Source organism: Paenibacillus oryziterrae, assembly GCF_042610485.1.
GTDB lineage: Bacteria > Bacillota > Bacilli > Paenibacillales > Paenibacillaceae > Paenibacillus_AQ.
Window position 1 is genome coordinate 57,672 of the sequence record NZ_JBGJZO010000014.1, and the last position, 57,671, is coordinate 115,342.

Sequence of the window (57,671 nt, forward strand, 5' to 3'; positions counted from 1 at the left end):
GAAAAGGTCTGGAGAATATCCTTCGCCTCCTGATACGTTTCCGACTGGGAGAATAAAAAGTGAATCACCTGGGGGTTCTTGCCCAATTCCAGCAGCCGCTCGGTATCATCAAACAGATTGTCTATGTTCCGGCCCAGCATTTCCGCCTGCAGCAGACTTGAGGCTTTGCTGTGGCTGGATATGGAGACATAGGACTTCTGATAGGAGACAAGTCCGACAACGATAAGCGGGATCGTGGTCAGGACGATGAATAAGGCTAATAATTTGGCCCGCAGACTGGAGGAGATCCAGCGTATGATCTTCATCGGTCATATCCCCCAATCCGTAATGTGCAAGTCATTCCACTATTTAGTTTATAACAAATCCTCCCACCCGGGGAGTAAAAAAGAAAGCGCAACCAACATTCACACCTTTTGAACAAAAAAATGCACCAAGAATGGGTAGCCCTCAAATTGGATAAAAAAGTGAACCAAATACGAAAGGCAGCCCGTATCCCGGTTTTTTGTAAGCGCTTTATACTGAACGCAACACCAGGGATGGTGAATGACAAGGGGGGTATTGAAGACATGAAACGATTCGGGAAAATGGGAGCTGTGCTCGCACTTACATTATCCGTGGTTATGCTCGGAGCTTGCGGAAATAACAACAACAACGGAGGAAATTCATCAGCGGATACGGGGAATTCAGGCCAGGCAACGGAAGCTCCGGCTGCGAATACCGGGGGAACAACCGATGCCAAAGATATCACACTAGGTTTCTCGCAGGTTGGGGCAGAGAGCGGCTGGCGCAGTGCGAATACCAAGTCCATTCAGGAATCGGCTGAAAAAGCAGGTTATACGCTTAAATTCTCCGATGCTCAGCAGAAGCAGGAGAACCAGATCAAGGCGATCCGCTCTTTTATCCAACAAAAAGTAGATGTCATTGCGTTCTCTCCTGTTGTTGAATCAGGCTGGGATACTGTGCTTAAGGAAGCGAAGGATGCTGGCATTCCAGTGGTGCTGACGGACCGCGCTGTGGATTCCAAAGATACCTCGCTGTATGTAACCTTCCTGGGTTCAGACTTTATTGAAGAAGGACGTAAGGCAGGCCAGTGGCTGACCGAGCAGTATAAGGACGCGGCAGAGGATATCAACATTGTTGAATTGCAAGGAACTACAGGTTCCGCACCGGCTAATGACCGCATGGCAGGCTTCAAGGAAGTGATTGCAAGCAACCCGCATCTGAAGATCATTGCTTCCCAGACAGGGGATTTCACCCGGGCCAAAGGCAAGGAAGTTATGCAGGCTTTCCTGAAAGCCAATAAGGATATTGACGTGCTGTACGCTCATAACGATGATATGGCACTTGGCGCCATTCAAGCGATTGAAGCGGCGGGGCTGAAGCCAGGGGAAGACATCAAGATTATTTCCGTAGATGCTGTAAAAGACGGGATGCAGGCGGCAAGTGAAGGCAAAATCAACTTCATCGTCGAGTGTAACCCGCTGCTTGGACCGCAGCTGATGGAGGTAGTGCAAAGTGTGGTAGACGGCAAACCGGTGGAAGCCCGGATCGTTACCGAAGAGTCGACATTTACATCTGAGCAGGCCAAGGAAGCACTCCCTAGCCGTCAATATTAATCGGGATGATGGATAACGCCACTCTGCCGGCCGGTCTTTAGTGCTGGCAGAGTGGCTTCTATGGAGAGGAGTGGAGGGCTTGATGAGCACGCAGACACCCATGCTGCAGATGACGAAGATTCACAAACAGTTTCCAGGTGTCAAAGCATTGATAGATGTGAGCTTCCGCCTGTTCCCCGGTGAAGTCCACGCCCTGATGGGCGAGAACGGCGCCGGCAAATCAACGCTGATCAAGGTGCTGACTGGCGTATATTCGATTGACGAAGGCACCGTGGAAATGGAGGGAGCTCCTGTCTCCATACACAGTCCGCTGGAGTCGCAGGCAGCTGGTATCAGCACAGTATATCAGGAAGTGAATTTATGTCCCAACCTGACGGTTGCCGAGAATATCTTCATTGGAAGAGAACCACGGCGATTCGGAAGGATCTTATGGAAGGAAATGAACCGCCGTGCAGCGGAGCTTCTACAGGAACGGATGAATCTGCATATCGATGTGACCCAGCCGTTGCAGATGTATTCTGTGGCAGTCCAGCAGCTGGTAGCCATCGCCAGAGCACTGAACATCTCGGCCAAGGTGCTGATCCTGGATGAGCCGACCTCTAGTCTGGACCGCAATGAGGTTCAGCAGCTGTTCAGAATCATGAGGAAGTTGAAGAACGAAGGACTGTCGATTCTGTTTGTCACACATTTTCTGGATCAGATGTATGAAATATCAGACCGGGTAACCATTCTGCGCAACGGTGAATGTGTCGGTGAATATATGGCTAAGGAACTGCCGCGTCTGGATCTTGTATTGAAAATGATCGGCAAAGAGCTGAATCTACTGGAGGAACTGCCGACGCTTTCATTGGAGGATAACGAATCCTTGGGTGATGAACTGGTTAAGGCCGAAGGCTTAAGCCGGAAAGGGGCAGTCGAGCCGTTCGATTTGACCATCCGCAGAGGAGAAGTGGTGGGTCTGGCAGGACTACTGGGTTCCGGACGGACGGAGACGGCACGGCTGTTCTTCGGAGCCGACAAACCGGATTCCGGGAGACTAACGTTTCCGGGTACCAGCGGAACCATCCATTCGCCAAGGGAAGCCATCAGCCGGCGGATTGCATTCTGCTCGGAGAACCGCAAGACGGAAGGGATTATCGGCGACCTGACCGTCAGGGAGAATATCATCCTTGCACTTCAGGCTAAGCAGGGATGGGTCAAGACGATTTCGCGCAAGCGTCAGGAAGAACTCGCAGAAGAATATATCCGGATGCTGAATATCAATCCTCCTAGCCCCGATCATCTGATCAAGAACCTGAGCGGCGGTAACCAACAGAAGGTGCTGCTGGCCAGATGGCTGATCACCTCGCCGCAGCTGTTCATCCTGGATGAACCAACCCGGGGGATCGATATCGGAGCGAAGGCGGAAATTCAGAAGCTTGTATTATCCTTGTCCCGGCAGGGCATGTCCTTCCTCTTCATATCCTCCGAGCTGGAGGAAGTGCTGCGTGTCAGCGACAGGATTGCCATTTTGCGGGACCACCACATGGTGAAAGAAATTTCGGATAAGGACATGAACCAGCATGAAATCATGCAGGCGATTGCGGGAGGCTGAATCCTATGAATAAAGTATATAAGCATCATCTGTTCTGGCCGCTATGCGTTCTGGCTGGGTTAATGCTGTTCAATTTGATCTATTCTCCGGATTTCTTCTCGGTAACGATGCATGACGGGCATTTGTACGGAAGTCTGATCGATATTCTTAACTTCGGTGCTCCGCTTATCCTGGTGGCGATTGGAATGACACTAGTGGTAGCTACAAAAGGTATTGATCTGTCGGTTGGCTCCATCGTTGCGATCTCCGGAGCGGTGGCCTGTTTAAGCATCAGTAAAGGGACGGATCAAAATGCTTTGGGACTTGTCCTGGTATCTATACTTTTAGCTGTAGGATTGTCTTTGGTGCTGGGAGCTTGGAACGGATTGCTTGTATCAGGTGCCGGAATCCAACCCATTATTGCCACGCTTATTCTTATGGTCGCAGGGCGTGGGATTGCCCAATTGGTCACCGGAGGTCAGATTATTACGGTAACCAGCACCAAATATTCATATATCGGATCGGGTTCTCTTGCGACGCTGCCGTTCTCCATTTTCATTGTAGCGGCGGTGCTCATTATTGCATTGCTGCTGACGAGAAAAACAGCGCTCGGATTGTTCATTGAATCGGTCGGCTGCAACCCGACAGCCAGCCAGATGACGGGCATCCGGTCCAGTGGGGTCATTCTGTGCGTGTATGTCTTCTGCGGCTTATGCGCCGGGATTGCCGGTCTTCTGCTCAGCTCCAATGTATCCAGCGCCGACGGCAATAATTCGGGGCTCTGGTACGAGCTTGACGCTATCTTGGCCGTTGTCATCGGGGGGACATCTCTGAACGGGGGCCGCTTTTACCTGTCAGGTACGGTGATCGGAGCGCTGATTATTCAGACGCTGACCACCACCATCTACATGATCGGAGTGCCGCCGGAAATTACGTTGGTCGTCAAGGCTTTTGTCGTCCTTGCGGTCTGCCTGATCCAGTCCGATACCTTCCGCTCCACCATCGCAACCCGCTGGAAGACACGGCATTATCCCGGAGAGAAGGAGATTACCCGCCATGTCTCTTAACCGAAAATTTATCCCGATCGTCGTGACCGTCGGGCTGTTTCTCGCCATGTTCGCAGCCGGTTCTTTCCGGTATACCGGATTCTTCTCCCTGCAGGTGCTGATGAATCTGCTTGTGGATAATGCATTTCTGCTGATCACGGCGGTGGGCATGTCCTTTGTGATTCTGTCCGGAGGCATTGATTTGTCCGTGGGGTCGCTCATTGCGCTGTCTACGATGGTCTCCGCCAGTCTCGTTCAGCAGCAGGGCTGGCCGCCGGCTGTCGTCATTCCTCTCGTACTTCTTATGGGTGCAGCCTTCGGCAGCGGGATGGGGGCCATCATTCATTATTTCAAAATACAGCCGTTCATCGTAACGCTGGCAGGAATGTTCCTGGCCCGGGGCCTCTGCTATGTAATCAGTATTAATACAATTACGATCGATAACGCCTTTTACACGGCAGTCGCCCAGACGAAAATTCCGCTGCCTGGAGGAAGTTTTATCTCCATTAGCGCTATTATTGCCTTGATTGTGGTTGCCATTGCTATATTTATAGCCCACTATACCCGATTCGGGCGAAATGTGTACGCTCTTGGGGGCAGTGAGCAGTCTGCTCTCCTTATGGGTCTTCCGGTTGCCCGCACCAAGATAATCGTATATACGTTAAGCGGATTCTGTTCTGCCCTCGCTGGAGTCGTGTTTACGTTCTACATGCTTTCAGGGTATGGGCTTCACGCAGTTGGCTTTGAGCTTGATACGATCGCAGCTGTCGTGATCGGCGGTACGCTGCTCACCGGAGGCGTAGGCTATGTCGTTGGAACCTTTTTTGGCGTATTGATTCAAGGTGTCATCCAAACGATTATCAGCTTCGAAGGGACCCTCAGCTCCTGGTGGACGAAGATCGTCATTGGCCTCCTGCTGTTTGTATTTATTCTGCTTCAGCGAGTCCTAAGTGCAAGACAATCGACAATTAAGCCATAGTTTGTTACTTTAAACATTGGAAGACAATTTCGGTTGTTTTCCAATGTTTAAACGAAATACAAGAAAGTATAAGCTTCAAATTATGCTTTGTCCTTGTTTTTTTACGAGAAACGGGTACCGTCCCTGTAAGGACGGAGCAGCCGTTTCTTCTTATATTTATGTAGACGCTTCCATGCAGAGGAGGGATTAAGGTGAAGCTGGCAAAATGGTGTCTGGTTTGTATACTTCTGGTCCTGTCCGGCTGTACGGGTGGCGCTACAGGCAATACCACGGTTTCGTTCGCGCCTGCTGAACCGGCAGCCGTAACCGTCCTCCCTACGGGTGAGCCTGTCGATGTTTCTGCAGCCAAACCCATTGTACTCGGGTTCTCCCAGCTCGGCTCAGAGAGCACATGGCGGGAAGCGAACACTGCCTCCATTGTGGAGGCAGCCGAAGAGGCCGGAATCACGCTGGTGATGAAGAATGCGGAGCAGTCACAGAAGAAACAGTTCGACGCCATCCGCTCCTTCATCCGCAGCAACGTGGATATTATTGCAATCGCGCCAGTAGTGCAGACTGGCTGGGAGCCTATTCTTCAGGAAATTAAGCAGGCGGGAATACCGGTAATTATTCTGGATCGTTCCGTAAATGTCGAAGACAGCTCGCTGTATGTAACCTTCATCGGCTCCGATTTCTATGAGGAGGGGGTGAAGGCGGCTAAGTACATGCTGGATAAAATGCGTCATCATACCGGAGAGATTCGCATAGCTGAGCTCCAGGGTACGGTGGGGTCTACGCCGTCCATTGACCGGGGGCGGGGTTTTAGAGATGCGATCAAGGATAATACGAATTTCAGGATCACCCAAAGCCACCCCGCAGATTTCACCAAAGCTAAGGGCCGGGCCGTTATGAGGGAATTCTTGAAGCTACCGAAGGACCAGTGGCCTCATGTCCTATATGCGCATAATGACGATATGGCTATCGGAGCAGTGGAAGCTATTGAGGAAGCAGGCTTAAAACCGGGAACAGATATTATTATTATCTCTGTCGATGGCACCCGCCGCGCCTTCGAGCAGATGATTGAGGGGACCATCAATGCGGTGGTGGAATGTAATCCTCTTCTTGGGCCCCTACTGATGCAGGCGACAAAAGAGATTATTGCGGGACGAACGCTTCCGAAGAGGATGGTTCCACCGGAGGATATTTTTCCCCAAGAGCTTGCTGCTGCGGAAGCGGGAAACCGTAAGTATTGAATGATGGTTACAATTTCGGCAGGAAACGGCCTGTGGCTGATTTATAAGCAGAATAAAACTCCTGATGGAGCTCTTGCAGATATTGTTCCTCGAGCCGTACCTGAATGTTGATCAGGAGCCAGGTCAGAGTGAACAGAGACCACATGAGATAGGTCGGCACAATCAGTGCTATTCCAAACGAGGAAGTCAGCATGCCGAGGAATATCGGATTACGGCTCCATTGAAAAGGGCCTTTGCTGACCAAGCCCGTAGCATGCTCCTTATCAATTCCGATTCGCCATGCATTGCCCATGGTTTTTTGCGCCCAGAGAATAAGGAGGAGTGAGCCCAAGGTGAGGAAGACGCCAAGGCACTGTGAAACCGTGTTATCGAACAGAGAAATCTTTGGCAGCGGCAAAAAATGTTGGAGCAGCACATGTGCAAATAGGAGTGCGATAACGATCTTGAACCAATATCCGACATAATCATGTACGGAATCGGAATTGCGCTGGAAGGTGACCGGATGAATGCCGGTCTTTTTGTATTGCAGCCAGCTTCTGAGAATGATCGCAAAGAAAATGAAGCAGAAGCTGTAAATCGGAAGATACCAATCCATAAATGATTTCATGCCGTAACACCTCCGAATGTGTGGTTCAGTCGCATGTCGTATGCTCAAAATCAGCCGTTTCGATTTGGATCGTAATATGTGAAATATTAAAGCGTTCTTTGATCTCCCGGATTGCTGTTTGCAGGATTTCCTGGCTGTCCTTGTACTCATTAACGACCAAATGACAGGTCAATGAATCCTTCCCCGAAGTTACCGTCCAGATGTGCAGGTCATGCACGTCTTTTACTCCCTCTATATGCAGGAGCACATCTTTCACTTGGCTGATATCCACAGAGAGCGGTGTGCCTTCCATAAGAATATGAACTGCCCAGCGTATGACACCCCAAGCGCTTTTTAGAATAAGCAGAGCCACAATAACACTAATGATCGGGTCAGCCACATACCAGGAGAACAGCAGCATGAGCAGTCCGGCAATAATCGCACCCACGGAACCCAGCGCATCACTCAGAACGTGGAGGTAGGCGCTTCGCATGTTAATGTTGTCTTTGACATCACCTTTGCGCATCAGGAACCAGGCGCTGAGCAGATTGGCGATCAGTCCGATAAAAGCGATCAGCATCATCGAGCCGCTCTGCACAACAGGAGGTTCGAAGAAACGCTGCCAAGCTTCCCAAATAATAAACCCCGCAATGACAAACAAGGTGACGCCATTCAGCAGTGCAGCTAAAATCTCAAACCGGAGAAAACCGTACGTCTTGCCAGGTGAAGCGGGTTTCGCTGCAAACCACATAGCCACCAGGCTCAGTGCAAGAGCTGCGGAATCGCTAAGCATATGCCCGGAATCGGATAATAAGGCCAGACTTCCGGTGAGCAGCCCCCCAAAGAACTCCAGCAGCATAATGCCGGTCGTAATAATAAAAGCGATCAGAAGTCCCACTTTATTGTTAGGGCCGTGATGATGGCCGGGACCATGTGCATGGTCATGAGTATGATCATGGTTGGAAGAAGGGTGCGCCTGGCTGTGATGATGCTCTTGCTCCTGATTATGTTCGTGGTTGTGTGGATGGGTATGATCGTGGTCATGTTCGTGATTTGTATGCGGATGCTTTTTCATAAAAAATCTCCTTTACATTAACATATGAGCAACTGTTCATATATAATATACGATGCCGCACGATAAAATACAAGGCGAATTTTGGAATTATCGATCACCTTCAATCATTGTCATTTCCTCCTTCATCTACATAGTTTCCACACATTTATTGGGTAAAATAAGCTTAAATAAAAATTAGATATTACAAATTGGAGGTAATCGGATGAGAAAGTTTCTATTGATGGGAAGTCTCACGCTGGTTCTGGGTACCGTACTGGCCGGATGCCAAGCCGGAGATAAGAATGCTGAAGTGAGCACAAATGTGAGCACCAATAGCAGTGTATCCATGCCGTGGATCGGCACTAAAAATACAACACGGATTAATACATCCGATCCTGTAGAGGCTGCTGTACTTGTATCACGAACGCTGTGGACCGCTGAGACGAAAAGTAACCGGCCGTCGAGCGTGGTGCTGACGGATGTAAGCAACTGGCAGATTGCTGCGGCGAGTACGGATTTGATCCATCATCCCAGCAATGGGCCGGTGCTCTTTTTTGACAAGGATGCGGTTTCGCAATCAACTCTGCATGAGCTGAAACGGCTGAATCCGCTCGGTGCCGAGGGTAATAATGGAGTGCAGATCGTTATTGTCGGACCCGTGAGTGCAGGAGTGGAAGAGCAATTGCAATCGCTGGATATGAAAATAGATAAAATAGCAGGGGACGAACCGGCCGCCGTCGCTCAAGCGATTGATGCCTACTATGCGAAGGCGGCTGGAGAGCTGCCACAGGCCGTTATTGTCGGGTCGATGGACAGCCCGGAATATACGCTGCCTGCAGTGAACTGGATTGCCCATATGCCGGAACCGCTGCTGTATGTAAAAAAGAACGAGATCCCGGCTCCGACCATCGAAGTATTAAATGAACGTGGCGGAAAAGCAACCATTTACGTCCTTGGCCCGAAAGCGGCCGTATCCGCCAAAGTCGAAGAAGAACTGAAAGCCTACGGTACGGTAACCCGGATCTCGGGTGATGATCCGTATGAGAATTCGATCGCTTTTGCCAAATTTAAAGATGCCGGCAATGAGTTCGGCTGGGGGATCACGACGCCAGGTCATAACTTCTCGTTCCTGACGGAAGATTCCACGATGCTGGCCATTGCCGCGGCACCTTTCAGCCATCTGGGTAAACACGCTCCGCTGATCTTCACAAAGAAGGACGGTATGCCAAGTGCCGTAATGGAATATCTGATGACACTCCAGCCGAAATTCGATAAATCGCCCGCAGAAGGTCCTTATAACCACGCCTGGTTGACTGGCGACAGTAAATCTATCTCGTCCGCAACACAAAGTGAAATTGACGATATGCTGGAGATATCCCCTGCTTCCGGCGGGAACCCACACTCCGGGCATTAAAACTTTGATTCCGCAGCACTTCAACATATTTTCTACACAAACAGCTCGTACAATGAAGGTATTAAATCCATTTCCTCAGGAGGCACCTTATGAATTGGTCTTGGCTGCTTACACTGGCGTGTCCGTTAATGATGATCTTTATGATGTTTGGCATGAAGGGTTCCCATTCGCACGGCGCGCATCGTTCCAATAATCAGCCTTCGATGAAGGATGTTCAGGACGAGCTGCACGCCCTAAAAATGCAAAATGAGCTGATGAGACAAGAGATTCAGAGCTTGAAGAATTAAGAGTTAAGTTCTGGCTTAAATTTTTGAACTCTTGAACTCTAGAATTCTTGAAGTCTTGAAGTCTTGAAGTCTTAAAGTCGTTTTGAAATGCCGTGAGCAAAAGTTTGCGGCATTTTTGAATTCTACCGATTATGATAATAAAGATAATATAAGATGGATTCTTAAAGGAAATAAGTGGCTGGTGGGAGTAACGAAGGGGAATTTTTGGAGCTGTAGGAGCGAAGCGTTCGCCTTTGTCTCCGGATTTCAACCGCGGAAAGCGGTTCAATCAAGAAATCTGGAGACAACAGCGGCCGAAAGTCCAAACATTCACCGCAGTTACGGGATGAACCAGCCCCAAGTTTTTAAGCAATCTTATAAAATATACAATATTAAAGTAGGTGACATATGTCGAAGCTTCAGGTGCTGATCGTCGATGATGAATGGAACATGAGAAACCTGCTGCGCATCTACCTGATGAAAGAAGGATTTGACATCAGGGAAGCCGCCACGGGCCATGAAGCCATGGACATGATTAACAAATATACCTTTGATATTATCCTGCTGGATGTCATGATGCCGGATATGGATGGCTGGCAGGTCTGCAAGGCGGTCCGGGAGACGGCGACCGTGCCGATCCTCATGCTGACGGCGCGCTCTGAAACGAAGGACAAGATTCGGGGACTGGGCATCGGTGCCGATGATTACTTGACGAAGCCGTTTGAACCGGAAGAACTGCTTGCGAGAATCTACTCGTTAATCCGGAGATCTTCCATTGTGCAGGTCTCGCAGCCCCAGCAATGGGTGATGGAATTTCCGCAAGTACTTATTTACCCGGATGCCCGGGAGGTGCGGATTCAGGAGACGATAGTCGATTTTACCCCGAAGGAGTTCGATCTGCTGGTGATACTGGCCCAGAATAAGCAGCGGGCTTTTACGCGGGAGGAGCTCGTGGAGCGGTTGTGGGGGCTTGATTATGAAGGGGAAACCCGGGTCGTGGATACCCATATTAAGAATCTCCGTGAGAAGATGCAAAAGGCAGGCATGAGCTACAATCCGATTCAAACCGTATGGGGCGTGGGTTATAAATTCTCGGCAAACGGGGATTCCGCATGAAAAATAACCGGATCGGCTTCAAGCTTGGTGTTGTCATCATCACCTCATTCCTGGTCGTCCTGCTGTTCCTGGGATTTGCCATCGACCGGATGTTCACGAACTTTTATACGGCTGAAATGCACCGGGAGACCGAAGAGATTGCGGAGCACTTCTCGATGATGGCGAACGCCGCTGATTCTGCTTCCGAGCATACGATGATGACATTTGCAGAATTCTCGAATGTCAGTATCTTTAATCTCCGGGAGGACGGAACCGTTCTCATGCATTCCGGAGTTCACGAGTCGGGTGACCGGGGATTTATCCGTGCTGGTGATCTCAACCGCATCTTTTCCGGGAAAAAAATCAGCCTATTGTATGAGGACCCGGCAGGGCACAGCTACTGGATTTCTGGACAGCCCATCGTTGACGGAACTACGATAACCTCGGCACTCTACGTTATGTCCTCCACGGAACAAATGGAACAATCGCTGGCTTCTGTGCGCAATCTGCTGATCCTCTCCGGGATAGGCGCTTTTTTGCTGGCCTTGGGCATCACTTGGGTGATTGCGCAGCTTCTCTCACGTCCCCTGCTGCAAATGCAGAAGGCAACGCGTAAGATTGCCGCCGGGGAACTGGAGACAAGACTGGATATCAGTAGCAGAGATGAGATCGGCAGCTTGGCCGGAGCCATCAATGACCTTGCGGTTGACCTTCAGCGCTACCGGGATACCCGGCAGGAACTGTTCTCCAATATATCGCATGAGCTACGCACACCTATCACTTATCTGGAGGGCTACTCCAAGGTGGTGAAGGAGCATATGTATGAGACCGAGGAAGAGAAGGACCGTTACCTCGATATCATTTATCAGGAGGCGGTACGGCTTCAGCACCTGGTCGATGATGTATTCGATCTGGCTAAAATGGAGGAAGGCAGAATTTCACTCCATCTGGAGTGGATCAGTCTGACAGAGCTGGCGGAACAGGCGGTTGATAAAGTCGGGCTGAAGGCCCGGGAGAAAGGCTTGAACCTCTCCCTTACGCAGTCAGGAACACCCGTGCCAATTCATGCCGATGGTAAAAGAATGGAACAAGTTGTGCTCAATGTGCTGGAGAATGCCCTTCGATATACAGAAAAGGGCAGCATCCAACTCCAACTGCTCTTCGATTCGAGATCAGCCGCTGTCATTGTAGAAGATACGGGAATCGGAATTCCCGAGGATGAGCTGCCTTATATTTTTGAAAGGTTCTACAGGGTAGAGAAATCACGTTCGCGCCAGTTTGGCGGCACCGGCCTGGGGCTTTCCATTGTTAAAAAGCTGGTTGAACTGCAGGGCGGAACGATTGAAATTACAAGCAAGACGGGGGCAGGGACACGGGTAGAACTCCGGTTTATGCTGCAGCCGGTGAACGGAGAGGAACCAGGATGAAAAAGATCGAATGGCTGATGGTGCTGCTGCTGATGGGAATGGGAGTCATGTGTATGACCCTTTCGGCAGTCTCTTTCCGGAGTGATACATTGTTTCAATTCGGAGGTTATGTGAAGAAATTCATCCTCTGTGGGTTCGTCATAGCCGTGTCCATCGTTCTGCTGCTGAAATGGCTCCGGTCCGGGCGGAAGTCTAAAGAATAAAGTGGTAGTAAAGGGGCTCCTGCGTAATGAACGCAAGGGCCCTTTATTCTTTCTTCCTCGTGGCAAAAAAAAGAGCATCCCGCCAGCCAAACGGCTAAGGGGATGCTCTTTCATTTCTTGAAGATTACATCTTCATGCCAGCCATGCCGCCAATGATCTCAGGGTTAACCATACCGAAGATCATCGCGATGTGGGCGACAACGAGGAATCCGCTGACGAACAGGAAGTGCAGCTTCATCTTCTCTTCTTCGGTCTTTTTGCGGCCGATAAGACCCAGTTCAAGAAGGGCAAGAGGCAGAAGGAACAATACACCGCTTAAGTAGAAACTAACAGCTACAACATCCACCCAAGTATGCCATTCGCCATTAGCTGTTAGTGGAATGAAGGCAGTCGAGAAGAGGTATACGAATATTCCGGTAAAATAAAATCCGGCCAGGATACTGCAGATCTTGTTGAAGGTTCTGAGGCCGCCTTTAAAGTTTCTGTTAAACAAAATGAAGAACTCCGTTACCGTAATCGTCTCAGCAAAGATCACAGGAATAGCCATAAAAATAATCAGATTCCATGGCTGGTTGTCTGCGAGCAGACCCATGTAATGCGTCATGTTCATTGAAATAATTCCCCCATAAATGTAATAACTCACAGGGATTAGTATAGGGACTAAATGTGTAGAAAGTATGTGGGATCGGTTTTGTAGTTCGAAGATCATTCGTGTAAGATTAAATAGGCTGTTAATTTATTTTGAAGGAGCTGTGCCATCATGTCACAAGCTGCACCTATAAAATTGACTTCTTTATCTTCCAAAGGCGGCTGCGGCTGCAAAATCGGACCCGCCGATCTGATGGAGGTGATCCGCAGCCTTCCGCCGGCGGTTCCCAATCCGGATCTGCTTGTGGGGCTCGATACGAGCGATGATGCGGGCGTCTACCGCTTAAGTGACGAGCTTGCGCTGGTACAAACCGTCGATTTCTTCACTCCAATCGTGGATGATCCCTATTCCTTCGGACAGATTGCCGCTGCAAATGCCTTGAGCGACATCTATGCGATGGGCGGCAAGCCGCTTACGGTGCTTAATATTGTGGCTTTTCCTATATCGATTCTGGATAAAAGCATCCTCGCGGATATTCTGCGCGGAGCGGGTGATAAAGTGAAGGAAGCGGGTGCTACGCTGGTCGGCGGGCATTCCATCGATGATAAGGAGCCGAAATTCGGCCTCGCCGTTACAGGGCTCGTTCATCCGGATAAGGTGAGAACCAATGCCTCTGCTCGCACCGGAGACAAGCTGATCCTGACGAAACCCATCGGGGTCGGCATTCTAACCACCTCGATTAAGAAAGACCAGCTTTCACCGGAAGAAACCGCACGGTTGACCTCGGTCATGTCTACATTAAATAAAACGGCTGCGGAAATCATGGAGCCCTATGAAGTGCATTCCTGTACGGATGTTACCGGCTTCGGACTGCTCGGCCATGCCTCGGAAATGGCTAAAGGCAGCAACAAGGGACTGGTGATCGACCAGGGTGCCGTACCTATGCTGCCGAGAGTCAGAGAACTGGCGGAACAAGGCTTCGTTCCAGGTGGAACCAAGAATAATTTCGCCCATCTGGAAGGAAGTATCCTGTATCCTGAGGAGATGGACCAAATCAGCCGCTACATTCTATGTGATGCCGTAACTTCAGGAGGTCTGCTGATCTCTGTAGCTTCCGAGCAAAGCGGACAGCTGCTGAAGGAACTGATAGACGCCGGAGTAGAAGCGGCGTTGATTGGCGAAGTAACGGATGAGCATCCCGGTCAGATCAAGGTTATAGCGGCACAGTAAACAGCAGTCTCTGCCAAGGGTGCGTGCTGTTGCCAGCTGCTACACAGAGGAGAGAGAAAACGTGTTTCAGGATATATCATTGGAAGAATTAAGAGCGCTGAAGAACAGAAAGCAGATCACTGTCATTGATGTCCGTTCGCCCTCTGAATATGAGGATGCTACTGTTCCGGGAAGTCTGAATATACCGCTGTTCAATGACCAGGAACGGGCAGAAGTCGGTACCCTATACAAACAGTCCAGCATCCAGGCCGCTAAGGAGCGGGGGCTGGAGATTGTATCGGCCAAGCTGCCGGCGTTCATTAAAGAGTTTGATGCCATTAAGGGAGATAAAGTGGTGTTCTGCTGGCGCGGAGGCATGCGCAGCCGTACGACGGCGACCGTGTTAGCCCTTATGGATATTCATGTCTACCGCCTGACCGGAGGTTATAAAGCCTACCGGAAATGGGTGCTCGAAGAACTGGAGACATATGATTTCAACCCGAAGCCCATTGTGATTCACGGGAACACGGGAACAGGCAAGACCACTCTGCTGCACCGGTTGAAGTTGAAGGGCTATCCTGTTCTCGACCTGGAGAACTTGGCGGGGCACCGGGGATCCATATTTGGACAAATCGGACTTCGCCCGAATAATCAGAAGACGTTCGACAGCCTTCTTTTAGAGGAGCTGCTTACCCTTAAGGAGTCGCCTTACATACTCTTTGAAGCGGAGAGTAAGAAGATCGGCAAGGTGGTTATGCCGCAATTTCTGGCCAATGAGAAGCAAGCCGGGATTCAGATCCGGATCGAAATGCCGCTGGAGGCCAGAGTCCGGCAGATTCTGGAGGATTACCGGCCAGATGAATTCAAGGAACAGTATATTACAGCGTTCCATAGCATCAAGTCCCGGATCCATGTTCCGATCGCGGCAGAGATTGAGCGTAGTCTGCAGGCTGACTCTTTTGCACAAGCTGTGGCACTTCTGCTGGAGCATTACTATGATCCTAAATATGACCATACATCCTGCCAATATGAGGATACAGAGAAGATTACGTTGAACGTCAATAATCTGGATGAAGCCGAAGCGGCGGTTGTTTCTTTTTTATCCGGGCGCACGGTTAATATCAATATTTAATTCGGCGAGGGAGAGGATTAGGTTCATGGAACATTATTTATTCAGGCAATTAGCTTTTGTGAGGATGAGGATTTCCCAGGCGATGCAAGGCGTAACGGAAGAGATGGCGGACCTGATTCCTGCGGGATACCGGAATTCACTGCGCTGGCAGCTTGGTCATATTTATGTCGTATGTGAACGGTTCTCGTTTCAGTTTATCGGCCTGCCGCTTCATCTGCCCGAAGGATTTAAGGAGCTCTTTGAGAATGGAACCTCACCGCTGACGGCGCCGGAGTCCCTGGCACTTCCGACCTTGCCGGAGCTGGAAGGCTTGCTTGCGGAGCAGCAGATACGGATTCGCGAGCAGCTCGGAGACCGTATGCAGGAACATATGCCGCCGTATACCACTTCGGGAGGAATGACCATGGAGACACCGGAACAATTCCTCAGCTTCAATCTGTATCATGAAGGGCTGCATACAAGCGTGATTAAAATGTATAAAAAAATGCTAACCGAATAAGGATCACGGAAAGAAGACAGCAGCTTTATTCCTCATGTTGCTGTCTCTTTCTTTTTTTATCATTGAAATCGATTTCAAAGAACTTTATAATACAATTATTAACTAATGAAAGCGTGATCATAATGAATGACAGTAAAATTATCGATGTTGCCAGGAGAGCGGGAGTATCACCTGCGACCGTGTCCAGGGTACTTAACGGAAGTCCGCTTGTCACCGGGAAGACGCAGGAGAAGGTGCTGCAGGTCATCCGCGAGATGAATTACACACCGAATGCGATGGGCAAGCAGCTTCGTTCACGGAAGACGCTGACCTTGGGGGTTGTGGTTACTGATATCGGCGTCTCGTATAATGCCGAGATTATTAAAGGGATCGAGAATACAGCGAACGGGCTCGGATACAAAATTCTGATCTGTGATTCCCAGAACGAGAAGGAGAAGGAGCTGGAATTCCTGTCCCTGCTGCAGAACCGGACGGTCGACGGATTAATTCTGGTAACGACGCTTCTGAGTGATAAGGAGATTGTAGCCACTGCAGATGCGGATTACGTCATTGGGCTGATCGGGCAAAAGACAGAACATCCTTCGATTCCGTGCTCTTTTACGGATAACAAGCGGATCGGGCGGGAGGTTGTGCAGCATCTGGTAACGCAGGGTCACCAGCGGATTGCTTTTCTTAGCGGATATGCCGATTCGATTGACAGCAATGAACGGTTCGAAGGATATAAGCAGGGATTGGCTGAGGCCGGTCTGCCATTTCTCCCCGAGCTGACGGACAACGGGGATTTTAATGAGCAGGGGGGTTATGAAGCATTCAACCGGCTGTGGAGCGGAGGGACGGAGTTCACAGCTGTCTTTGCTGCCAACGATGAAATGGCACTGGGTGTGTACAAGGCCTGCGCTGAACTTCAGATTCCTATCCCGGAGCAGATGGCAGTTGTCGGTGTGGATAATATCCGGATCACGAATTACGTTGAGCCGAAGATTAGTTCTGTGGAGCAGCCGCTGTATACGATGGGTGCCCTGCTCGCGGATAAACTGATCGATCAGATGAATGGCAATATCCGCGCTGGTCAGCAGCTCATAATGCTTCAGTCCAGACTTGTAATCAAAGGATCGTCGGGAAAGGAGGAATAGTATGATGCGTAAATTGTTGCACGGAAAAGAGAATAGGTATTATGGGAAGTTTTTTTCCGTTATGACAATTACCATTTTTCTTACGATTTCAATTCTGTCCGGATTCCTGTATTTGAATTTTGAGCGCATTGCGCTGAATCAATCCTATGAACAGACGATGGACAGCCTGGAACAGACCACACAGGAAGCCTCCGTAATGGCCGTGACGGCTGCTACCTTTGCCAAGCAAATTCACAGTGACCAGACGGTCGCGAATCTGCTGAATTTCCGTGATGCCAGTGTGCTGGATGTTACTAACGCGATTAAGCAACTGACCAATTACCGGGAGACCTCTCCTTTTATAGATTCCATCTACGTCTACAACGCGGAAGCACAGACCTTCTATGTCAGTACGGACATGAGTGTGCCTTCCGTGTTCAGCGAGTCTGAATTCTATGATCAGGAAATGAAGACGATGCTGAAGCATATTGACGATTATGAAACACTCATGCCCATTCCCCGCAAGCTTCGCATTGAAGGTCTTGCCGGCAATATTGCCGAAAAGGAACGGGATACCTACACTTTTCTTCTATATGATACCCTTACGAAAAGCGCCTCTAGGAATGCAGTCATTGTGAATATAAAAGAAACGCAGCTCCACAAACATATTGACGGATCGCTGGCGAATGATCCTGCCAATACGTTCCTGATCGACGGGGACGGCCGCCTGGTGTCGAACAGCTGGACTATTCCGATGCTGACCGATCTGAAAGGGACTCCCTATATCGACCGCATTTTGCGGAACGGACAGTCCTCAGGTTACTTCTCCACCGGCATCGATGGCATTAAATCGTTGGTTACCTACAGTGAACCGGATTATTTAGGGTGGCGGTATATCCGTATCGTCCCTTATTCACTGATCAGCGAACGAATTGACAACATGCGGTATAAAACCTTTGTCATTGCAGGTTCCATCCTGCTTGCTGGTCTGGCGCTTTCATATCTCGGCTCCCGGAAGCTGTTCTCCGGGCTGAACAAGAAGCTCTCCCTGCTGGGCAATCTGGAATCGGAGCAGCGTGAAAGTCTGCAGTATATGCGTTCGGAATATCTTAGGGGCTTGCTGGTCGGGGAAGCGCACAGTGATGCGGAGCGGGCAAAAGCCATGTTCATGCGGTACGGGATCCGGCTCGACCCTGAAGGAGTCTTTCGTGTTCTCCTGATTACCATCGATGATTACCGCTCGCTTATTGATCAATACAAGAGCGAAGACCGCAAGCTGCTGCGTTACGGTATGCTGAATATTGCCCAGGAGCTGTTAACCAAAGACGGACAATCCGCGGCTGCTGCGGATCTGGGCGAAGACCGTGGAGCGATTATTCTTCAGATCACCGAGAACGGAGAAGCTGCAGGCGAGGTCTGCCGGTATTATGCTGGGCTGATTCAGGATGCAGTCTCCCATTATTTGAAGTTGTCCGTTACGATCTCCTCCAGTCTGAACGGGGAAGGAATTCCGTCGGTTCACGCCCTCTGCCAGCAGGCAGTTGAAGCCTCATTCAGCCGTGTGTTCAGTGGTCCGGGCTGCTACATTGAGGCGGAAACCGTAGAAGCCAATAAAGCCAAACCTTATGAATATCCTCTCCACAAAGAGAAACAGCTGGTTGATGAACTCATGCTGGGGCGAATCCCTGAGGTGAAGCGGCTGTTTAACGAGATCATCGGGGATACGGCCCATTACTCTTATATCTCTTATCAGCTTGCCATCTCTCACCTTACCTTCGCCCTGCAGAATGCGATCGGAACCATCCGGCAGCATTCTCCGGCCTCGGAGGATCTTGCCGTTCCGTCCCTTCAGCTCTACATGCATACCCAGGTGGAGACCCTGACAGAGTTCACGCAGCGGTATATGGTCCTATTCGATATTCTGGAGAAGCATATGGATGAACGCCGTAAGAACAGGCAGGATGATCTGCCCGGCAAGATCAAAAAAATGATCGACGAACGTTACGCCGACCTGAACCTTTCGCTCGAAATGCTCGCGGATGAACTCGGGATGTCGGCCGCCTATATCGGCAGAGTCTTTAAACAGCATACCTTTCAGACCATTCTGGGATACATCCAGGAGGTGCGGATGAATAAGGTCCGTGAGCTCCTGGCAGAAACCGATGATCCTCTTGGAGATATTGCGGAGCGGGCAGGATTTGCGAACAATCCCTATTTCTTTAAGGCCTTCAAGAAGCATAACGGCGTGACGCCGGCGGAGTACCGCAAGTACAGCAGAGTCCGGCAGAGTAATGACGACAACCACAATGCCATGCAGGGATGAGAAATAATTAGGGGATGAGAATTAAATTCCGGGCTGAGTATTAAGCTCCAGGAATGCTCTGCTTCATCTTCATGAAGGGTCAGGGAACCTCCCTGGCCCTTCTCTTGTTCAGAATGAACGCTTGAAACCCTTGATACTACTGGGCTGTATCGCAAAAAAGGAGTGAGTTCGCAAAAGCTTAGTGCCGGTTTTAGGTGAAAAGTGAGTCATATCGGGTATGATTAGTTGCCCGTATTCCCCGGGTTCCTTTACTGTGAAGTTGTGGCCGGAAGCCATAAAGTCAAGGCGGCGGACACATGAAATAAAGGCTAGAGGGGGTCATACGTTCATGTCTGGAAAAGGCGGGTTTCTTCGGGAGCTGAATCGGAATAAGGTATTGTTTCTGATGATAGCCCCTACACTGCTGTTCTTTATCATTTTTAGCTACATTCCGATGGTTGGCGTATATTACGCATTTACCAGGTTCGACTTCGACGGCGGGCTATTCGGAAGTGAGTTCATCGGGTTTAAGAATTTCGAGTTTCTATTTAAGTCAGGCGTATTATGGAACTTGACCAAAAACACGGTGCTGTACAACTTTGCATTTATTCTTCTCGGCAACATGATGCAGATTATCTGCGCAATCTTCCTGGCACAGCTAGCCAGCAAGTGGTTTAAGAAAACAGCACAATCGCTGATGTTTCTGCCCTATTTTCTATCATGGGTGCTGGTAGGTGCGTTTGTGTTCAACCTGTTCTCTGATTTCGGTGTCATTAACACTGTGCTGAAGCAGCTGGGCATGCAGCCTTATGATTTCTATCTTCAAACGGCACCTTGGAAGTACATTATCGTCTTCTTTAACATCTGGAAAGGCATCGGATATGGAACGGTGATCTACTTGGCCGCCATTATGAGTATTAGTGACGAATATTACGAGGCAGCAAAGATCGATGGAGCGACCATCTTTCAACAAATCCGGCGTATCACACTGCCGCTGCTGATGCCAACCTTTATTCTGCTGATCCTGTTCAGTCTGGGAGGCATTTTAAAAGGGCAGTTTGATCTCTTTTACCAGATTATCGGCAACAACGGCATGCTCTACGACGTTACGGACATCATTGATACTTATGTATTCCGTTCATTGACCGTCAACTTCGATATCGGTATGGGAACAGCGGCCGGTCTGTATCAGTCCTTCTTCGGTTTCGTGCTGATCATGCTTGTGAACTACATTATCAAGAAAACGCGTGAAGAATACGCCTTGTTCTAAAGGAGGGATCAACTCATGAGTACGGAAGCGGAGACGCTGACGGCTGTACGCAGCATCAGGACAAACAGCAAGATCAAAAAAGACAAGGAAACCATTATCTTCAATATCATCGGCTATACTCTGCTGACGCTAATATCCTTAATCTGTCTGATTCCGTTCTGGCTAATTGTCGCCGGGTCATTTACGGATGAGCTGGAGATCATCTCAGAGGGATTCAAGCTATTCCCGAGTACCGTGTCATTTGAAGCCTACAAGTCGGTGTTCAGTACACCGGAGCAGATCTACCGCGCTTATGGTGTAACGATTGGAGTAACTGTAGCGGGTTCGCTGCTGGGACTGTTTCTGACCTCCATGGCTGGCTATGTGCTCTCACGTAAGGATTTTGCTTACCGAAACAGTATTTCGTTCTTCATCTACTTCACCACCCTGTTCAGCGGCGGTCTGATTCCCTGGTACATCATGATGACCAAACACTTGGGGCTGAAAGACAGCTATTGGGCTCTTATTCTTCCGCCCCTGCTCAGTGCATGGAATATCATCCTGATGCGAAGCTTTATGAAATCGATTCCAGAATCGATTGTGGAGTCCGCTAAGATCGACGGCGCCGGGGATTTTAAAATCTACCGCAAGCTGATCCTGCCGCTCTCCACACCGGGTCTAGCAACGATTGGGCTGTTTCTCGCACTGGGGTATTGGAACGACTGGTTCAACGCCAACATGTTCATTACCTCGGATGAGAAATTCCCGCTGCAGTTCCTGCTGTACAAAATTTTGTCCAGCGCCGCCGTTCTGCAGACCAACAACGGATCTTATCTCGCCGCCAATATCGTCCCGCCTACCGAGACGCTGAAAATGGCCGTTGCCGTGGTTGCCACGGGACCAGTAATTCTTCTCTATCCGTTCGTGCAGCGGTATTTTGTCAAAGGACTTACGGTTGGAGCTGTGAAAGGTTAGTACCGGGTGACCGGCTGACATAGTATTTCGAGTTTGAGGAGTTAAGGGGTGCCTGTCTGTAGTACAAAAGAAAGATGGAGTGAAACGGAAACGGAGAGAAAAGTTGGAACCGCAGGAGCGATAGTGTCCGCCTTTGTTTTTGAATTTCAAGCCATAGCGCCTGAAGGTCCAACTGTTTTTCGCAGTTTCTGCAAAGCTTCCGAAGCGAGTTTTGCCGAAGTACATCATGGAAGATTATCCCAACAAAACTTTTAGGGGGAGTTAATGTGAGAAAGGCAACACAACGATTGACGCTGGTGCTTCTGCTGTCCTTATTGATCTCGCTGGTGGCAGGCTGCGGTGGCGGAAATAACAACAACGGAGAGTCCGCGAACGAAGGCGTTAAAGCCTCAGAGCCTGCGGCAGCCAATCAAGGCGATGCAAGCAAGGAAGAATTGAAAAAGGTGAAGCTGACCTGGTATCTGGTTGGTGACGCGCACAAGGATCAGGATAAAATCGTAGCGGAATGGAACAAAATGCTGGAGAAAGACCTGAATACAACGATCGATCTGAAGTTCACTACCTGGAATGACTGGTTGACAAAGTATAATCTGCTGCTGACTTCCGGTGAGAAAATCGATATGATCTTCGCTTCCAACTGGGCGGATTTCTATAAGTTGTCGAAGCAGGGCGCGTTCCTCGATCTGAAGGATTTGCTGCCAACTTATGCTCCGGTAACTTGGGGTAATGTACCGAAACAGGACTGGGAGTCAGTAACCGTCAAGGATGGTATCTACGCAGTTCCGAATACCAATCCGGAGTATACACCTGACGGCTTTGTGTACCGTCAAGACTGGCTGAAAGAGTTTGGCTTGCCGGAATTCACGGACTTGAACTCCATCGAAGCCTATCTGGACGCTGTGAAAACGAAGAAAAACGTAACGCCGATTAACGGCGCTGCTTATGAGAACGTCAACCGCTTGTTCCGTTTCTGGAACGACTTCCAAATGATCACCGGAGACGTCATTGGCGCTACCTCTTATGAGAACCCACGCGATATTCAAATCATCCCGTTCACGGATGAATATGAAGCATGGGTGAAGAAGATGAAAGAGTGGGAAGAGAAGGGCTATTGGAACAAAAACTCCCTCTCCTCCAAGCAGGAAGCAGGAGATTTCATCAAGACCGGACAAGGTGCGATTTACTGGCGTAACCCTTCCAGCGCCGGCGGCTTTATCAATGAAGTGAAATCCAAAGGGCTGAAGATGGATATCGGGTACTTCCCGTTCACCCGCTTCCACAACTATGTAATTCCTACACTGCCGATTGCCAATGGTATGGCGATTCCGAAAAGCGCGGCTAATCCGGAGCGTTCGCTCATGGTGCTCGACAAGCTGCGTAATGATCCGGCCTATTTCAATCTTATGACTTACGGTATCGAGGGCACGCACTGGGCAAAAGGTGAAGATGATAAGACGATTGTCATTCCTGCACCAGGCGTAGATTTAAATGTAACTCCGCGTTATGACATTGCGAGCTGGGGCTGGCGTTATGAAGGTAATATGAAGAAGGAGAAAGGCGGCTGGGACGGTCTTGATGCGCTGAAGGAAGAGTTCAAGCCGATCAGCAAACAGGATATTTTCGGGCCGATCTATCTGGATTATGAGCCGGTCAAAACCGAGCTGGCTGCTGTGAATCAGGTGTTCGAACAATACGGCAAGCCGTTGATGCTGGGTCTCACTGCAGATGTGGATGGTTCGCTGAAGACGTACCGCGAGAAGCTGAAAGCAGCGGGCGTAGAGAAGCTGCTGGCTTATGTACAGGGCGAAGCTAATAAGTATTTTGATGAAAAAGGTATTAAGTAACATACAGTTACAGGGGAGCGGCGATATTTCGCCGCTTTCTTGTGATCATTAGAGCAGATCAAGAGAATCGTGAAGGAGATGAACCATCATGAGTAGTGCACAAGAATCTTCGAGAGCCGTGAGGGTATGGTTGAGCTCGGAATCTGCGCCTGGTGACGGTATATGGTTTAAAGGAGCAGAGGGTCCGCTGATCCCCGAATACCAGTTAAGCAGACAGCCGGATATCAACTGGGGCGTACCTGAAGCCGTAGAGATTCCTACCCTTATCGTAGAACCAGACTCTGAGTATCAAGAGATTCTGGGGATCGGTACCTCGTTAGAGGAGACAACGGTCAACAATCTGTCCAAGCTAGGTGGAGCAGCGCGAAGTGCTATTCTTGAGCAACTGACGCACAGAGAGAAGGGCATCGGCTGCGGAATGTTTCGGATTACCTTGGGGACTTCGGATTTCACGGCACAGCCATTTTATACGTACGATGATATAGAAGAAGGCGAAACGGACTTTGAGATGAAGCATTTCTCTATCCAAAAAGATATCGACCTTTCGATTATCGACACGATTCATCGTCTATTGGTCGCTGCTCCGGATACCCTCATATTCGCCTCACCTTGGAGTCCGCCCGCCTGGATGAAGACGGGGGGCCACTTGAAGAAAGGAAGATTGAAAGAAGGGGCTGAATACACAGCCGCACTGGCGAAGTATTATCGGTTGGCGATCCAAGCTTACAGGGAGCAGAATATTCCGATTCATGCCATGACCCTGCAGAATGAACCCCTGTTTGAAGCCGATTATCCAAGCTGCTATATGCCTCCGGAGCGGCAGCAGGAACTCGCCATAGCATTGAAACAAGAATTTCAGGAGCATGGGCTGGATACGGAAATCTGGATTTTTGATCACAATTTCAGTGATGCGCTAGCGTATGTGGCTGGAGTGATGAATGATGATGAGGCGTCGGCTGCAGTGAGTGGGATTGCCCTTCATGATTATGACGGGGAACCGGAGGTTATGAGCGAGCTGCACTCAGCCTATCCGGACAAACCGATCTATTTAACGGAAAGATCGCTCTGGGGAACCGGGGGGGCGGAGAGGCTGGTCCGTTATTTCCGGAATTATGCCTCCAGCTATAGCGGCTGGGTTACGATGCTGGACAGCAATATTGGGATCCACCAATGGCCGGGTACTCCGGGACCCACCCTGTTTATTCGGGATGCTGACGGGAATGACCGGTACTGGCTCACGCCGGAATACAACATCTTAGGCCAATTCAGCCGTTTTGTGCAAAAAGGCGCGGTTAGAATCGGCAGCACCTACGGATCTACAGATACAGTAACTAGCGTGGCCTTTAAGAATTCCGATGCCAGTATTGCTGTTGTTGTCATTAACCAGACCGAATCATCGCAGAAGTTTCGGTTGCTGTCTCAGGGGAAACAATGTTTGGCGGAACTTCCAGCGAAGACGGTGGGGACTTACTGCTGGAATTAGGATGGTTATACGGGATTATTCGTGGAATGAACTTAAAAGAAGTCATGCGGGATAGCTGATCCTGCATGGCTTTTTTGCGTGAGTTAGGAGAAATTCAGTTCTTTAGCCTAAGCCCCTGATAGTGTTACCGGGTTGTATCAAACTAAGCGATCTGCTATATTAGTACCAAGTACTAATATCAGATACTAGTTGAGAGGATGAAGAACATGGCAGGTGCCCAAATTACAGCCATTGGCTCCTATGTCCCTTCCCGCAGACTGACGAATACGGATCTGGAGTCCATGGTTGACACTAATGATGAATGGATTGTGCAGCGCACGGGAATCCGCGAACGCAGAATCAGCCGCGAAGATGAGTTCACCAGTGACTTATGTGTTGCCGCCGTACGTAATATGATGGAGCGTTATGGCACAAGCGTTGAAGATGTAGACATGATCATTGTGGCGACCAGCACTCCGGATTTCTCATTCCCTTCGGTAGCTTCCATTATCCAGGAACAACTGCAAATTCCCCGAACAGCTGGAACCATGGATTTAAGCGCAGCTTGTGCGGGGTTTGTATACGGTCTGCATACCGCGCACTGCTATGTTGCTTCGGGGCTGCACCGCAAGGTGCTGGTGATCGGCGCAGATACCCTTTCGAAGATTACAGATTACACGGACCGCAGTACCTGCATCCTGTTCGGAGATGGTGCGGGTGCTGTACTTGTTGAGCAGGACGAGCAGAGTACAGGCTTTCTCGGTTATCATCTGGGAAGTGACGGGGGAGGGGCACATCATGTGTACCGTACGGGACTTTCCCGCAGTGTTAACGGAGCGGATCTCATTGATTCACAAAAGCTCGTGCAGAATGGAAGAGAAGTCTTCCGCTGGGCGGTCAGAACGGTACCTCAAGGGGTTAATGAGTTATTGGGGCAAGCAGGGGTTCCTCTGGAACAGGTGGACTGGTTCATTCCGCATAGCGCTAATCTCCGGATGATTGAGCCAATCTGCGAGAAAATAAACTATCCGATGGAGAAGGTGCTGTACAGTCTCGTGAATTTCGGAAATACCTCGGCAGCTTCCATTCCGCTTGCTTTGGATTTGGGTGTCCGAAGTGGACAGGTGCACAATGGTGACCGTATTTTGATGTATGGGTTCGGGGCGGGGTTGACCCATGCCGGGCAACTGGTGCAGTTGAAACTCGCGGAGCAGATCTCTGAACCACTGCCGCTGTAACAGGAATTTTCCAATAACAAATTTGAATATCCATTGTTTTAACCTCATATGGCCCATATAATGAAAACCAATTCAGGTAAGTGGACCTTCCGTTCGGATCTATCTTATTAAAGAAATGGAGAAGCATAAATATGGGCAAAGTTTTTTTGTTAGCGCCAGATTCCTATAAAGAAAGCATGACGGCAAAAGAAGTATGCGAAGCTATGGAAGTAGGCATTAAAAGAGCAATGCCGGATGCGGAATGTATTCATGTACCTATGGCTGATGGCGGAGAAGGCACTGTTCAATCATTAGTCGACGCTACAGGTGGAACACTGATTGAACAAGTAGTCACCGGCCCACTCGGTACGCCTGTACTGGCGAAGTACGGAATTCTGGGAGACGGTAAGACAGGTGTTATTGAAATGGCATCTGCCAGTGGCATTCATCTTGTAACCAAGGAAACCAAGAATCCGTTAATTACTACCACCCTTGGAACGGGAGAATTGATAAGGGACTGCATTGATAGGGGCATTAAAGACATCATCTTAGGTATAGGCGGAAGCGCTACGAATGACGGCGGCGCTGGAATGGCTAAAGCCTTGGGGTATAAATTTCTCGATAGAGCCGGGAATGAACTGGCGCTGGGCGGAGGGTTCTTAGGTGAACTGGATATGATTGATTCCAGCGGTGCAATGCCGCAGTTACAAGAGGTGAAGATCCTGGTAGCATCGGATGTAACCAATCCATTGTGCGGAGAACGTGGAGCAACGGCTGTTTTTGGTCCTCAAAAGGGAGCAACCCCCGACATGGTTAAAGCGCTGGATAGCCATTTGAGGCATTACAGCAGGGTAATTAAACAACACCTTGGAGTCGACATTGCGGATGTTCCAGGTGCGGGAGGCGCAGGCGGCCTGGGAGGCGGATTGCTTGCTTTTACCAATGCTACAATGAAGAAGGGAATCGAAATCGTTATTGAGTATACGAAGCTCAAAGAAAAACTCGAACAGGCAGATTACTGCATCACCGGAGAAGGCAGCATTGATTCTCAGACCAAATTCGGCAAAGCGCCATATGGGGTTGCCCAAGCAGCGAAAAGTGTCAGAAGCGATATGAAAGTGATCGCCCTGGCAGGATCTGTGGGGAAAGATATCGAGGCACTGTACAATGAAGGCTTCGACGCCATCTTTGGAATCGCTCCTGGAGCAGCGGACATAGATACCTTACTGGTACAAGGCCATGAGAATATTGCCCGCACGTCTGAAAGTATTGCCAGATTATTAAGCTGACATAGAAGGATTAGTCCGGATCCCAGGGCCAATCCTTTTTTATTGCTGTTTCCAATTTATAGAACTCATAAACCCGAAAAAATCGACCTTAAACCCGAAAAAATGAACCCAAAATCAGAAAGAAATGACTTGATATGTTAAATGTTATACGACATAATATCCTCGAAAGCGTTTTCGGTAAAATAAGGAAGCTAAAGCTAATTTTGATCGAAACGACTTTCTAACCCTTTTTAGGAGGCTTTCAAATGAAACAAATGTTTCGCTTTGGATTAGTGTTCCTTCTTATGTTCTCCATGCTACCGGCCATGGGATCTGCGTTCACCGGTGAAGTTACGCTGGGCGGGGGCAGTTATTCGACGGTTCTCCCTCCGGGAGCGACTGATGTACAGTCACAAATCTACAAGACGAGTAATGTTACCGGTAAAATGCCAACCAACGACTGGTGGAGCAGCCTGGCGTGGACACAATACTCCAATGCTCAGTTTCCTCACCCGCTGGCCATCAAGAATCAAAGTGACGGCACCCGGATTTATTATCCCGGCAACCGCATTACGGCTAACTCAGCGGCTATCGCCGGCTGGATGAATGATATCCATGACTTTACGGTAGGCCACTCCGCATCGGCAACCTTCCCGGACGCCAAAGTGGACGGTTTTAATGACTGGTTTGTGAAAGCGCTTTATCAAAATGGTTCGAACTCCATGACCGCCACATATGGACACGGTTCGCCATTTGTCTACTATACCTACACCGGCGGAAATCCGGTGATCAAATTCTACACGGCTCCAACCATTTGGTCAGGATCCGCAAGCAGCTCTGTGCTCGGTATCACGATGGAAGGAGCACATTACGCACTCTTCGGGCCGACTGGCAGTACTTGGTCAGGCATCGGAACTACCACACTTACGAATAATCTGAACGGCAAAGACTATTTCTCCATTGCTGTTCTTCCTGATAATACAACTGCAACACTGAACAAATTTAAGCAATACGCATACTCTCATGTGACGGATTCCAAGATCAACTATTCCTATAATTCGTCAACCAGTGAAGTTTCTACAACTTTTACTTATACCACAACTGCCAAAGAGGGTACTCAAAACGGCACCATCTTCGCGCTTTATCCACATCAATGGAAGAATACGACACAGTCCTTGTTGTCTTATACCTATAACTCTGTCCGCGGCACCATGAAGACAGGCGAAGGCAGCTCCTTCACCACCAAAATGAAGTTTACAGGTGTGCTCCCGTCACTTCCCGACAAGGGAACTTACAACAAGACAACACTTGCCGGTTATGTGAATGAAGAAGAAGCACTGGCTTACACCGGAGGCATGGATACGTACTACATCGGTAAACGTATGGGTAAGCTGGCTGTGCTGGCACCAATCGCCGATCAGGTTGGAGACACAGCGGCAGCCAACCAATTCAGGAACGAAATTAAGTCGCGTCTGACAGACTGGCTGAAAGCCAGCGATGGCAGCGGCAATCTCAAGAGCAGTAATTTGTTCTACTACAACAATAACTGGGGAACCTTAATCGGCTATCCGGCCAGCTTTGGCAGTGCCGACGAGCTGAATGACCACCATTTCCATTATGGATATTTCATTAAGGCGGCTGCTGAAGTCGCACGGACAGACAAAACTTGGGCAGCGAACAATGCGCCGATGGTGAATCTCTTAATCCGTGATATTGCGAACTGGGACCGCACGGATACGATGTTCCCGTTCCTGCGTAACTTCGACCCATATGCAGGACATTCCTGGGCTTCGGGCCATGCGAAATTTGATGACGGCAACAACAATGAATCTTCCTCCGAGGCGATGAACGCCTGGACAGGGCTGATTCTCTGGGGTGAAGCCACAGGCAATACAACGATTCGTGACTTGGGAATTTACCTCTACACTACAGAAATGAACGCTGTGAATGATTACTGGTTCGATGTTCAGGACAATACACATCCGGCATCCTACACTCCATCGGTAGTGACTATGGTCTGGGGCGGTAAAGGCGCTAATGGCACTTGGTTCACCGCTAATCCGGAACAAGTGCACGGTATTAACTGGCTGCCGATTACGGCAGGCTCACTGTATCTGACCAACTATCCGTCATACACGGATAAAAATTACAACGCCATGCTCTCCGAGAATGGCGGCACGAACTGGGATATGTGGCGGGATCTGATCTGGATGTACCGGGCAATCTCTAATCCGACGGATGCCAAAGCCCAATTCACTGCAGGTATCGGGTCCATGGTAACTGGAGCAGCTGAGAATGCAGGCGGAACCGAAGGTGGCAATTCAAAGGCCAATACGTACCATTGGATATACAACCTTGATGCCATGGGTAATGCCGATCCTACCATTACGGCGAACTCCCCGACAGCAGCAGTATTCAACAAAAACGGGGTAAAAACTTATATTGCCTATAACTACACCAATGCTTCCAAAACAGTTACCTTCTCAGATGGCAACAGTGTTACAGTACCTGCCAACAGCTTTAATACCGGAAATGGCGGCGGTGGAGGAGACACGACAGCGCCATCAACACCGGCGAATTTAACCTCCACGGGCAAAACTGCTAACAGCGTATCCCTGTCCTGGTCCGCTTCTACGGATAATGTAGGGGTTACCGGATATGAAGTGTATTACGGCAGCAGCTCGGTATCGGTGACCGGAACGTCTGTAACCGTAAGCGGCCTGACTGCAAATACCGCTTATACCTTTACGGTAAAAGCAAAGGATGCGGCAGGCAACCTGTCCGCAGCGAGCAATGCGGTAGCAGTAACGACTTCCGCAGGAACGGATACAACAGCTCCGTCGACACCTGCCAATCTGGCTTCCACCGGCAAAACATCGAGCAGCGTCTCCCTGACGTGGTCCGCTTCCACCGATAATGTCGGCGTTACAGGATACAACATCTATTATGGCAGCAGTTCGGTAGCTGTTACTGGCACTACTGCAACCATTAGCGGTCTGACTGCGAACACTGCTTACACCTTTACGGTAAAAGCAAAAGACGCGGCAGGCAATTTGTCCGCAGCCAGCAATGCCGTCACCGTAACAACTTCAACAAGCGGCGGCGGCGTGATCACTACGCCGGATTACAGTGTGCAGGTGACAAAGACCGGCACGACTACCGCCAAAATCGCCTTCACACCAACCACAAGCGCTGCTTATGTTGACGTGCATTACACGATTAATAGTGGCGGACAGCAGAATCTACGCATGACCTTAAATGGCTCGGTGTGGGAATATACCGTCAGCGGAATCAGTACCGGTCAGGTTCTGAACTATTGGTTCACGTATGAGAAGTCCGGTCCGCAATATGATTCACCACATTATACGTACACGATGGAATAACTAAAAACAATAACAGCGCCGCCTGCAAATGAATTCGCAGACGGCGCTGTTTGTCATTGGATTGAATTCATTAACTCGTAGAAATATTTAGGTTCATGAGTTTTATTAAGACGATACCAAGCGTCTAATGTTTTTGGAGAAAATACATCTATATAGATTGAACTCATAAAATTAAGAACCGCCTAATTGGGTAAAAGATAGTAATGAACCGAAAAGGGCGAGGATCGAAGTGATACATGAAGAAGAAATTGAAAAGCTAACAACGGCCATGTAAGAAACGGAAAGTACGCGCATGTATGAAAGATACTTAGCTGTCCGTTTGCATTTGGAAGGCCGTACTTAAACCGAAATTGCAGACATTTTGGGCAGGTCATTTCCTACCATTAGCGGGTATTGGAACGCTTATCGCAAGCAGGGAATTCAAGGCCTTGAATTTGGTGAGTATCCTGGCGGCATCCGAAAACTTTCTGACGAACAAGAGGAAAGGCTGAAAGAAACCATTGCCAACCAAAGACCGGTTGATGTTGGGTTTGAGGCGAAATACACTTGGTCGTTAAAAATTATCCGTACATGGATCCTTCGCGAGTTCGGCGAGAAATATACCCTAAAAGGAATCTCTAAAATGTTGAATCGGCTTGGTTTTAGCTACACGAAAGCCACCTATACTCTGGTACGAGCCAATAAAGAGGAACAGAAACAATTCCGTGAGGTCACTTTACCTGAGCTTAAAGAGCAACTGAACCAGGGAGAAATTGACCATATTTTATTTGATGATGAATCCATGATAAGGGCATATTTGGCTTTGCAGTACAACTGGTTTCCTAAAGGACAACAACGCAAAATCCCGACTCATGGCGAGAATAAAGGAGCCAAACTGTTTACGGCCATCGACTACGAAACGGGTCATGTGACCCACAGAGAAGAAGAAAAATTTGATGTAATGGCCTTCCAGCGGTTTTTGGTAGATATTCTGCATGGATATCCCAAAGGTAAACTCGTTATGGTATTAGACAACGCATGTGCTCATCATGCCATGAAATTCAGCCTTTCCTTCGGAAGAATCCATGGCTCCAGTTTGTTTTTTTACCCAAGTACAGTCCGGAGCTTAATCCCGTCGAGGGGTTATGGAAATGGCTGAAACAAGATGTCGTCAACAATGTCTTTTTTCACAGTTTTTACATCATCCGCTCTCATGTCGCAGCCTTCATGAAAGGGGTGAATCAACATCCTCTTGAAGCAATCGATCGACTGCTGGTTCGAGTATGAAGTTTTTCAGTTCAATCTATATAGTTTCATAATCTCCATTGCCTTAACAGACAATACCCTTTTAGTAGCTGAAACCCTCATAAAGTCAGGGTAAATGCTATTGGAAAGAACAATAGATAGACTTTCTGTTTCATCAATTAATTCTTGTCCTCTTCCCCTCGTCTGTTGTAAGTTGAAAGAAGCGCATAACTTCACCACCTAAAATTTTATAGTGTATTTATATCGTTCTGCCAAATAACGAGCAAAACCTTCGACATCAGCTTGTGTTAAAACGGTTCTCTCTCCAACTATCAAACTAGAGTTCCCATTCTTTGTTGTATGCATAAGCTTCGCTTCGATATTTTGACATTGGAACCCATGACCCCTATTTAGGCTTATGGATTTCAGAATTGTTCCCAAAAATTTTGTTGAATTTTTCTTTAAACTTTTGTGGCAACATATGATGTGCATCGACTTCAGTATTGCTTGTCGTTTAGAATTTGAGCCTTATCTATAAATTGTTCTGTAAATTGAGGTGAAGGAAAACATCTACAGATAGATCAATTGCTCATACTTCTCATTTGATAACGCGTATAATAACCATTCGTCTACAGAAAGTAATTTTGGATCTATTGAAAAGCAGATATTATAAGGTCTCCTTTAGAGTTAATCTTCAGAAGTTTACCTAACATCCTTCTTATATTCACGAACCCTCGCCAACTTCGATAGCTCCTTATCTTAAACAATGTAGGGGTGTCTGATGACCCCGTCCCTATCACGAAAATGCTCTTCGCAGACCGAAAGTCGTAGAATCAGTGCGCGATTTCATTGTTATGGGTAATATGGATAAATATCCAAAATACTAGGAATCTTTGAAAATGCAGATGTCTTATTAAAAAAGTATATGCTACAATTTACCTAATAAGGTAGATGGTCTGGTTGGATTTTTCTTGGATATTTATTAAAAGGGGTGATCTTTAATGACCACATGCAGTGGATTTAGTGATAAAGCTGGATTGTGCAACAATGAAGTAGTAGATTCAAGTAAAAGTCCATATTGTAAAAACTGTGCAGGTAAAAGCTTTGAAAATCAAATTTCTAGAATATTTGAAATTCAAGGGTACAAAGTTACTAACAATATCTCATTATCAGGAACACAAAACGACATTTTAGCCCAAATAAAAATAGGTGTCACCAATATCAGTATTTTAATAGAATGTAAATTCAAATTTGATGAATCTGATAAAGTAAATAGCGAGGACGTTAGGAAGTTTCATGGTTCAAAAGAAATATTTCATCGAGAAGGGAAATATGGTGATATAGATAAAGCGTATATTGTTACAAATGCTCAGTTTGCCCCACAAGCTTATGAAACTTCTCAAGTTCTATCTTTAAATCTGTTCACAGAACAAGAGTTGATAAAGAACTTAATGGACTTTACCCCTTATTTGAGATCAACAGTAAAAATGTATGAAAATAGTCATTTATACCACCACTTTATAGATCTAAACTCGGTAAACGACTGGTCAATGCTAGAAGAAGTTGACCAATTCCTTCGTTATGACGACCCTGCTTTAGTTATTTTAGGTGATTATGGTACGGGAAAAACCTCCTTTTGTACTAATTTATGTTATCGATTAGCGAACGATTATTTATCAGGCAAGGATGTGCCTATTCCTATCCTTATACAATTAAGAGATTATGAAAGAGCTGTAAGCCTACAGGATCTCATCACTAGTTTCCTTGTTAATAGGTGGAAAATCCCTAATGGTAATTTCGAAACATTTATAGAAATACTTCAAATGGGATACGTCGTTCTAATATTTGACGGTTTTGACGAAATAGCAAGAAGAGTCGACTATGCAACAAAGTACAAAGTTTTTGCGGAAATATCAAAATTCGCTGATTATCATTCGAAAATAATTGTAACATGCAGGAAAAACTTTTTTAATCACAGAGAAGAATTCGAAAAGATATTTAAATCTACTCCATTACATTACGAGCCTAATTTATCATCAGTTGATTTTGTAGAAGTAGAAATTGAAAAACTAAATGAGGATCAAATATACGATTATATTTACAGCTATGAAGATATATTAAAATCTAAAGGATATGAGGTCGAGGATTTTATTCATGTGATGAATAGCATTCATGATTTATCTGATCTAGCCAAACGGCCGGTTTTATTAAATGTAATTATAGAGACTATTCCACAGCTAGTTATTGAAGAAGGTACAAAAATCAACGCTGCATTGCTCTACGAAAAATATACAGGTTTCTGGTTAGACAGGGAGGATTCAAAAGGAAAAACATTAATTAAATCCGAACAAAAGATGATGTTCTCTAAAGAGTTGGCATGGAAAATGTTTAATAAAAACACTCTTTCAATAACTTACAACCAGATTCCAAAAGAGGTAAAAGAGTATTTTAATATAACTGCGTTTGATGATGTGGATCATTTTAGTCATGATATAAAAAGCTGCTCATTCTTACATAACGATGACAACAAAGGGTATAAATTTATTCACAAATCATTTATGGAGTATTTTTCAGCACAATTTATACTTAGCGAGCTAGATTCTCTAAAAACTTCTGATAAAAAATTCCACATGAAACTTAAAAAGATTTTAGGAGAGACACTTATTACTAATGAGGTTGGTTTTTTTATAAAAGATCTATTTGAAGTAAGAAGATTTAGTAAAGAATCTATTGCCGCTAAACTAAAAAGTATAAACTTTAAAAGCATCGATTTGATATGTACAAAAAACATCATATCTTTGTACTCTAAACTTGGTGAAAACATATCAAATATAATTAATAATTTGGATGATCTTTCAGGTGTTGATTTAAGTGGTGCTCTCTTTGAAAATAGTATTATTAAAAATGGGAACCTACTGGGCGTAAGTTTTCAAAACGTAACTTTCAATAATATAAGGTTCCAAAATTGTGTTTTAACTGATGCTGTTTTTAGAAATAGTCAATTAAATAATGTCCAATTCACAAAATGCAATATCGAAGGTTCTGATTTTTCTAATTCTACAGTTTCTCGTTGTACTTTCATTGAATCAACGCTTGCTTTTACAAAATTCCACTCTACTACGATAACAAAGACTGATTTTGATCAGGCAGAATTGACAGAAGCCGATATTAATGAGAAATCAAAGTTTATTCAGTGTTACAACTTAGAAAGTGTTATTGGGTTACCCTATATAATAAATGTATCATAAGAAAATCTATAATTATTAAAGTTTGTTTGAGATATTTTAATAATGAAAACGGGTTAGATATCAAGATATATCTTAGTCCTTTTTTATTATTTATTGTAATTCATTACTACTAAATGGAATTTGTCCCATAGCCTTACCATAACCTGATTCTTGAAACGTCACTCGCGGGCATATGCGGAACCAGCTTCCACTACGGAACATGAAATTTATAGGTGCCCCGGCCACCTCCAGGAATGCGTAGCAGAAGTTTTTTTATTCACATCAGCTATTACGTCTCAAGCTGCAACACCTCCCTTCGTATATGAGTCTACCAATGTCTGTCCCGGCTGAAGGATAATCCCCATGGCTTCTGCTTCCATAATCTTATTTGCAGATGCACGCCAACCCTCATGCAGGTTCCTGATATGATCGCTGACTTCGAAGGGATTTTGAAAAGTCATTGTCGTATTTAAAACCGATATTTCGGTAGGGTTGATGACATCTTTAACAGTGACGGATGACTGTGCAATCTTTTCGATTGTCGTCTGTGGTACTTTCGGTGCCTTAGTAGGAGACTTTACTATTTCCTTACTCAGTGATTTCCAGAGAGTCTCAATTGAATCACGATTCTTTATACAAATAATGATCCCGATCAATTCAGTGACACTGATACCTGCGATAATAAGTTCCTTCCTATGTGCCTTGACCCAGGCTAAGAACCCTTTCTTCTGCTTTTCCATAATTCCTCCTTATCATTCATGCCCATCTATATATCTTAAAGAATTTCTTAACACACCTTTATTAAACATCAAGTCTATAGGTTGTTCAAGTAATATATGTGGGTTATAATTCAGTGCATAAGGAGGGGTTTTAACCCGTGAACGACATGAACGGCATAATGGATAGAAAACGGCATTGCTGGAATGAACGGCTAAAAAAATGTATACTCGACGGTGGATACACACAGGAGTCTTTTGCACATGCTTTAAATAAGAAGTACAGTACTAAATTCACCCAAAAAACCATTAGTAGATGGGTGAATTTGGGGGATGCAAAAAATGGCATAAAGAGTTTTCCGGATTTTGAAAATATGGTTCAAGTCGCTGATTTTTTTGGTGTTGATGTTGGCTATCTCACTGGTGAAACTGATGAAGATTCGTTTTCACTAGAGAAGGCGTGTACTTATATGGGTTTAAATGGCGAAGCGATAAATGTTATAAGAGAACTTACGGTGCCTGAAAATATGGACAGCTTCTCTGGCAAATATAGAAGGGATACTTTTAACAAGGTTCTTTCAGCAAGCGGATTTCGCAATTTTTTTGAGAGTCTAAACGATCTTCATCAAACATCCATTTCTCCAACAGAAGATAATTGCGTATTCGAAAACTTGGACAGTGAAATTGATTACATGCGTAATCTGGAGTACAAAGGAAAAATTGAAAGATATGAATTGAATGAAACGCTGGTAATACTGATTAATGAAATATACCCTAATCCGCCTAGAGTAAATTTGAAATATTAAGGATGAATAATAATGCCTCTCTACCATCATGGAGGAAAGGCATTATACTTACCTATGTTTTAGAACTTTAATATTTCACTTTTCTTTATTTTTATAAACTCATTAGCAAACGCCTCCACTATGGTTCTATTCCGGTCGATACTGATCGTTTCCTTGGATGGGTTTGCTGTGGAATTCAAGTCCTGCTTAATGGTTGAACTGGAAGGCTAAGTTTGAAAACGAGCAAGGCACTCTACCAAAATGAGCGTAGAGTGCCTTGTTTATTCATTAACTAAACAAGATGGTAAGTGCGAAATTCACGAAAAGTAAAATACGAACTATCGATGTAAAGAAGCAGAAACGTTATCGATAAATGTAATAGCATCTTCTTCGCTTAGACATTGTCTATGCCACTCTTCAATTAAAATTGACCACACTGCATCTTTACTCTTTTTCACACAATTCCCTATATAGGTGGTCCAATCATGATGGTCAGGTAGCAGAATAGCATCATCTAAATGTTTAAATAATGTTCCCGCGCCAATCCCGAAGCGTTCGTCTAGACGATTCCATTCAATTTTTTTTAAATCCGTGATAACTTGTTTTTCGGGTGGTAAATTGCCTGGAAGACTCATACAGTTCGTGAACTCGTTTCTTTTATCCCCATCGACGATAGCAAGACTATTATATGGTAATTTACGACTCTTTCCTAATTCATTTAGTGTTCCAACAACAGTACAACTACCGACGGGACTCGCCGATATTTTTTTGCAAAACTCGTCATATCTAGCACTATCATGCTTAAGGATTTCCCAAAACAAAGAAACCGCCTCTTCATCTTCCAAGAAAGCATGCAATTCAGGATGAGCCTTATCATCGATTGTGGAAAGTGCAAATTGGCTAGAGACTTCGTACATAATATCTTTTCTATCTGACAACCGTACTAACATGATTCTTGCTATTTCCGGTAATTCTTCTAAGATAAATGGGCTGTGTGTGGATAGAATAATCTGCAATTTCTTAATTCTTGCTAGCTTCAATAAATACTGTACAAAACGTCTTTGTGCTTGCGGATGTAACGAGTTTTCAACTTCATCAATAACCAATAATGACTGATTGGGGATTGTTTGAAGAAGCTTAAACGTATCAAGCATAGTATCTTCTCCGGCACCTTGATGAAATTGAGATATCTCACCATAATCTTTAGTAAGAAGCCCTACCTCACGTGATGAGTTAATGTTGGTCCCTATAAACCGCGCACGGGCATATTCATGCCCTAGGACGTATGAGAGATTTTTTAAACTTTCATCATTGAGTTCGATTTCATCACCCATCTCTTCACTGGATATTTTGGCTATTTTTGCATATCCAGCTGTAGCATCCAAAGGCAATGTGCGGGAAATATCTAAGAAAAAAACTTTTCTTTGAGGCTTTCCCTTTTTAGGAGTAAATCCCCAATCATTTGTCTTACGCCATCTGAGCGATTTTTCATGTCCTCCTTGACGAATTTTGTATTCAATCGTTGCCCCCGCCATCGCTGCAGTATCCCACTGGGTACTCATGAACATATTGGATGGGTAAAAATTCTTTGCACCCTTATTTTCATAAGCACATACTGCCGCCTTCAAAAATGTACTTTTTCCAATTCCGTTTTCGCCTACAACTGCTACTATAGGAAATTTGAAGAACATCTCCTGGTCTGTCCATCCATGAATATTGTTTATTTTAATGGACTTTATGAACTGCTGCCACTCCCCATTTCCTTGATTGAATTGCCGCATTATTTCCTGAATTTCGCCCATATCTTATCCCCCCATTACTTCGTTTCTATTTTTAACAATAATATTATTATATCCGACATGCTCTCTCAACCCCAACATATAATAGAAAAACATCCAACCTGCTCTGTCACCAAGTAATGACATCTATTCCGCTCTGTACGCCGACTTCCCCACTGGATGGACATGATCCCACAAGTAATAAAAAAGGGATTTCTGAGTCCCCGGATTCCAATCCGCAACCTCAAAACCCCTTATCTACAAGCCTTTCACAGCCTTACTCTTTTTCCCATGACATCCATACTACGCACTCAACGTGTTTAGACTGGTTATGATCTAAAGAATATAGGACTGGTATAGCCGGCTCTGATTGTCAGGCTGTAATTCCGCTGCCGCAGGACTCACGGACGATAAGTGTAGGCTCCACCACGAAGGAGCTTCCCTCAGCCTGATTGTTAATGAGATCGTATAGCATATGGGCGGCTAGAATGCCAAGCCGCTCTTTATTTTGGCGAACGGTAGTTAATCGGGGACTCGTATACTTACACGCCTCAATATCATCGCAGCCCACGATGGCGACATCTTGCGGGACACGCAGCCCATGCTCCTTCAGTGCCCGGATCGCACCGAGGGCCAGCAGGTCGGATGCGGCAAATATCGCCTTAGGAAGCGGGCCTGCTTTGATCAATTTCTGCATGGCCTCATAACCGCTGGATTCAAAGAAATCCCCCCCGTGCACGATCCACTTCTCATTCACCGGAAGTCCGAAACCTTCGATGGCTCTGATATAGCCGGATTCGCGCATATTGGAAATGTCGGAATCCGCCGTGCTTCCGATAAAACCAAGCTCCCGGTAGCCAAGCAGATAGAAATGCTCAACGACTTTGGAAGAGATTTTGAAATTATCCGACATGACGTAACCGGACTTCTTACCCTTCAGCTCCAGGTCCACTCCGATGCACGGAATATTGCTCATATCGAGGTCGCGGATCGCTGCTTCCATGTTCTGACCGGAAATGATCACACAGCCGTCCACATGAAAATGCAGGCAACGCGAGAAATAGTCGCCGCCGCTGATGAATTTTTCGTTAGAGAAGAAGATGAGATCATAGCCAAGCACACCCATTTGCTTCTTGAAGGAGTTAAGCACTTCGACAAAAAACGGATGGGTGAAATCCACATTCAGCTCACCGGCAAAAATAACGCCGATCAGGCTGGATTTTTTGGTGGCGAGCGTTTTGGCAGAATTGGAAGGAGAGTAACCGGTCTGTTCGATGATCTCCAGTACTTTTTGTTTCGTTTTTTCGGAAACATCACTATAGTTGTTCATAATTTTCGAAACGGTTGAAACGGAGACGCCGGCCATCTCGGCGATTTTCTTGATATTTAACTGCAATGTTAAGCCACCCTCCGGCTTGATAATAGTTGGTTCAAGGCATGAAAAAACGACACGAAATTCAATTTCTTTTAAGTGTATGCCTATTGCTAAGTCAAGTCAAACGCTTATTGAAGAGAGAGACCCCGGACAATTACGGATAGAAAATAGTAATAAAAATGATAAGTGCTAAATAGAATAGCGATAATCGAAACCGATTTCGAGTTCGAGAATTTTTTTGAGGCGAATATTCCGAAACCGAGGGGGTAAAAGCAAGATGAAAAGGAACATCTCGGCAGCTTTGGCAGCGCTCGTGCTAGTATCGGGGCTGCTGTCGCCGGTTGGGGGCAGGTCTGTTGCGGCGGACGGAGGAACTAAGATTTCTCAGACTGCTGCAGCGGAAGGGTTGTCATCTTCACAATTGAAAGCGTTTACCGATGTGCCGTCAGGCCACTGGGCCTTAAAGCCGGTTGAACGCTGGAGTACAGCGGGAATTGTAAGCGGATATGGGGACGGGTCCTTTAAGCCGAAGAAGGAACTGACCAAGGCAGAGTTTACGGCCATGGTGAACCGCATCTTTAATTTTCAGGATGTATCAGAGGCTGTGATGCCGGACGTTCCAGCAGGTTCATGGTACTACAAAGATATCGCTAAAGGCATTGCCGTCGGTTATATAACTGCAGATGAAGATAACCGGATTCAGCCGTCGAAGCTCTTCACACGTGCGGAGGCCGCGCTGGCTCTGCAGAGAATTTTTCATTTTCCGGAAGGGCCTAAGTCAATATTCAAGGATCTGAATGGCTTGGATACGGAGAATATCAAGGCGATTGAAGCGCTCGTGACATCCGGATATCTGCAGGGATACCCTGGAGGCGTGTTCAAACCGGATGCAGTCCTGACGCGGGCGGAGTTCGCAGTTCTGCTTGACCGGATGATCACCGGCCTTGTCATGCAGCAAGGCGAAACATCACTGGGCACCATCAAAGGGAATGTGGTGATCAACCGCCCTGGTGTGATTTTGAAGGATACGGTTATTGATGGCAATTTGTACCTGTCCGAAGGTATCGGGGACGGAGAGATTGTGTTGAACGGCGTTACGGTTACCGGCACTGTATATGTGCGGGGAGCCGGGGGGCTAAAGGCCGTCTTTAAGGGGGATTTCGGAAATATTGTTACAGGAGATTCCTCCGGCAAAACTCTGGTGCTGAATCTCTCTGGTACAGTAGGTCTGCTTGATATTAGCGCGCCTGTTAAGGTGAACCTTGAAGGCAAAAGTACAGTTAAGAAGCTGTACCTTCTGCCTGAAGCGAAAGGTTCGGCCTTTGATGGCAGCGGAAGCTTCATCACTGTAGATAATCAGGCTGAGGCTGTAACGATTGGTGGTGCACCCGCAGTAAAAGGGGCATCTGGCCCAGTTACACTAGTTGGACCAACGGCTACTGCTGCGCCGGCAGGGAACGGAAGCCCCGGAGGAGGATCAGTGCCGACTGCGACCGCCACGGCAACAGCGACTGCGACCGCTACGGCAACAGCGACTGCGACTGCTACGGCAACAGCGACAGCTACAGCAACAGCTACAGCAACAGCTACAGCAACAGCGACAGCTACACCAACAGCTACTCCGACCGCCACGCCCACAGCTGATCCGTGGACACTGGAGTGGAGCGATGAGTTCAACGGTGGCACGATTGATCCGGACAAATGGACCTATGATCTGGGTGACGGCACGATTGTCGGTAACCCGGGTTGGGGGAATAATGAGCTGGAATATTATACGAACGAAGAGAACAATGTGAAGGAAACGGACGGCAATCTGGTTATAACCGCCCGTAAGGAAGCGAAGGGAGGCAAAGACTACACCTCCACTCGTATTAAAACAAAAGGCAAGTTCAGCCAAACCTACGGCAAATTCGAAATCCGGGCCAAATTGCCGACAGGCAAAGGTTTATGGCCGGCGATCTGGATGCTGCCTGAGGAAAGCGTCTACGGTACATGGGCGGCTTCCGGTGAGATTGATATTATGGAGGGCTGGGGCAGCAAGCCGCAGACTGTTGCGGGAACGCTTCATTACGGATCACAGTATCCGAACAACGTGTATACGGGGCAAGAGTACCATTTTGCCGGAAGCTCTACCGTTGAGGATTACCATACCTATACTCTGGAGTGGGAACCGGGGGAAATGCGCTGGTATGTGGACGGCGAGCTGTACTCCACGCAGAACGACTGGTATGGCAGAAGTGCGGGGCAGGCTGCTAACAATACGTATCCGGCTCCGTTTGACCAGAACTTTCATCTGCTGATGAACCTGGCGGTCGGCGGGAATTTCGACGGCAATCCGGATAATTCTACGGTTTTTCCGAAATCGATGGCCATTGATTATGTCCGTGTGTATGAATTGACGGGACGAAGCTACCGCGAGCCTGTGCTCCCAACCTATGAGAAGGAAGATTATCTCACAGGTGCAAATCTTCCGCAGCCAGACGGAAACCTGGTATACAACAGCAGTTTCACGGAGAATGTTACCGGAGATTCCGGCATGGGAACACCGGGGACGGCACACTGGGTGCTGTATAAGGATCCGGGAGCCGCAGCAGCGGTAAATATCCAGAATATCGGCGGCGTTAATTTCGCCAAGGTGTCGATTACGAATGCCGGCAGTAATAACTATTCTGTTCAGCCGCAGGCCATTGTCTCGCTGGCGAAGGGCAGGATCTACAAGCTGACATTTAATGCACTGACCGATACGAAGCGGAACATTGACGTGAAAGTTACAGGCGGATCTACGAAAGGTTTCGCCGCGTATTCAGAGAACCTTGCAGTCCCGCTGACAGATGCCGCCAAAGGCTACAAGATGTATTTCCAGATGAAACGCGGATCGGATAATGCGGCCCGCATCGAGTTTAATATGGGGCTTAATAACTCTCCAGTCTGGATCGGTAATGTGAGACTGGAAGAGGTCAAGGAGATCCCTTTTGAACACGATACAGCCAAGGAACCGCAGGGCGACGGCAACCATGTATACAACGGAACCTTTGATCAGGGACTGCCTGACCGGTTAAGCTACTGGCATATTATCAGTTCAGGAGCCGCGTCTGGTGCAGGCAAGGTTGAGGAAGCCAAACGTAAGCTGGACGTGGCTATAACGAATGAAACGAATGGAGCCGGGGATGTTACTCTGCTGCAGAAAGGCGTATTTTTGCTGGAAGGCCATGATTATAAATTAACCTTCAATGCCAAAGCGTCAGCAGCCAGAGACATTCGTGCAGAGCTGACAAAGGCAGATGGCACCCGGTACGAAGAGAAAACCGTGAGTGTTGGAGCAGACGAGAAATTGTATACCGTCACCTTCAATCATCTTGCAGGATCATCCGATCCTCTTTCGCAGCTCAAATTACATCTGGGCGGAGCTTCAGGCACAATTACGCTGGATAACATCAAACTGGTTCGCACCAGCACGTACTTCCCGCCGGGAACCGTCTTCTACCCGCTCAGCAATGGTGATTTCGGTGATGGGCTGAATGCTTGGGAGCCCATCAGTGACAGTGGAGGTTATACCGCCGCGTCCGTCGCAGGTGGAGAAGCCAAAGTAACGGTGGGTAATCAGGGCAGCAATCCGTGGAGCTCCATGCTTATCCAGAACGGTCTTCCTGTATATGCCGGGGTCAACTATGTCGTTAGCTTTGATGCCCGTTCCACGGTGAACCGGAAGATGAACATTCTTGCGGAGAATGCGGGCAACTTCAAGTACCTCAATGAGACGATTGATCTGACCGGAACGACTACCCCTTACTACTTCGAATTCACTATGCCAAAAGATGATGCCGTCAGCCTGAAATTCCTGCTCGGCCTGCTTACGGGTACGACTGCGGTGGGGGCTTCCCATGATGTGTTCATCGACAATGTGAAATTCGAGGTTAAAGGTGCTCCGGTATCTAAACCGCCGGGGCTTAGAAAAGATACTACCGGAAATAAGGCCGGAAGCGATATTACCGTTGCTTTTACAGATGATTCTGCTTGGAGAAGTGCGGTTTCTTCAGTATCCGTGGGGAATACCACGCTTAATCCGAGCCAGTATACCTTGTCTCCGGGTGCTATCAACCTTAGCGGCAGTCTGTTCCCGGGTGAGGGAAGCTACAAAATCACGGTAAATGCCGGGGGTTATGCTCCAGCAGTTGTAACGCAGCCTGTGCTTGCCAGCGACGGGAACCTGGTAGTTAACGGCAGCTTCGCGAATGGCGGTAACAGCTGGAACCACTATGTCCATCAGGATGCAGGTTCGGAGCTGAAGATCGAGAATGGAGCCGCCAAGCTGATTATCGGCTACAAAGGGAATGCCACCTGGCATACCCAGTTCTACCAGGAGGGAATCCGCCTGGAGAGCGGCAAGACCTACAAGCTGAGCTTTAAAGCGAGCTCCACACAGGCACGTCCGATTATCGTGGAGTATACGAACACTCCGGTACCAGCGGTGAATTTCAAGCTTACTACGGCTGAAGCACTGTATACGAACACATTTACGTTCACTGGAAGTTCGCTGCTCAAGCTGAATTTCTTGCTCGGGGATGTCACGGTCGATGGAGTAACTACACCAGCTACAGCCCATACGATATCGATTGATGATGTCATGATCCAGGAGGTTGGAGCAGAGCTTCCGGATACCCAGGCACCTTCGGTTCCGGCCGGACTTACTTCGCCTGCCAAAACGGCCACAAGCGTTGACCTGTCCTGGACGGCATCGACGGACAACAAAGAGGTCACCGGATATGACGTGTTTAAAGATGGCGTACTTGCCGGCACGGCAACGGCGACAAGTTATACCGTGACCGGACTAACTGCAGCTACGTCGTACTCTTTTACCGTGAAATCGAAGGATGCCGCAGGTAACAGTTCTGCAGCCAGCACCGCCCTTGCCGTTGTCACCAGTGCAGCGGGCAACGGCGGTGGCGGGACACCATCGGAGGCGCAGCCGGCTCTTGGGGCCGGTTCCTACACTACGGTGCTCCCTTCCGGGTTAAACAATGTCCAGTCCATGATCTATAAGACGGACAATGTGACCGGAGCCATGCCGACAAACGACTGGTGGAGCAATCTGGCCTGGGATAAATATTCCGAGGCCCAGTATCCCCATCCGCTGGCGATGAAGAATCAGGGAGATGGGCTGCGCATCTATTATCCCGGCAACCGGATCACTGCGAATTCTGTAGCCATTGCCGGCTGGATGAATGATATTCACGACTTTGTCGTCGGACATAGTAATGAATCAACCTTCCCGGATGCCAAGGTCGATGATTTCAGCGACTGGTTCGTCAGTGCTATGTATAAGAACGGCACTCACACGATGAAGGCCACTTACGGACATGGCTCTCCGTTCGTGTATTTCTCCTATGGCGGCGGTAATCCGAAGATTTCGTTCTATACGGTGCCGGAAGTATGGTCGGGAGATGCGAACAGTGCTGTACTAGGTGTGTCAATTGCCGGGGCGAATTATGCGCTCTTCGGACCGACTGGCAGTACCTGGAGCGGAATCGGGACGAAGGTGCTGACCAACAATTTAGGCGGCAAGGATTACTTCTCGATTGCCGTACTTCCCGAGAAATCGGAAGCTGCGCTCAGCAAGTTCAAGCAATATGCCTATTCTCATGTTACAGATACAACGGTCAGCTGGAATTATAATGCCGCTGCCAGTGAGGTCGGTACTACCTATACCTATACCACGGAAGCCAAAGAGGGCATGCAGACCGGAACGATCTTCAGCCTGTACCCGCATCAATGGCAGAACTCCAGCCAAACCCTGCTTGGTTATACGTACAAATCGGTCAGAGGGCTGATGAAGACCGCGGAGGGAAGTTCTTTTACAACGACCATGAAGTTTAACGGCGTGTTACCAACGCTGCCGGATTTGGGGTCTTATAACCGGACTACACTTGCCTCCTATGTAGATGAAGCGGAAGCAGAAGTTTATACGGGTGATCGGGATACGTATTGGATCGGCAAACGGCTTGGCAAGCTGGCTACACTGGCGCCGATTGCCGATCAGGTCGGCGATACCGTTGCTGCTGCGAAATTTAGGGATGAGATCAAATCCAGGCTGGAGGAATGGTTCACGGCTACAGACGGTTCCGGCAATTTGAAGTCCTCCAATCTATTCTATTACAACAGTAACTGGGGCACGCTGCTCGGCTATCCGGACAGCTTCGGAAGCGTCCTCGAATTAAATGATCACCACTTCCATTACGGCTATTTCATCAAGGCTGCAGCCGAGATTGCCCGTGTGGATAAGGAATGGGCGCAGGAGCAGAACTGGGGAGGTATGGTCAACCTGCTGATCAGCGATACGGCGAACGGGAACAGGGAGGATGAAAGATTCCCTTTCCTGCGGAATTTCGATCCGTATGAGGGTCACTCGTGGGCTGCCGGTCATGCCCGGTTCGGAGACGGCAATAATAATGAATCTTCCTCCGAGGGGATGAATGCCTGGGCGGGGCTGATTCTGTGGGGCGAGGCAACGGGTAACACAGCCGTCCGCGATTTGGGGATTTATCAATATACAACCGAAATGAATGCCATCAATGATTACTGGTTTGATGTGAACGGCGAGAACCATGACCCGGGCTTCACCCGTTCCACAGCCAGCATGATTTGGGGTGGCAAAACTGTAGGGGACGCCGTATGGTGGACCAACAATCCAGAGGAAGTGCATGGCATCAACTGGCTGCCGATTACGGGCGCTTCTCTCTATCTGACCCAATATCCCGCGTACACCGGAACGAACTACTCCACGATGGTGACAGAGAATGGCGGAACGAGCTTTGATGCCTGGGAAGACCTGATCTATATGTACCGGGCGATTTCGAACATCAGTGACGCTAAGGCCAAGTTCAGTGCCAGAGCGGCTGTGATGAGCCCGGAAGCAGGCAACTCCAAGGCCAATGCCTATCACTGGATCTACAATTTGGATGCACTCGGCAATGTAGAGCGGAGCATCACTGCAGACTATCCACTATATGCAGTGTTTAATAAGGAAGGTGTAAAAACCTATCTGGTCTATAACATGACAAACAGCGAATTAACGGTTACGTTCTCGGATGGGCATACCGTTACCGCAGCTGCGAACAGCTTTAATATCGGCAACGGGGGCGGCGAGATTATCCCGGATACCGAAGCGCCTTCGATCCCGGAAGGATTACATTTCACTAATAAAACGACCCTGAGCATTACCCTTTCGTGGAATCCTTCCACGGATGACACTGGGGTTACAGCGTATGAAATTTACATTGGTGATGAATTAAAAGGAACGACGGAAGCCACTTCTTTTAAAGTGAACGGCTTAACTCCGGAGACAGCATATACCTTCACGGTAAAAGCGAAGGATGAGGCAGGCAATGCTTCAGCCTTAAGCGCACCATTGACCGTAACCTCAGAAGCTGCCGGGACAGAGCCGGAAGAGCCAGCTCTTGAAGGGCCGGTCATTCTATTCCTGAACAGCGATGGAGCCGCGAATGAACTGTCCGCTAAGGCCGGAACAGCGGTTGCAGATTTGAATGTACCATCGGCTGCCGGAGGGAATCATTACATCGAGCCTGTGAATCCTGTGGTCTTCACACTCAATCATGTGAATGCCGATTACAAAGAAGGAATGACCGCGTATCAGCTGTATTTTGACACGATAGGGTCAGTGGTTGGCACAGCGCTGATGGTGCGGATCTCCTATGATTTTGACGGAGACGGAACTTGGGATCGCATGGAGAAGTCACCTACTTATGCCTTGAATCCGGTGGTTAATGAATGGGAGAAATTTACCCAGACTGACCGGGGGACGCTGACGATTACAGGTTCTGATTATCAGGACTTCCGCGGCGGCAAAATCCGGATCGAGCTGTGGAATCAGCTGGGATCCGCAGATACCAAGGTTAAAGTGAATGCACCAAGCGACTTCTCAAAAGTCGTTTTACCTTATGATTATGCTTCAGTAGATTGAATGTAAGCGGCGATGCCTCCGGTGAAACGGGGGTGTCGCTGTTTTTCTGTGGTTTTTTTGCAGGCAGGAAGTAGTTGTGTTCTGACTTTCTTAAAACATGTATAATTGCTTTACACGCGTAGAGAGCAGGGGGAGCAAATCTTTGTACTATGATTCAAAATGGGTTCGGATTATTATGAATACCTACTGGGTGGTTGTCGCCATTCATTTGCTGGGGCAATGTGCCGTATTCTTCTTTATGGATCCGCTTTTTGACGGATCATTTTTTGTTTACCGCAATATCATTATTCCTGCGCTGTCCATGGCTGCAGTTATTGCGCCTTCGGAGTGGATCTATAAGTACAAACAACGCAGCACCCATGTTCTTCCGGCATATCTGTCTCTGGCAGGTGCATTTATGTCTGCAACCGCTGTTTACGTCAGCTTTGATGTGAGGGTCATTCCTGCCGCTTTTTTAGTCGTGCTCAGCTCTTCCATTTTATTTTTTAGTATACGCCTTATATTGTTCAGTGCGGTCGTTCAGTTAATAGGTTATGTTGGCGTTTACATCGCAAGTGACTTGTTTCGGAATCAGCTAAAGGCGTATGATGTCTTAACCTTTGTTTTACTGCTCGCCGCCAATACCTTGGTCACAATGGCGATTACCCAAAGGGGGAAGGAAATTGCGAACGCGCTGGAGCATTCCTTTCTGGAAAAGAAGGATCTGTATCTCCATAATGAAAGAATGAAACAATTGGCCCGTACCGACTATTTAACCCAACTCTATAACCGGGCGGCATTTGATGAGATTATTGAGCAGGCCGTGGTATCCGGGCAGGATATGGGATTTTCGCTGGCGCTCATTGACCTCGACAATTTCAAAGAGATTAATGATACATATGGACATATTGTAGGAGACGGAGTGTTGGCCCGTGCCTCCTCAGTTATACGTGAAAGCTGCCCGGTAATAGCCTTTGCCGCCAGATATGGAGGTGAGGAATTCGCGGTGGTTTTTGCCGGTAATGAATTTGAGCAGCATCAGCTCATTATGGAGAGTATACGCTCTAAGGTAGCCGCTCTTCCCATGCCAGAAATGTCCGGACGATCCGTTACCATCAGCTGCGGTTTGGGCTGTTTTAATACCAACGTCACCAAAGAAGCATGCATTGCGAGTGTAGATGCGCTGCTATATGAAGCGAAACGAAGCGGCAAAAATAAGGTGGTTACATCGGAACCGGCTTTGTAAGCTCAGTAAGCTCAGTTTTACAGTTCATGCAATTTTACAGTTAATAAAATATTGTGATATGATAAAGTAATATATAGGCTACAATTTTGTAACTTGTATGCTCTAGACTGTTCTTGCATATCATTACATAAGAAGCTTAATGATATAGACACCCCGTTAAGGGGTGTTTTTCTTGAATGAAGTGCTTATGTCTGAGTAAGTAGCAGTTGCTGCAAGGAGTATAGAGAGGAGAACACTCCGTGACTGACACCATTAATGAATGGATTGATTGGCTGCTGTTAACCCTGGGTCTCTCCGGTCCCTCTATTTTGTTCGTAACCCTACCGCTGGCTTTATTGCAGAGTCTGCTCGGATTCTTTCCTTTCGCTATCCTGATTGTGCTGCATGTTTCTGTGTTCCATGTGATCGGCGGTATGGTGATCAGCTGGCTCGCCTGTAATGTGGGCGGGGTACTGGTGTATTTCTTATTCCGGCGATATTTGTATAACTGGTTCGACCGGAAGTGGCGCTCACGCCTGAAACGTTATGATAAATGGCAGCGTTACTTGAACAGGTACGGCATCTGGACACTGGTGCTGCTGCGGACGGTTCCGATTGTACCGAACAACATCATTAACTTTATGGCTGCAGTCTCCCCGATCCCGACGAGATCCTTCATTTGGGGTACGGTGCTCGGTAATCTCTCCTACATCTGGCTGTTTGGTACCCTCAGTTCGACCTTGATTGTGCCACGGGAGGAGTGGGGAGTCTATCTGACCTGGTATGGCGTATTCTTCGTCATTCTGGTAGGTGTCTTTATCCGCAGACACTGGGGTCATCTTCAGGAGGATAAGCGCAGCAGAATGACCTGACCTCATTAGTAGCTTAATTAATATCAAACCGGAAGAACTCTCCCGATGCTGCAAGCCGCTGATGGGAAGTGTTCTTCTTTTTTGTGTTTCTGGCGAATACCTTATACCAATATGGGCGGCTTGACCGCCGGGTACAGCGGGAGGGTTATGCCATGGGGAGAAGAAGAAAATGGGGCAGCCGGAGACTAAAGATACCGAGTATCGGCCGCATGCGGCTGCCTCGTTTTAGCTGGGATGGAGTCCCGGGAGCCTCCGGGAGAAGGCCGGCAGCCTTCAAATCACGGCGTTCTGCGCCGCATGCTCAGCCTTACAGCACCGGGTTTAAGGCTAAAGCAAGCAAAGCTAATTTATGGAGAGGTGACAGAAATACAGGCACTGCTGCTCCGGTGAACCGCGTGAAGAAGCGGGGAGGCCGCCGACGGTTCTGGCTTATTGTATCCTTGATACTGATTCTGGCTGTCCTGCAAAGTATTCGTTACGTGGAGAGCCATCTGAAGCCTCCCATTCTCCATTTAGCCCAGATCCGGGTGAAGCAGATTGCGACAGAATCCATTAACAAGGCGATCACGGCCCAAGTTGCAAGCAGCAGTACAGCGGAGCAGCTAATTGACTGGAAGACCGATAATAAAGGTAAAATCTCCGGATTTATGCTTAATTACGCCGAACATATGCGCATTACATCAGAGGCAACGGCAGTGATCCAGTCCACGCTGCAGCAGCTGCATAACCAGACGGAGCGTATTCCTTTGGGTCAGGCGCTTGGCAGTCCGCTGATTGCCTCCTTCGGTCCGGATGTACCGATCAAGATTGAACCGCAGGGTGCAGTGAAGGTAGAGTTGAATACCCGCCAGAAAGACGCCGGAATCAATATGATTCTGGTTGAAGTCTATATCCATATCGTGACTGAAGTAGCTGTAGTGATACCGTTTGATGTCGAGCCTCAAATCGTGGATACAGAAATTCCGGTATCCTATTTGATGGTGGTGGGAGATGTGCCTATGTATTACTACGACAACCAAGGTGAGCCTGTCGGGTCAAACGGAAGCAGCGCTCCGGGAATTTCTATTCCTGCACCACAGGTAACTGAGGACGATAAAGAAGAGACCGCTCAAGAAGAAGCGCCTCGTGATAATTCAGAGCAGAATTCAACAGGTAACAGCACTGTGAACTCAGAAGACGGTAGCGGGGACCCTTCCGGGAGTGCGGATAATTCGTAACCTAAAGTCCTTCGGATTGGTCTCCGAGAAAACGGATAAATTCCCGCATGCATTTAGAGATATAACGCTCCTTGTTCCAGATGAGGACCACATTCCAGGGGATTGAAGGATTCCGCAGCGGCAGAATACGCACATTCGGATTGGTTACCTTCTCACACAAGGGTTCAGGCAGAAAAGCGGTTCCTAAATTAGCAGACACAAGTTCTACCAACAAATCCCATTGAGCGCTTTCATAAGCGATTTTAGCTTCAAAGCCGGCGCCGTAACAGGCATCGATAATATGCTGCCGCATAGCAAAGCCTTTGGCGAACAGAATCAGCGGTTCATCCTGCAGGTCAGATAAAGAAATCTCCTCTTGGGCAGCAAGGGGATGCGACTTATGGACGACAATCGCCAGATTCTCGCGTACAAATGGCTTAATTCCGAAACTGCCCTCCCGGACGGGAAGCAGGACGGCACCCAGATCAATACTGCCCTCCAGCACCATATTCTCAACATTCTTCGAGCCTTCCTCTATGAGCTCGAAGGTAATGTTGGGATATTTTTTTTGAAAAGGAGTGACGATCTTGGGTACAAAAACGGAGCTGATCACAGGCGGCAGGCCGATCTTGATCGTTCCGGTCTTCAGGTTACTGATATCATCCAGCGTCATATGCAGGTTATCGACCGCGGTGATAATCAGTTTGATCTGCTCCATGGCTGCCATGCCCGCATCGGTCAGCTTGACGTATTTGCCGGAACGGTCGAACAGCGTAACCCCAAGCTCGTCCTCCATATTCTTCACCATCTTGCTGAGCGTCGGTTGAGTGAGATGAAGCTTCTCCGCTGCCTTCGTAATATTGTGCAGGTTGGCGACCTCAAGAATGTATTTCAAGTTCCTCACATCCACAAGTAAGCGCCTCCAATCTATAATAATTTTTCATGGTTTGCATGCGATGTCTGAATTTTACCCCTCAAAAACCCCGTTGTACACTATATACATAAAGTCATTAACAACACATTTGTCAATGGGGCTCCAGAAAAATACAGGAGGCGTTTGGTGTGAGTAAAGTAGCTTCGCTTGAAGAAATAGGCCCGCTGTTCCGGGATGGCATGACGATTATGGCAGGCGGATTTATGGGGACAGGTGCACCTGAGGCATTGGTACAAATCCTGATTGAACAGGATATACACGATATTACGTTAATCTCCAGCGATACCGCACTGGTCGATACGGGAGTTGGACCGCTGGTCATCAACAGACGGCTAAAGAAGGTCATTGCCTCCCATATCGGCACCAACCCTGAAACCGGGAAGCAGATGATGGCCGGTGAGCTGGATGTAGAGCTGGTTCCGCAAGGTACGCTTGCCGAGCGGGTGCGGGCAGGCGGCGCAGGACTTGGCGGTATTTTGACCCCTACGGGGATCGGCACTATGGTAGCTGAGAATAAACAGACCTTAACGATTGACGGCAAGGAATATCTGGTAGAGCTGCCGCTACGGGCGGATATCGCACTGCTCAAAGCGCATAAAGCGGACAAGGCGGGAAATCTGGTATACCGGAACTCGGCCCGTAATTTTAACCCGCTCATGGCGCTGGCTGCTGATCTTGTTATTGTCGAGGTTGATGAGATAGTAGAAACCGGGGAACTGGACCCTAATATGGTTGTGACTCCGGGTGTACTGGTTGATAAAATCATCTGTTGCGGGGAGAGCAAATAATTATGGATACGAAAGAGCTTATTGCACGTAGAGCGGCGCAGGAGCTTACGGACGGGGATGTGGTGAATCTGGGGATCGGGCTGCCGACACTTATTCCGAGCTATCTTCCTTCAGGCGTCAACATCATCTTGCAGTCCGAAAATGGATACACCGGTCTGGGTCCGGTTCAGAGTGAAATCACCCCCGATCTTGTAAATGCAGGCGGTAAGCCGGCAAGCATTGTTCCCGGAGCTGCATTCTTTGACAGTGCTACCTCATTTGCTCTTATCCGCGGCGGACATGTGGATGTGACCATCTTAGGCGGACTTGAGGTTGATGCGGCGGGCAATCTGGCTAACTGGATGGTTCCCGGTAAAATGGTTCCCGGCATGGGCGGGGCTATGGATCTGGTGACAGGTGCACGAAAAGTCATCGTCGCCATGGAGCATACCTCTAAGAACGGGGCTTCCAAGGTTGTCAGCCAGTGTACTCTGCCACTGACAGCCCGGGGTGTAGTGTCGATGATCATTACCGAATTGGCCGTATTCCGGGTGACAGGGCATGGATTGCTGCTGGAAGAGCTAGCGCCAGGCATAGAATTGGAAACGGTTACATTGCATACAGAAGCTCCATTCAGCGTGTCTCCCCAGCTTGGTACTATGAAAAATATAACGTCGGACGAGGTGTTGTCATGACCGGTTCCAAGGATATTGTGATCGTCAGCGCAGTACGTACGGCGCTGGGTACGTTTGGCGGAAGCCTTGCCGGGATCGCGGCTGTAGATCTTGGGGCGCTTGTGATCAAAGAAGCGTTGCAGCGTGCCGGGGTTAATCCGGAGCAGGTGGATGAAGTGATTATGGGCAATGTGCTTCAGGCGGGACTTGGGCAGAACCCGGCGCGCCAAGCTGCAATAAAAGCGGGTGTTCCCGTGGAAGCCTCCGCCCTGACCATTAATAAGGTGTGCGGATCAGGGATGAAGGCAGTCCATTTGGCTGCGCAGAGCATTATGTCCGGAGACAGTGAAATTATCGTTGCGGGCGGCATGGAAAATATGTCAAAAGCACCGTATCTGCTGGAACAGGCACGCTTCGGATATCGTATGGGAAATGGAGAATTGACGGATACGATGTTGAGCGACGGACTGACGTGCGCTTTTAACAGCTACCACATGGGCATCACGGCAGAGAATGTCGCCGGTCAGTTCGGAATCACCCGGGAGATGCAGGACAGGCTCGCCGCGGCCAGTCAGGACAAGGCACTTCGGGCGATCGAGCAAGGAAGCTTCAAGGAAGAGATTATACCTGTAGTCATTCCGCAGAGAAAAGGCGATGCCATAGTATTCGACACTGATGAATTCCCAAGAAAGGGAACCAGTTATGAGAAGCTGTCCGGCCTTAAGCCAGCGTTCAAAAAGGATGGCTGCGTAACCGCCGGCAACGCATCAGGCATTAACGATGGCGCAGCAGCCATGGTGATCATGTCGGGAGAGAAGGCCAGAGAGCTGGGAATTACACCGCTTGCCCGGATCCTGTCCTATGCTTCCGGTGGCGTCGATCCTTCTATTATGGGAATGGGACCCGTTCCGGCCACGAAAAAAGCACTTCAGAAGAGCGGTTTGAAGATCAGTGACATTGATCTCATTGAAGCTAATGAAGCCTTTGCTGCGCAGATGCTGGCTGTTGGTCAAGCACTTGAATTCCCGGAAGAGAAGGTCAATGTGAACGGCGGAGCTATCGCGCTCGGGCACCCGATCGGTGCCAGCGGCGCGCGTGTCCTTGTTACTCTGATCCATGCCTTGAAGCAGCGGGGTGCACGAACAGGCCTGGCTACTCTCTGCATTGGCGGAGGGCACGGTGTCACGACCATTATCGAGATGATGTAACGGTTATGAAAGTAAGTGTACCGCACAACATGCAATCATGCGGTAATGTAATGCCCGCTACAAAGCGCAGAGGGGTGTCCCATAAGCCAAGAAATGGCTGCCTGGGACACCCCTCCTATCTAGTATCAAATCCCTTGCCTTAATCCGTAATATTGCCTGCCATCTTCAGCCGCCGGGCGATCGCTGCGAATTCCTCGGCTGAGATGCCGGGAGCAAATTCCTCTTCGAGTGCCGGGGCTTCTGGAATAGGGAAGCCTTCCGGGGAGCCCTGAATAACTTCGAGCGGCTGACCGTCTTCAGGGTGGGTTCCTTTCCAAATCTGGTTAATCGAAGTGAAGTCTTTATCACTCCACGTATACAGCTTCGTATGAACACCCTTCTCCTCGTATTTTCTTGCCTCACTAAAGTGTTTGTTATTAAGCGAAGGAATAGGCACAAGCTTGGTTACGTTCACCCCTGTGGCTATCTCTAATGCCTTGGCGTAGGCAACGACATGTACGCCGCCGCGCACAAGCAGGTACCCTACGACAGCCCGTGCTGCAGGGTGGTCTGTCATTTCATATACCTTCATTTTATGCGTTCTGGCTCCGCATTCGAGGAAGAAGTTATGCAGCAGGTCTTCGACCAGATTGCCGCTGTTGAATACATTGGCACCGGTCCATGGATTTCCCATGGAGTCGAATGGCATGGCACCTTGGGCGCCGGCGAGGAAATGATAGGATAGCCGGGCATCTTTGGCGGAGCCCAGTGGAGTGGAATCCGGCTCCTTCATGCCAGTGGAACCACACAGGCATTTGTTAACGGCATGCGACACCAGCTCTACGTGGCCCAGCTCTTCCGCCGTTATGCTCATGAGCAGATCATAGAAGGGCATAAGCTTGGTTTTCGAGCGGAAGTTAAAGGACTGATACAAATAGTTGTTGAGGGTCGACATTTCTCCAAACTTCCCGCCCAGAAGCTCCTGTACGGCTGCAGCGGCATTGGGGTCGGGCTTTTCGACAGTGGGAATTTCGATTGAGATCTCATCCATGCGTCTGAACATAGTTATTAAAGCCTCCCTGGCATAGTGCCTTGGTATAGTGGAACAGACTGTTGAACCTAATATGCGCTTAACCATTCACGGCTAAACATTTTTTTAGACTATGAAGTAAAATTCTCAGGTAGAAATGCCAAAAAACCAGTCCGGCACGTTTCGGTGCTTAACTGGTTTATTGTTTCTTCTGAAACTGCACATGGTATCGTGACGATTATTGAGCAGTATATCCGCCGTCGATCAGCAGCGTGGAACCTGTGACCCCTTTAAGTCTTTCACTGGCGATAAGCATCGCATAGTCCGCGATTTCTTCAACGGCCAGCAGGCGTTTCTGCGGAACCAGCGGATAGATTACTTCTTCCAGTACGCTTTCCAGCGGCACATTGCGTGTTCTGGCCAGGTCTTCCATTTGTCCGCGCACCAGCGGAGTATCCACATAACCCGGACAGAGGGCGTTCACAGTAATACCATGGGCTGCGCCTTCAAGCGCAGCGACCTTCGTCAAGCCGATCAGTCCGTGTTTCGCACTGTTATAGGCGGCTTTACCGGCAAAGCCGATTACTCCGTTGATGGAAGCCATATTGATGATACGTCCGTAGCCTTGCTCTTTCATGATCGGGAATGCGTGCTTGATGCCGATAAAAGCGCCGGTCAGCATCACTTTGAGCATAAACTCAAACTTGTCTACAGGAAAATCCTCGATAGGGGACACATGCTGCAGTCCTGCGTTGTTCACCAGAATATCCAGTCTTCCATAGACTTCTTTAGCTTTAGCGATGGCAACACCGTACTCCGCTTCCTGGGTGACATCACATCTCAGGCCATAGGCTTCATAACCCTGCGACTTCAGCTCTTCCGCGGCACTGACCGCATGCTCTTCACGAACATCGGAAATGACGACCTTTGCCCCTTCATGGGCGAATTTCCGGGCGATTTCAAGTCCGATACCACTGGCTGCACCAGTAACGAAAGCTACTCTATTTTCCAAAAAACGGGTCATTTCTGCATACCTCCACGGTTTAATTAGAATATGGACAGTACAATAGCAAGGGTGAATACGGCAATGGTCTTCAGGCAGGTGATAGCGAAAATATCTTTATAGGACTGCTTGTGTGTTAAGCCGGTAATGGCGAGCAATGTGATAACCGCACCGTTATGTGGAAGCGTATCCATACCGCCGGACGCCATGGAAGCGATTCTGTGCAGCATTTCCGGGCTAATTCCCAAGTTTTGTGCCATGGACAGATACTGCTTGCCCATAACCTCAAGAGCTATGGACAAACCGCCTGATGCGGAGCCGGTTACCCCGGCAAGGATATTAACGGATAATGCTTCAGAGATTAGAGGATGGTCGCTGATGTTCATAATCCAGTCCTGAATCGACTTGAAGCCAGGCAGTGTCTTAACGACGTTCCCGAACCCTACTTCAGAAGCGGTGTTGAAGATTGCGAGCAGGGAACCCATGGCGGCAGCGGTCAATCCGGCTGCCATTTTACCTTTTACTTGACGGACATTGATGCAGCCGGCGGCTACCACACCGATACAGAGAGCAACAATCAGGGCCCAACTGGAGGATACGGTTTTGACGTTGGCAATTTTAAAAGATTCCAGCAGCTCGCTGCTGTACCAGTTGGTGACGGACAGGGAGGTTCTGCTTAATACAAAGTTGAAGACCAGTACAAGTGCAAGCGGGAGGACAGAGATCCAGATGTTCGGATATTTGGCACCCTCCAGAATTTCCGGCTCATTCTTATGACCGACGCCATAACCTTCACCGTTCTCGAAGGCTTGTTTACGACGGCGTTCCAGCCACCACAAGCCGCCGCAGAATACAATGAGTGCACCAGCAATGCCGACTAGTGGAGCTGCATAGGCATCAGTACCGAAATAGGTTGTCGGAATAATGTTCTGAATTTGTGGTGTACCCGGGAGTGCATCCATCGTATAAGTAAATGCGCCAAGTGCGAT

General features: G+C 48.2%; 41 protein-coding genes and 4 pseudogenes (2 of these 45 cut by a window edge). 33 read left to right on the plus strand and 12 right to left on the minus strand.

Annotation, left to right across the window (positions count from 1 at the left end; all coding sequences use genetic code 11):
• A protein-coding gene (locus ACAN55_RS15545; RefSeq protein WP_379134518.1) for a sensor histidine kinase crosses the window boundary here: on the minus strand, nt 1–305 show its start. The gene continues 1,501 nt to the left of window position 1, outside the view; the window shows 305 of its 1,806 coding nt (coding positions 1–305); the start codon lies at nt 303–305; its stop codon lies beyond the left edge, outside the window.
• A gap of 261 nt (nt 306–566) precedes the next feature.
• Between ACAN55_RS15545 and ACAN55_RS15550 the strand changes: the two genes are divergently transcribed.
• The 5 genes from ACAN55_RS15550 (at nt 567) to ACAN55_RS15570 (ending at nt 6,446) form a co-directional block, all read left to right on the plus strand.
• Nucleotides 567–1,616: an ABC transporter substrate-binding protein gene (locus ACAN55_RS15550; protein ID WP_379134521.1), complete on the plus strand. Its 1,050-nt coding sequence runs from the start codon at nt 567–569 to the stop codon at nt 1,614–1,616.
• An 82-nt stretch (nt 1,617–1,698) separates the two neighbouring features.
• Nucleotides 1,699–3,210, plus strand: coding sequence for a sugar ABC transporter ATP-binding protein (locus tag ACAN55_RS15555; RefSeq protein ID WP_379134524.1), 1,512 nt, complete (start codon nt 1,699–1,701; stop codon nt 3,208–3,210).
• 5 nt (nt 3,211–3,215) lie between these two features.
• The gene (locus ACAN55_RS15560; RefSeq protein WP_379134527.1) at nt 3,216–4,256 is read left to right on the plus strand and encodes an ABC transporter permease; all 1,041 of its coding nucleotides are present in this window, start codon (nt 3,216–3,218) and stop codon (nt 4,254–4,256) included.
• Nucleotides 4,246–5,214 carry a galactofuranose ABC transporter, permease protein YjfF gene (gene yjfF / locus ACAN55_RS15565; RefSeq protein WP_379134530.1) on the plus strand — a complete coding sequence of 323 codons (969 nt, stop codon included), beginning with the start codon at nt 4,246–4,248 and terminating at the stop codon, nt 5,212–5,214. The genes ACAN55_RS15560 and yjfF overlap by 11 nt, the downstream gene beginning before the upstream one ends.
• A 191-nt stretch (nt 5,215–5,405) precedes the next feature.
• A complete protein-coding gene (locus ACAN55_RS15570) occupies nt 5,406–6,446 on the plus strand; it encodes an ABC transporter substrate-binding protein (protein ID WP_379134533.1) in 1,041 nt (346 codons plus the stop codon).
• A gap of 7 nt (nt 6,447–6,453) precedes the next feature.
• On the opposite strand, the gene ACAN55_RS15575 is transcribed toward ACAN55_RS15570, so the two are convergent.
• Both ACAN55_RS15575 and ACAN55_RS15580 read right to left on the minus strand, forming a co-directional pair.
• On the minus strand, nt 6,454–7,053 hold the full coding sequence (locus ACAN55_RS15575; protein WP_379134537.1) for a methyltransferase family protein: 600 nt from the start codon (nt 7,051–7,053) through the stop codon (nt 6,454–6,456).
• Between the two features lie 25 nt (nt 7,054–7,078).
• Nucleotides 7,079–8,107 carry a cation diffusion facilitator family transporter gene (locus tag ACAN55_RS15580; RefSeq protein ID WP_379134540.1) on the minus strand — a complete coding sequence of 343 codons (1,029 nt, stop codon included), beginning with the start codon at nt 8,105–8,107 and terminating at the stop codon, nt 7,079–7,081.
• A 202-nt stretch (nt 8,108–8,309) separates the two neighbouring features.
• Between ACAN55_RS15580 and ACAN55_RS15585 the strand changes: the two genes are divergently transcribed.
• The 5 genes from ACAN55_RS15585 (at nt 8,310) to ACAN55_RS15605 (ending at nt 12,491) form a co-directional block, all read left to right on the plus strand.
• Nucleotides 8,310–9,500 carry a cell wall-binding repeat-containing protein gene (locus tag ACAN55_RS15585; RefSeq protein WP_379134543.1) on the plus strand — a complete coding sequence of 397 codons (1,191 nt, stop codon included), beginning with the start codon at nt 8,310–8,312 and terminating at the stop codon, nt 9,498–9,500.
• Between the two features lie 89 nt (nt 9,501–9,589).
• Nucleotides 9,590–9,787: a DUF2933 domain-containing protein gene (locus tag ACAN55_RS15590; protein ID WP_379134545.1), complete on the plus strand. Its 198-nt coding sequence runs from the start codon at nt 9,590–9,592 to the stop codon at nt 9,785–9,787.
• A 387-nt stretch (nt 9,788–10,174) separates the two neighbouring features.
• Complete coding sequence (locus ACAN55_RS15595; RefSeq protein ID WP_379134547.1) at nt 10,175–10,882, plus strand: response regulator transcription factor; 708 nt, start codon at nt 10,175–10,177, stop codon at nt 10,880–10,882.
• Nucleotides 10,879–12,288 carry a sensor histidine kinase gene (locus tag ACAN55_RS15600; RefSeq protein WP_379134550.1) on the plus strand — a complete coding sequence of 470 codons (1,410 nt, stop codon included), beginning with the start codon at nt 10,879–10,881 and terminating at the stop codon, nt 12,286–12,288. Before ACAN55_RS15595 ends, ACAN55_RS15600 begins: the two co-directional genes overlap by 4 nt.
• Nucleotides 12,285–12,491: a hypothetical protein gene (locus ACAN55_RS15605; RefSeq protein ID WP_379134553.1), complete on the plus strand. Its 207-nt coding sequence runs from the start codon at nt 12,285–12,287 to the stop codon at nt 12,489–12,491. The genes ACAN55_RS15600 and ACAN55_RS15605 overlap by 4 nt, the downstream gene beginning before the upstream one ends.
• A 124-nt stretch (nt 12,492–12,615) precedes the next feature.
• Here ACAN55_RS15605 and ACAN55_RS15610 read toward each other — a convergent pair whose 3' ends face one another.
• A complete protein-coding gene (locus ACAN55_RS15610; RefSeq protein ID WP_379134557.1) occupies nt 12,616–13,101 on the minus strand; it encodes a DUF6803 family protein in 486 nt (161 codons plus the stop codon).
• Nucleotides 13,102–13,251: 150 nt separating this feature from the next.
• Here ACAN55_RS15610 and selD point away from each other — a divergent pair, with 150 nt between their 5' ends.
• The 12 genes from selD to ACAN55_RS15670 all read left to right on the plus strand — a co-directional run bounded on the left by selD (nt 13,252) and on the right by ACAN55_RS15670 (nt 30,732).
• Nucleotides 13,252–14,310 carry a selenide, water dikinase SelD gene (gene selD / locus ACAN55_RS15615; RefSeq protein WP_379134560.1) on the plus strand — a complete coding sequence of 353 codons (1,059 nt, stop codon included), beginning with the start codon at nt 13,252–13,254 and terminating at the stop codon, nt 14,308–14,310.
• A 61-nt stretch (nt 14,311–14,371) separates the two neighbouring features.
• Entirely contained in the window at nt 14,372–15,421 is a 1,050-nt protein-coding gene (gene mnmH, locus ACAN55_RS15620) for a tRNA 2-selenouridine(34) synthase MnmH (RefSeq protein WP_379134563.1), read from the plus strand.
• A gap of 25 nt (nt 15,422–15,446) precedes the next feature.
• Nucleotides 15,447–15,920 (plus strand): DinB family protein, encoded by a 474-nt coding sequence (locus tag ACAN55_RS15625; RefSeq protein ID WP_379134566.1) that lies wholly within the window; start codon nt 15,447–15,449, stop codon nt 15,918–15,920.
• Between the two features lie 122 nt (nt 15,921–16,042).
• Nucleotides 16,043–17,053 carry a LacI family DNA-binding transcriptional regulator gene (locus tag ACAN55_RS15630; RefSeq protein ID WP_379134568.1) on the plus strand — a complete coding sequence of 337 codons (1,011 nt, stop codon included), beginning with the start codon at nt 16,043–16,045 and terminating at the stop codon, nt 17,051–17,053.
• A 61-nt stretch (nt 17,054–17,114) separates the two neighbouring features.
• Complete coding sequence (locus tag ACAN55_RS15635) at nt 17,115–19,355, plus strand: helix-turn-helix domain-containing protein (RefSeq protein ID WP_379134570.1); 2,241 nt, start codon at nt 17,115–17,117, stop codon at nt 19,353–19,355.
• Between the two features lie 328 nt (nt 19,356–19,683).
• Entirely contained in the window at nt 19,684–20,604 is a 921-nt protein-coding gene (locus ACAN55_RS15640; RefSeq protein WP_379134573.1) for an ABC transporter permease, read from the plus strand.
• Between the two features lie 15 nt (nt 20,605–20,619).
• Nucleotides 20,620–21,558 carry a carbohydrate ABC transporter permease gene (locus ACAN55_RS15645; RefSeq protein WP_379134575.1) on the plus strand — a complete coding sequence of 313 codons (939 nt, stop codon included), beginning with the start codon at nt 20,620–20,622 and terminating at the stop codon, nt 21,556–21,558.
• A 266-nt stretch (nt 21,559–21,824) separates the two neighbouring features.
• Nucleotides 21,825–23,402, plus strand: a complete 1,578-nt coding sequence (locus ACAN55_RS15650) for an extracellular solute-binding protein (protein WP_379134578.1) — start codon at nt 21,825–21,827, stop codon at nt 23,400–23,402.
• 88 nt (nt 23,403–23,490) lie between these two features.
• The gene (locus ACAN55_RS15655) at nt 23,491–24,885 is read left to right on the plus strand and encodes a glycoside hydrolase family 30 protein (protein ID WP_379134581.1); all 1,395 of its coding nucleotides are present in this window, start codon (nt 23,491–23,493) and stop codon (nt 24,883–24,885) included.
• A 206-nt stretch (nt 24,886–25,091) separates the two neighbouring features.
• A complete protein-coding gene (locus tag ACAN55_RS15660; RefSeq protein ID WP_379134583.1) occupies nt 25,092–26,102 on the plus strand; it encodes a ketoacyl-ACP synthase III in 1,011 nt (336 codons plus the stop codon).
• 131 nt (nt 26,103–26,233) lie between these two features.
• A complete protein-coding gene (locus ACAN55_RS15665) occupies nt 26,234–27,370 on the plus strand; it encodes a glycerate kinase family protein (protein ID WP_379134586.1) in 1,137 nt (378 codons plus the stop codon).
• A 245-nt stretch (nt 27,371–27,615) separates the two neighbouring features.
• Complete coding sequence (locus tag ACAN55_RS15670) at nt 27,616–30,732, plus strand: glycosyl hydrolase (protein ID WP_379134589.1); 3,117 nt, start codon at nt 27,616–27,618, stop codon at nt 30,730–30,732.
• 53 nt (nt 30,733–30,785) lie between these two features.
• On the opposite strand, the pseudogene ACAN55_RS15675 reads toward ACAN55_RS15670, so the two are convergent.
• Nucleotides 30,786–30,884, minus strand: a pseudogene (locus ACAN55_RS15675) (glutamine amidotransferase); the annotation flags it as partial.
• A 140-nt stretch (nt 30,885–31,024) separates the two neighbouring features.
• Between ACAN55_RS15675 and ACAN55_RS15680 the strand changes: the two are divergent.
• Together ACAN55_RS15680 and ACAN55_RS15685 are read left to right on the plus strand one after the other, a co-directional pair.
• Nucleotides 31,025–31,998, plus strand: a pseudogene (locus ACAN55_RS15680) (IS630 family transposase).
• 959 nt (nt 31,999–32,957) lie between these two features.
• Nucleotides 32,958–35,204, plus strand: a complete 2,247-nt coding sequence (locus ACAN55_RS15685; protein WP_379134592.1) for a pentapeptide repeat-containing protein — start codon at nt 32,958–32,960, stop codon at nt 35,202–35,204.
• A gap of 275 nt (nt 35,205–35,479) precedes the next feature.
• On the opposite strand, the gene ACAN55_RS15690 is transcribed toward ACAN55_RS15685, so the two are convergent.
• Nucleotides 35,480–35,923 (minus strand): hypothetical protein, encoded by a 444-nt coding sequence (locus ACAN55_RS15690; RefSeq protein WP_379134595.1) that lies wholly within the window; start codon nt 35,921–35,923, stop codon nt 35,480–35,482.
• Between the two features lie 137 nt (nt 35,924–36,060).
• Between ACAN55_RS15690 and ACAN55_RS15695 the strand changes: the two genes are divergently transcribed.
• Nucleotides 36,061–36,705: a helix-turn-helix domain-containing protein gene (locus ACAN55_RS15695; protein ID WP_379134598.1), complete on the plus strand. Its 645-nt coding sequence runs from the start codon at nt 36,061–36,063 to the stop codon at nt 36,703–36,705.
• A 317-nt stretch (nt 36,706–37,022) separates the two neighbouring features.
• Here ACAN55_RS15695 and ACAN55_RS15700 read toward each other — a convergent pair whose 3' ends face one another.
• Nucleotides 37,023–38,486 carry an ATP-dependent nuclease gene (locus ACAN55_RS15700; protein WP_379134601.1) on the minus strand — a complete coding sequence of 488 codons (1,464 nt, stop codon included), beginning with the start codon at nt 38,484–38,486 and terminating at the stop codon, nt 37,023–37,025.
• Between the two features lie 349 nt (nt 38,487–38,835).
• Nucleotides 38,836–39,858: a LacI family DNA-binding transcriptional regulator gene (locus ACAN55_RS15705; RefSeq protein WP_379134604.1), complete on the minus strand. Its 1,023-nt coding sequence runs from the start codon at nt 39,856–39,858 to the stop codon at nt 38,836–38,838.
• Nucleotides 39,859–40,114: 256 nt separating this feature from the next.
• Between ACAN55_RS15705 and ACAN55_RS15710 the strand changes: the two are divergent.
• The 5 genes and pseudogenes from ACAN55_RS15710 to yunB all read left to right on the plus strand — a co-directional run.
• A pseudogene (locus ACAN55_RS15710) lies at nt 40,115–44,728 on the plus strand (carbohydrate binding domain-containing protein); the annotation flags it as partial.
• A gap of 84 nt (nt 44,729–44,812) precedes the next feature.
• A pseudogene (locus tag ACAN55_RS15715) lies at nt 44,813–47,398 on the plus strand (glycosyl hydrolase); the annotation flags it as partial.
• A gap of 559 nt (nt 47,399–47,957) precedes the next feature.
• Nucleotides 47,958–49,040: a GGDEF domain-containing protein gene (locus ACAN55_RS15720; RefSeq protein WP_379134607.1), complete on the plus strand. Its 1,083-nt coding sequence runs from the start codon at nt 47,958–47,960 to the stop codon at nt 49,038–49,040.
• A gap of 239 nt (nt 49,041–49,279) precedes the next feature.
• On the plus strand, nt 49,280–49,891 hold the full coding sequence (locus ACAN55_RS15725; protein WP_379134609.1) for a TVP38/TMEM64 family protein: 612 nt from the start codon (nt 49,280–49,282) through the stop codon (nt 49,889–49,891).
• A 152-nt stretch (nt 49,892–50,043) separates the two neighbouring features.
• The gene (gene yunB / locus ACAN55_RS15730; protein ID WP_379134613.1) at nt 50,044–51,108 is read left to right on the plus strand and encodes a sporulation protein YunB; all 1,065 of its coding nucleotides are present in this window, start codon (nt 50,044–50,046) and stop codon (nt 51,106–51,108) included.
• Nucleotide 51,109: 1 nt separating this feature from the next.
• On the opposite strand, the gene ACAN55_RS15735 is transcribed toward yunB, so the two are convergent.
• Nucleotides 51,110–51,997 (minus strand): LysR family transcriptional regulator, encoded by an 888-nt coding sequence (locus ACAN55_RS15735; RefSeq protein ID WP_379134616.1) that lies wholly within the window; start codon nt 51,995–51,997, stop codon nt 51,110–51,112.
• A gap of 152 nt (nt 51,998–52,149) precedes the next feature.
• On the opposite strand from ACAN55_RS15735, the gene atoD reads away from it, so the two are divergent.
• From atoD to ACAN55_RS15750, 3 genes are read left to right on the plus strand one after another with little or no spacing between them, the layout of a single operon-like run.
• Nucleotides 52,150–52,809 (plus strand): acetate CoA-transferase subunit alpha, encoded by a 660-nt coding sequence (atoD, locus tag ACAN55_RS15740; protein ID WP_379134618.1) that lies wholly within the window; start codon nt 52,150–52,152, stop codon nt 52,807–52,809.
• 2 nt (nt 52,810–52,811) lie between these two features.
• Nucleotides 52,812–53,483, plus strand: a complete 672-nt coding sequence (locus ACAN55_RS15745; RefSeq protein WP_379134620.1) for a 3-oxoacid CoA-transferase subunit B — start codon at nt 52,812–52,814, stop codon at nt 53,481–53,483.
• The gene (locus tag ACAN55_RS15750) at nt 53,480–54,670 is read left to right on the plus strand and encodes an acetyl-CoA C-acetyltransferase (protein WP_379134622.1); all 1,191 of its coding nucleotides are present in this window, start codon (nt 53,480–53,482) and stop codon (nt 54,668–54,670) included. Before ACAN55_RS15745 ends, ACAN55_RS15750 begins: the two co-directional genes overlap by 4 nt.
• Nucleotides 54,671–54,809: 139 nt before the next feature.
• Here ACAN55_RS15750 and ACAN55_RS15755 read toward each other — a convergent pair whose 3' ends face one another.
• From ACAN55_RS15755 to ACAN55_RS15765, 3 genes are all read right to left on the minus strand, one after another.
• A complete protein-coding gene (locus ACAN55_RS15755; protein ID WP_379134625.1) occupies nt 54,810–55,712 on the minus strand; it encodes a manganese catalase family protein in 903 nt (300 codons plus the stop codon).
• Nucleotides 55,713–55,917: 205 nt separating this feature from the next.
• A complete protein-coding gene (locus tag ACAN55_RS15760; protein WP_379134627.1) occupies nt 55,918–56,703 on the minus strand; it encodes a 3-hydroxybutyrate dehydrogenase in 786 nt (261 codons plus the stop codon).
• Between the two features lie 23 nt (nt 56,704–56,726).
• Nucleotides 56,727–57,671 carry the 3' portion of a GntP family permease gene (locus tag ACAN55_RS15765; protein ID WP_379134629.1) on the minus strand. Its footprint extends 435 nt past the window's final position, so only the last 945 of its 1,380 coding nucleotides appear in the window; the start codon falls outside the window, past its right edge — the gene reads right to left on this strand; its stop codon occupies nt 56,727–56,729.

Excerpts from the sequence above, each read along its gene's own strand:
- ACAN55_RS15550 (WP_379134521.1), top strand. The coding sequence starts at position 567 with ATGAAACGATTCGGGAAAATGGGAGCTGTGCTCGCACTTACATTATCC.
- ACAN55_RS15555 (WP_379134524.1), top strand. The coding sequence starts at position 1,699 with ATGAGCACGCAGACACCCATGCTGCAGATGACGAAGATTCACAAACAG.
- ACAN55_RS15560 (WP_379134527.1), top strand. The coding sequence starts at position 3,216 with ATGAATAAAGTATATAAGCATCATCTGTTCTGGCCGCTATGCGTTCTG.
- yjfF (WP_379134530.1), top strand. The coding sequence starts at position 4,246 with ATGTCTCTTAACCGAAAATTTATCCCGATCGTCGTGACCGTCGGGCTG.
- ACAN55_RS15575 (WP_379134537.1), bottom strand. The coding sequence starts at position 7,053 with ATGAAATCATTTATGGATTGGTATCTTCCGATTTACAGCTTCTGCTTC.
- ACAN55_RS15580 (WP_379134540.1), bottom strand. The coding sequence starts at position 8,107 with ATGAAAAAGCATCCGCATACAAATCACGAACATGACCACGATCATACC.
- ACAN55_RS15585 (WP_379134543.1), top strand. The coding sequence starts at position 8,310 with ATGAGAAAGTTTCTATTGATGGGAAGTCTCACGCTGGTTCTGGGTACC.
- ACAN55_RS15590 (WP_379134545.1), top strand. The coding sequence starts at position 9,590 with ATGAATTGGTCTTGGCTGCTTACACTGGCGTGTCCGTTAATGATGATC.
- ACAN55_RS15595 (WP_379134547.1), top strand. The coding sequence starts at position 10,175 with ATGTCGAAGCTTCAGGTGCTGATCGTCGATGATGAATGGAACATGAGA.
- ACAN55_RS15600 (WP_379134550.1), top strand. The coding sequence starts at position 10,879 with ATGAAAAATAACCGGATCGGCTTCAAGCTTGGTGTTGTCATCATCACC.
- ACAN55_RS15605 (WP_379134553.1), top strand. The coding sequence starts at position 12,285 with ATGAAAAAGATCGAATGGCTGATGGTGCTGCTGCTGATGGGAATGGGA.
- ACAN55_RS15610 (WP_379134557.1), bottom strand. The coding sequence starts at position 13,101 with ATGAACATGACGCATTACATGGGTCTGCTCGCAGACAACCAGCCATGG.
- selD (WP_379134560.1), top strand. The coding sequence starts at position 13,252 with ATGTCACAAGCTGCACCTATAAAATTGACTTCTTTATCTTCCAAAGGC.
- ACAN55_RS15625 (WP_379134566.1), top strand. The coding sequence starts at position 15,447 with ATGGAACATTATTTATTCAGGCAATTAGCTTTTGTGAGGATGAGGATT.
- ACAN55_RS15630 (WP_379134568.1), top strand. The coding sequence starts at position 16,043 with ATGAATGACAGTAAAATTATCGATGTTGCCAGGAGAGCGGGAGTATCA.
- ACAN55_RS15635 (WP_379134570.1), top strand. The coding sequence starts at position 17,115 with ATGACAATTACCATTTTTCTTACGATTTCAATTCTGTCCGGATTCCTG.
- ACAN55_RS15640 (WP_379134573.1), top strand. The coding sequence starts at position 19,684 with ATGTCTGGAAAAGGCGGGTTTCTTCGGGAGCTGAATCGGAATAAGGTA.
- ACAN55_RS15645 (WP_379134575.1), top strand. The coding sequence starts at position 20,620 with ATGAGTACGGAAGCGGAGACGCTGACGGCTGTACGCAGCATCAGGACA.
- ACAN55_RS15655 (WP_379134581.1), top strand. The coding sequence starts at position 23,491 with ATGAGTAGTGCACAAGAATCTTCGAGAGCCGTGAGGGTATGGTTGAGC.
- ACAN55_RS15660 (WP_379134583.1), top strand. The coding sequence starts at position 25,092 with ATGGCAGGTGCCCAAATTACAGCCATTGGCTCCTATGTCCCTTCCCGC.
- ACAN55_RS15665 (WP_379134586.1), top strand. The coding sequence starts at position 26,234 with ATGGGCAAAGTTTTTTTGTTAGCGCCAGATTCCTATAAAGAAAGCATG.
- ACAN55_RS15670 (WP_379134589.1), top strand. The coding sequence starts at position 27,616 with ATGAAACAAATGTTTCGCTTTGGATTAGTGTTCCTTCTTATGTTCTCC.
- ACAN55_RS15685 (WP_379134592.1), top strand. The coding sequence starts at position 32,958 with ATGACCACATGCAGTGGATTTAGTGATAAAGCTGGATTGTGCAACAAT.
- ACAN55_RS15690 (WP_379134595.1), bottom strand. The coding sequence starts at position 35,923 with ATGGAAAAGCAGAAGAAAGGGTTCTTAGCCTGGGTCAAGGCACATAGG.
- ACAN55_RS15700 (WP_379134601.1), bottom strand. The coding sequence starts at position 38,486 with ATGGGCGAAATTCAGGAAATAATGCGGCAATTCAATCAAGGAAATGGG.
- yunB (WP_379134613.1), top strand. The coding sequence starts at position 50,044 with ATGGGGAGAAGAAGAAAATGGGGCAGCCGGAGACTAAAGATACCGAGT.
- ACAN55_RS15745 (WP_379134620.1), top strand. The coding sequence starts at position 52,812 with ATGGATACGAAAGAGCTTATTGCACGTAGAGCGGCGCAGGAGCTTACG.
- ACAN55_RS15750 (WP_379134622.1), top strand. The coding sequence starts at position 53,480 with ATGACCGGTTCCAAGGATATTGTGATCGTCAGCGCAGTACGTACGGCG.
- ACAN55_RS15755 (WP_379134625.1), bottom strand. The coding sequence starts at position 55,712 with ATGTTCAGACGCATGGATGAGATCTCAATCGAAATTCCCACTGTCGAA.
- ACAN55_RS15760 (WP_379134627.1), bottom strand. The coding sequence starts at position 56,703 with ATGACCCGTTTTTTGGAAAATAGAGTAGCTTTCGTTACTGGTGCAGCC.